Annotated in this window: 47 protein-coding genes and 1 pseudogene (1 of these 48 cut by a window edge); 24 read left to right on the top strand and 24 right to left on the bottom strand. The window is 72.9% G+C overall.

What is annotated here, in order from left to right; all coding sequences use genetic code 11:
- The 8 genes in view from FAF44_RS16765 to FAF44_RS16730 are tightly spaced (at most 13 nt apart) and all read left to right on the top strand, a layout consistent with a single transcriptional unit that may run on beyond the window.
- Positions 1-2,236: the 3' portion of a PLP-dependent transferase gene (locus FAF44_RS16765; RefSeq protein WP_237104095.1), read on the top strand. It extends 11 nt beyond the left edge of the window; 2,236 of the gene's 2,247 nt are visible here — the last part of the coding sequence; its start codon lies beyond the left edge, outside the window; its stop codon occupies positions 2,234-2,236.
- Positions 2,237-2,249: 13 nt separating this feature from the next.
- Positions 2,250-3,560, top strand: a complete 1,311-nt coding sequence (purD, locus tag FAF44_RS16760) for a phosphoribosylamine--glycine ligase (RefSeq protein ID WP_237104094.1) — start codon at positions 2,250-2,252, stop codon at positions 3,558-3,560.
- Complete coding sequence (gene mtnA / locus FAF44_RS16755) at positions 3,551-4,573, top strand: S-methyl-5-thioribose-1-phosphate isomerase (RefSeq protein WP_237104093.1); 1,023 nt, start codon at positions 3,551-3,553, stop codon at positions 4,571-4,573. The genes purD and mtnA overlap by 10 nt, the downstream gene beginning before the upstream one ends.
- Positions 4,570-5,208 carry a methylthioribulose 1-phosphate dehydratase gene (gene mtnB / locus FAF44_RS16750; RefSeq protein ID WP_237104092.1) on the top strand — a complete coding sequence of 213 codons (639 nt, stop codon included), beginning with the start codon at positions 4,570-4,572 and terminating at the stop codon, positions 5,206-5,208. The genes mtnA and mtnB overlap by 4 nt, the downstream gene beginning before the upstream one ends.
- The gene (locus tag FAF44_RS16745; protein WP_237104091.1) at positions 5,205-5,780 is read left to right on the top strand and encodes an acireductone dioxygenase; all 576 of its coding nucleotides are present in this window, start codon (positions 5,205-5,207) and stop codon (positions 5,778-5,780) included. The genes mtnB and FAF44_RS16745 overlap by 4 nt, the downstream gene beginning before the upstream one ends.
- Positions 5,777-6,502, top strand: coding sequence for an acireductone synthase (mtnC, locus tag FAF44_RS16740; RefSeq protein WP_237104090.1), 726 nt, complete (start codon positions 5,777-5,779; stop codon positions 6,500-6,502). The genes FAF44_RS16745 and mtnC overlap by 4 nt, the downstream gene beginning before the upstream one ends.
- On the top strand, positions 6,480-7,685 hold the full coding sequence (locus tag FAF44_RS16735) for a pyridoxal phosphate-dependent aminotransferase (protein ID WP_237104089.1): 1,206 nt from the start codon (positions 6,480-6,482) through the stop codon (positions 7,683-7,685). Before mtnC ends, FAF44_RS16735 begins: the two co-directional genes overlap by 23 nt.
- Before the next feature lie 2 nt (positions 7,686-7,687).
- The gene (locus tag FAF44_RS16730) at positions 7,688-8,551 is read left to right on the top strand and encodes an S-methyl-5'-thioadenosine phosphorylase (protein ID WP_237104088.1); all 864 of its coding nucleotides are present in this window, start codon (positions 7,688-7,690) and stop codon (positions 8,549-8,551) included.
- On the opposite strand, the gene FAF44_RS16725 is transcribed toward FAF44_RS16730, so the two are convergent.
- Positions 8,503-8,856 carry a RidA family protein gene (locus FAF44_RS16725; RefSeq protein WP_237104087.1) on the bottom strand — a complete coding sequence of 118 codons (354 nt, stop codon included), beginning with the start codon at positions 8,854-8,856 and terminating at the stop codon, positions 8,503-8,505. The two genes, FAF44_RS16730 and FAF44_RS16725, sit on opposite strands and share 49 nt — an antisense overlap.
- A gap of 90 nt (positions 8,857-8,946) precedes the next feature.
- On the opposite strand from FAF44_RS16725, the gene FAF44_RS16720 reads away from it, so the two are divergent.
- On the top strand, positions 8,947-9,246 hold the full coding sequence (locus FAF44_RS16720; protein ID WP_237104086.1) for a DUF6506 family protein: 300 nt from the start codon (positions 8,947-8,949) through the stop codon (positions 9,244-9,246).
- A gap of 77 nt (positions 9,247-9,323) precedes the next feature.
- Here FAF44_RS16720 and FAF44_RS16715 read toward each other — a convergent pair whose 3' ends face one another.
- From FAF44_RS16715 to FAF44_RS16700, 4 genes are read right to left on the bottom strand one after another with little or no spacing between them, the layout of a single operon-like run.
- Entirely contained in the window at positions 9,324-10,631 is a 1,308-nt protein-coding gene (locus FAF44_RS16715) for a sorbosone dehydrogenase family protein (protein WP_237104085.1), read from the bottom strand.
- A complete protein-coding gene (locus FAF44_RS16710; protein ID WP_237104084.1) occupies positions 10,628-12,265 on the bottom strand; it encodes a PQQ-binding-like beta-propeller repeat protein in 1,638 nt (545 codons plus the stop codon). Before FAF44_RS16710 ends, FAF44_RS16715 begins: the two co-directional genes overlap by 4 nt.
- 10 nt (positions 12,266-12,275) lie before the next feature.
- Positions 12,276-13,001 carry a DUF2306 domain-containing protein gene (locus FAF44_RS54705; RefSeq protein ID WP_308193332.1) on the bottom strand — a complete coding sequence of 242 codons (726 nt, stop codon included), beginning with the start codon at positions 12,999-13,001 and terminating at the stop codon, positions 12,276-12,278.
- 50 nt (positions 13,002-13,051) lie between these two features.
- Complete coding sequence (locus tag FAF44_RS16700) at positions 13,052-13,462, bottom strand: SgcJ/EcaC family oxidoreductase (protein WP_237104083.1); 411 nt, start codon at positions 13,460-13,462, stop codon at positions 13,052-13,054.
- Between the two features lie 247 nt (positions 13,463-13,709).
- Between FAF44_RS16700 and FAF44_RS16695 the strand changes: the two genes are divergently transcribed.
- Positions 13,710-14,492, top strand: a complete 783-nt coding sequence (locus FAF44_RS16695) for an alpha/beta fold hydrolase (protein WP_237104082.1) — start codon at positions 13,710-13,712, stop codon at positions 14,490-14,492.
- Positions 14,493-14,559: 67 nt separating this feature from the next.
- Here FAF44_RS16695 and FAF44_RS16690 read toward each other — a convergent pair whose 3' ends face one another.
- The 6 genes and pseudogenes from FAF44_RS16690 to paaA all read right to left on the bottom strand — a co-directional run.
- Entirely contained in the window at positions 14,560-16,692 is a 2,133-nt protein-coding gene (locus FAF44_RS16690) for a molybdopterin-dependent oxidoreductase (RefSeq protein WP_237104081.1), read from the bottom strand.
- Between the two features lie 16 nt (positions 16,693-16,708).
- Entirely contained in the window at positions 16,709-17,815 is a 1,107-nt protein-coding gene (locus FAF44_RS16685) for a 2Fe-2S iron-sulfur cluster-binding protein (RefSeq protein ID WP_237104080.1), read from the bottom strand.
- Positions 17,815-18,396 (bottom strand): 1,2-phenylacetyl-CoA epoxidase subunit PaaD, encoded by a 582-nt coding sequence (gene paaD, locus FAF44_RS16680; protein ID WP_237104079.1) that lies wholly within the window; start codon positions 18,394-18,396, stop codon positions 17,815-17,817. Before paaD ends, FAF44_RS16685 begins: the two co-directional genes overlap by 1 nt.
- Entirely contained in the window at positions 18,393-19,094 is a 702-nt protein-coding gene (gene paaC / locus FAF44_RS16675; protein WP_237104078.1) for a 1,2-phenylacetyl-CoA epoxidase subunit PaaC, read from the bottom strand. The genes paaD and paaC overlap by 4 nt, the downstream gene beginning before the upstream one ends.
- Entirely contained in the window at positions 19,091-19,357 is a 267-nt protein-coding gene (gene paaB, locus FAF44_RS16670; protein ID WP_237104105.1) for a 1,2-phenylacetyl-CoA epoxidase subunit PaaB, read from the bottom strand. Before paaB ends, paaC begins: the two co-directional genes overlap by 4 nt.
- Positions 19,358-19,534: 177 nt before the next feature.
- Positions 19,535-20,449, bottom strand: a pseudogene (paaA, locus tag FAF44_RS16665) (1,2-phenylacetyl-CoA epoxidase subunit PaaA); the annotation flags it as partial.
- Between the two features lie 233 nt (positions 20,450-20,682).
- Between paaA and FAF44_RS16660 the strand changes: the two are divergent.
- The gene (locus FAF44_RS16660) at positions 20,683-22,209 is read left to right on the top strand and encodes a benzoate-CoA ligase family protein (RefSeq protein WP_237104077.1); all 1,527 of its coding nucleotides are present in this window, start codon (positions 20,683-20,685) and stop codon (positions 22,207-22,209) included.
- Positions 22,210-22,264: 55 nt separating this feature from the next.
- On the opposite strand, the gene FAF44_RS16655 is transcribed toward FAF44_RS16660, so the two are convergent.
- Entirely contained in the window at positions 22,265-23,053 is a 789-nt protein-coding gene (locus FAF44_RS16655) for an arylamine N-acetyltransferase (protein ID WP_237104076.1), read from the bottom strand.
- A 137-nt stretch (positions 23,054-23,190) separates the two neighbouring features.
- Here FAF44_RS16655 and FAF44_RS16650 point away from each other — a divergent pair, with 137 nt between their 5' ends.
- The 4 genes from FAF44_RS16650 (at position 23,191) to FAF44_RS16635 (ending at position 28,221) form a co-directional block, all read left to right on the top strand.
- On the top strand, positions 23,191-24,411 hold the full coding sequence (locus tag FAF44_RS16650) for a GNAT family N-acetyltransferase (RefSeq protein ID WP_237104075.1): 1,221 nt from the start codon (positions 23,191-23,193) through the stop codon (positions 24,409-24,411).
- 14 nt (positions 24,412-24,425) lie between these two features.
- Positions 24,426-25,955 carry an FAD-binding oxidoreductase gene (locus FAF44_RS16645; RefSeq protein WP_237104074.1) on the top strand — a complete coding sequence of 510 codons (1,530 nt, stop codon included), beginning with the start codon at positions 24,426-24,428 and terminating at the stop codon, positions 25,953-25,955.
- Between the two features lie 118 nt (positions 25,956-26,073).
- Positions 26,074-27,339: an acyltransferase gene (locus tag FAF44_RS16640; protein ID WP_237104073.1), complete on the top strand. Its 1,266-nt coding sequence runs from the start codon at positions 26,074-26,076 to the stop codon at positions 27,337-27,339.
- Between the two features lie 18 nt (positions 27,340-27,357).
- Positions 27,358-28,221 carry an LLM class F420-dependent oxidoreductase gene (locus FAF44_RS16635; protein WP_237104072.1) on the top strand — a complete coding sequence of 288 codons (864 nt, stop codon included), beginning with the start codon at positions 27,358-27,360 and terminating at the stop codon, positions 28,219-28,221.
- Between the two features lie 122 nt (positions 28,222-28,343).
- On the opposite strand, the gene FAF44_RS16630 is transcribed toward FAF44_RS16635, so the two are convergent.
- A complete protein-coding gene (locus tag FAF44_RS16630) occupies positions 28,344-29,609 on the bottom strand; it encodes a cytochrome P450 (RefSeq protein WP_237104071.1) in 1,266 nt (421 codons plus the stop codon).
- Between FAF44_RS16630 and FAF44_RS16625 the strand changes: the two genes are divergently transcribed.
- The 4 genes from FAF44_RS16625 to FAF44_RS16610 are packed head-to-tail and all read left to right on the top strand — an operon-like array spanning position 29,563 to position 37,068.
- On the top strand, positions 29,563-33,156 hold the full coding sequence (locus FAF44_RS16625; RefSeq protein ID WP_308193331.1) for an AMP-binding protein: 3,594 nt from the start codon (positions 29,563-29,565) through the stop codon (positions 33,154-33,156). The genes FAF44_RS16630 and FAF44_RS16625 overlap by 47 nt on opposite strands.
- Positions 33,157-33,159: 3 nt before the next feature.
- On the top strand, positions 33,160-34,827 hold the full coding sequence (gene cmdF / locus FAF44_RS16620) for a tyrosine 2,3-aminomutase (RefSeq protein WP_237104069.1): 1,668 nt from the start codon (positions 33,160-33,162) through the stop codon (positions 34,825-34,827).
- Between the two features lie 10 nt (positions 34,828-34,837).
- Positions 34,838-36,202: a condensation domain-containing protein gene (locus tag FAF44_RS16615; RefSeq protein WP_237104068.1), complete on the top strand. Its 1,365-nt coding sequence runs from the start codon at positions 34,838-34,840 to the stop codon at positions 36,200-36,202.
- Positions 36,199-37,068: a phytanoyl-CoA dioxygenase family protein gene (locus FAF44_RS16610; RefSeq protein ID WP_237104067.1), complete on the top strand. Its 870-nt coding sequence runs from the start codon at positions 36,199-36,201 to the stop codon at positions 37,066-37,068. Before FAF44_RS16615 ends, FAF44_RS16610 begins: the two co-directional genes overlap by 4 nt.
- 174 nt (positions 37,069-37,242) lie before the next feature.
- Here FAF44_RS16610 and FAF44_RS16605 read toward each other — a convergent pair whose 3' ends face one another.
- From FAF44_RS16605 to FAF44_RS16590, 4 genes are all read right to left on the bottom strand, one after another.
- Positions 37,243-38,124 (bottom strand): sugar phosphate isomerase/epimerase, encoded by an 882-nt coding sequence (locus FAF44_RS16605; protein WP_237104066.1) that lies wholly within the window; start codon positions 38,122-38,124, stop codon positions 37,243-37,245.
- Between the two features lie 89 nt (positions 38,125-38,213).
- Positions 38,214-39,107 (bottom strand): ParB N-terminal domain-containing protein, encoded by an 894-nt coding sequence (locus FAF44_RS16600; protein ID WP_237104065.1) that lies wholly within the window; start codon positions 39,105-39,107, stop codon positions 38,214-38,216.
- A gap of 308 nt (positions 39,108-39,415) precedes the next feature.
- The gene (locus tag FAF44_RS16595) at positions 39,416-40,966 is read right to left on the bottom strand and encodes a 4-hydroxyphenylacetate 3-hydroxylase family protein (protein ID WP_237104064.1); all 1,551 of its coding nucleotides are present in this window, start codon (positions 40,964-40,966) and stop codon (positions 39,416-39,418) included.
- Positions 40,967-41,016: 50 nt separating this feature from the next.
- Positions 41,017-42,270, bottom strand: coding sequence for an acyl-CoA dehydrogenase family protein (locus FAF44_RS16590; protein ID WP_237104063.1), 1,254 nt, complete (start codon positions 42,268-42,270; stop codon positions 41,017-41,019).
- Between the two features lie 163 nt (positions 42,271-42,433).
- Between FAF44_RS16590 and FAF44_RS16585 the strand changes: the two genes are divergently transcribed.
- Complete coding sequence (locus FAF44_RS16585) at positions 42,434-43,744, top strand: extracellular solute-binding protein (RefSeq protein ID WP_237104062.1); 1,311 nt, start codon at positions 42,434-42,436, stop codon at positions 43,742-43,744.
- Between the two features lie 52 nt (positions 43,745-43,796).
- On the opposite strand, the gene FAF44_RS16580 is transcribed toward FAF44_RS16585, so the two are convergent.
- From FAF44_RS16580 to FAF44_RS16570, 3 genes are all read right to left on the bottom strand, one after another.
- Positions 43,797-44,867, bottom strand: coding sequence for a DUF2855 family protein (locus FAF44_RS16580; RefSeq protein ID WP_237104061.1), 1,071 nt, complete (start codon positions 44,865-44,867; stop codon positions 43,797-43,799).
- A gap of 86 nt (positions 44,868-44,953) precedes the next feature.
- The gene (locus FAF44_RS16575) at positions 44,954-46,339 is read right to left on the bottom strand and encodes an FAD-dependent monooxygenase (RefSeq protein WP_237104060.1); all 1,386 of its coding nucleotides are present in this window, start codon (positions 46,337-46,339) and stop codon (positions 44,954-44,956) included.
- A 38-nt stretch (positions 46,340-46,377) separates the two neighbouring features.
- On the bottom strand, positions 46,378-47,133 hold the full coding sequence (locus tag FAF44_RS16570; RefSeq protein ID WP_237104059.1) for an SDR family NAD(P)-dependent oxidoreductase: 756 nt from the start codon (positions 47,131-47,133) through the stop codon (positions 46,378-46,380).
- 155 nt (positions 47,134-47,288) lie between these two features.
- Here FAF44_RS16570 and FAF44_RS16565 point away from each other — a divergent pair, with 155 nt between their 5' ends.
- Complete coding sequence (locus tag FAF44_RS16565; protein WP_237104058.1) at positions 47,289-48,836, top strand: class I SAM-dependent methyltransferase; 1,548 nt, start codon at positions 47,289-47,291, stop codon at positions 48,834-48,836.
- A gap of 48 nt (positions 48,837-48,884) precedes the next feature.
- On the opposite strand, the gene FAF44_RS16560 is transcribed toward FAF44_RS16565, so the two are convergent.
- Positions 48,885-50,477, bottom strand: a complete 1,593-nt coding sequence (locus tag FAF44_RS16560; protein WP_237104057.1) for an MFS transporter — start codon at positions 50,475-50,477, stop codon at positions 48,885-48,887.
- Between the two features lie 370 nt (positions 50,478-50,847).
- On the opposite strand from FAF44_RS16560, the gene FAF44_RS16555 reads away from it, so the two are divergent.
- Both FAF44_RS16555 and FAF44_RS16550 read left to right on the top strand, forming a co-directional pair.
- Positions 50,848-52,230 (top strand): FAD-binding oxidoreductase, encoded by a 1,383-nt coding sequence (locus FAF44_RS16555; protein ID WP_237104056.1) that lies wholly within the window; start codon positions 50,848-50,850, stop codon positions 52,228-52,230.
- A gap of 153 nt (positions 52,231-52,383) precedes the next feature.
- Positions 52,384-53,583, top strand: a complete 1,200-nt coding sequence (locus FAF44_RS16550) for an acyl-CoA dehydrogenase family protein (protein ID WP_237104055.1) — start codon at positions 52,384-52,386, stop codon at positions 53,581-53,583.
- Between the two features lie 221 nt (positions 53,584-53,804).
- Here FAF44_RS16550 and FAF44_RS16545 read toward each other — a convergent pair whose 3' ends face one another.
- Together FAF44_RS16545 and FAF44_RS16540 are read right to left on the bottom strand one after the other, a co-directional pair.
- Entirely contained in the window at positions 53,805-54,068 is a 264-nt protein-coding gene (locus FAF44_RS16545) for an acyl carrier protein (RefSeq protein ID WP_237104054.1), read from the bottom strand.
- 104 nt (positions 54,069-54,172) lie between these two features.
- Positions 54,173-55,093: a prephenate dehydrogenase gene (locus FAF44_RS16540; protein ID WP_237104053.1), complete on the bottom strand. Its 921-nt coding sequence runs from the start codon at positions 55,091-55,093 to the stop codon at positions 54,173-54,175.
- Between the two features lie 152 nt (positions 55,094-55,245).
- On the opposite strand from FAF44_RS16540, the gene FAF44_RS16535 reads away from it, so the two are divergent.
- A complete protein-coding gene (locus FAF44_RS16535; protein ID WP_237104052.1) occupies positions 55,246-56,025 on the top strand; it encodes a S9 family peptidase in 780 nt (259 codons plus the stop codon).
- A 36-nt stretch (positions 56,026-56,061) separates the two neighbouring features.
- Here the strand turns inward: FAF44_RS16535 and FAF44_RS55785 are convergent, their stop codons facing one another.
- On the bottom strand, positions 56,062-57,360 hold the full coding sequence (locus FAF44_RS55785; RefSeq protein ID WP_237104051.1) for a tetratricopeptide repeat protein: 1,299 nt from the start codon (positions 57,358-57,360) through the stop codon (positions 56,062-56,064).
- Positions 57,361-57,406: the final 46 nt, after the last annotated feature.

Here is a 57,406-nt window from a genome sequence, read left to right as displayed (position 1 = left end):
TTCGCGGCTGCTCTCCCCGGGCCGCGACGGCACGCTCGACCAGGTCGTGGACCTGATCGAGCAGCTCGACGGCTGCGTCCAGGGGTTGCAGCGGGCCCAGCTCGACCTGGCCGACCACGCCGCGTACTGCGCGGAGCGGGGCCTGCCGGCCGACGACGCCGGCGTCTTCCACCTGACGCAGACCGTGCACCAGGCCAGGCAGTTGCTCGCGGAGCGGCGCGGCGCGCTCGTCGCGGGGCCGGAGCCGGACGGCCGGGCGCTGTCCGGCGGCGAGGCCGGGCTGCGCTGGGGCCTGGCCACGCTCGCCTACGTCCGGGACGCGATGGAGTGGTGCTCGGCCTCCTACGGGCAGGCCGGCACGATCCAGTTCTTCGACCTGGCCGCCCAGGACTCCCCCAGGGTCAACTACGAGCGCTACGAGCACCGCTCGGTCGAGCAGGTCGAGGAGCAGTTGCTCAGCACGCTCGGCCTGTGGCCGGAGGAGCACGGGCTCAGTGTCACCTCCTCCGGCGTCGCCGCCTACTCCCTGGTGGAGTCGTTCCTGGTCAGGGACCGGCTGCGGCCGGGCGACAAGGTGCTCATCGCGCCGTACATCTACTTCGAGGCGGCCGAGCAGCTCTCCTGCCTGCCGCCGTACGAGGTCGTCTGGGCCGCGCGCTACGAGGTGGAGGACCTGGTCGAGGACGTGCTGCGGCACCGGCCGCGGTGCCTGTTCGCCGACCCGCTGACCAACACGGCCCAGCAGCGCATGGTGGATCTGCGGGCGCTGACCGAGCGGCTGCGCGAGACGCTCACCTGGCCGCTCACCCTGGTCGTGGACGGCACCATGATGTCCGGGGTGCTGCCGCCCGACCTGCTCGCCGGCGGCGGCAACCTGGAGATCGTCTACTACGAGAGCTGCTCCAAGTACCTTCAGCTCGGGCTGGACTCCAACATGGCCGGGCTCGTGGCCTACCCGGCGTACCTGCGGGAGCGTTTCGAGCGGCTGCGCCGCAACTCCGGCTCGATCCTGTACCGGCACGCCGCCGACATGTTCCCGCGCTACCGTCCGGAGAGCTACCGCAGGCGGATGGGCCGCATCGGCGACAACGCCCGCCGGATCGCCGCCCTGCTGGGCGCGGACCCGCGGGTGCGCGCGGCCGGGCAGGTCTTCCACCCCACGCTGGACGGGCATCCGGACGCGGAGGTCGCGCGCACGCTCGGGTACGCGGGCGGCTGCGTCACCTTCCTCTTCCACGACCCCGACCGCAACACCAGGAGCGGGCTGGACGAGGTGATCGACGCGACGATCGGCCGGGCCGGGGCCCTGGGCGCGCAGCTCACCAAGGGCGCCAGCTTCGGCTTCTCCGTGCCGCGGCTGTCGGCCGCCGACGCCTTCGCCGAGGGCGAGCCGCCCTTCCTCCGGTTGTACGCGGGCGACCGCGGCACCCAGGTCGAGCCGCTGGCCGAGCAGGGACAGCCAGGTCACCGCGGTCACGATGTTGATCGCCACGACGTCGTGGCGATCAACATCGTGACCGCGGTGACCTGGCTGTCCCTGCTGTACGCGCTGAAGTACCTGGAGCCGGCGATCGTCAACGTCGTCGCGCTCGCGATCGGCCCGGCGCTGGTGGCGCTGGCCTCGCCGCTGATGCGCAAGGGGCATCCGCTGCTGCGGGGCGAGGTCGTGGTGTCCGTGGGGGTGCTCGCGCTGATCGGCCTGCTGATGTGGGGGTCGGCGACGGGCATGAGCGGGCTGGGCCGGCTCGACTCCTCGGAGGCCGTCGTGGGTCTGGTGCTGACGATCGTGTGCGGCCTGAGCTGCACGGCCAACGTCATCTACTCCAAGCGGCTCAGCGACGCCGGGCTGACGCCGTCCTCGTCGCTGGCGATCCGGTACTTCCTGGCCATCGGCGCGTCATGGGTGTTCGTGCTGGCCGGCGGCGACGTCCGGATCGGGGAGGCGTTCCTGCCGGCCGCGGTGATCGCGTTCATCGGCATCGCGCTGCCCAACTACCTGAGCCAGGTCGGCATCAAGCACGTCGAGCCGATCACCGCCGCGCTGATCGGCACCCTGTCGCCGATCTTCGCGTTCCTGCTGCAACTGTTCGACAGCCGGCTGACCCCGTCGGCGCTCACGCTCGGGGGCCTGGTCGGCATCACGGCCCTGGTCGTCCTCGGGGTGGTCGTCAGGGCCCGGCACGACAGATCCGCGGCGGCCGAGCCGCCGGTCCGGGCCGAAGTCGGCGCGGGATGAGAGGAGAGCGCTCATGCGCAGTGTGCTGATCGTGGACTACGCGGGCCGCGGCCACGCCTTCGCCGACCTGTTCGTCCGGACCGACCCGGACATCACCGTGCACTACGCGCCGGGCTGCGCGGCGATCGAGCACGACCGCATCGTCTCGGTGCCGTGGCTCGACCTGTACGACCCCGACCCGGCCCCCATGGTGCGCTACGCCCTCGACGCGGGCGTGGACCTGGTGCTGGTCGCCCACCCCAGACCGCTGGCCAACGGGTACGTGGACGCCTTCCGCGCGGCGGGGCTGCCCACGATCGGACCGGACCGGTCGGCGGCCCGCCTGGAGTCGAGCAAGGTGTTCACCAAGGACCTGTGCTCCAGGCACGGCATCGCCACCGCCGCCTACCGGTGGTTCGACGAGCCGGGCGCGGCCGTCGAGCACATCCGCGCGACCGGCGCGCCACTGGTGGTCAAGTGCGACTACTCCTGCCAGGGCAACGGCGTGTTCGTCTGCGACGACGTGGACGAGGCCGTGGAGGCGGTCGAGCGGCTGATGGTCACCAGGGACTTCGGCCCCGGCGGCGCCCGCGTGGTGGTCGAGGAGAAACTCGTCGGCGAGGAGCAGCTCTTCTTCGTCCTGGTGTCCGGCGAGCAGTACGTGATGTTGCCGATGGCCGTGGACTACCCCCGTTCGGAGGACGGCAACGCGGGGCCGATGTGCGGCGGGATGGGCGCGTTCTGCCCGCATCCGGGCGAGACGGCGGAGGTCGTCGGGCGGTTCGAGGAGCAGATGTTGCGCCCGCTGCTGGCCGCGGCCACGGCGGAGGGCATCGACTACACCGGCGTGCTCTACGCCGACTGCATGCTGGTCGGCGACCGGCTCTACCTGATCGAGATCAACGCCCGGATGGGCGATCCCGAGGCGGAGGTCGTCTTCCCGCGCATCACCTCGAACTTCACCGAGGTGTGCCGGGCCGTCCTGGAGCGGCGGCTGGACGAGCTGCCGCCGCTGGAGCTGAGCGCGGAGCACTTCGTGGACGTGTCGGCGACCCAGGGGCCCGACGGCGTGCACCCCGGCTGGCCGTACGGGGAGGTCGGCCGCGGCCACCCGGTGACCGGCGTGCGGGACGTGGACCCCGACCGGTGCCAGGTGTTCTACGGCTCGGTCCGGCTGACCGAGGAGGACGAGCTCGTCTCCGACGGCGGCAAGGTCGTGCACGTGGTCGGCCGCGGGGACACGCTGGAGCAGGCGATCGACCACGCCTACGAGGGGATCTCGAAGATCTCCTTCACCGGGATCAGGTACCGCACCGACATCGGCAAGGTCCTGCCATGGGAGTGAGCACGGCCGCGCGGTCCATCGACTGGCGCGACGGCGCGGTGGTGGCGGTGGACCAGCGCGCGCTGCCGGGCGAGTACCGGCTCATGCGCCTGACGACGGTGGACGAGATCATCGTGGCGATCACGACGCTGGCCGTCAGGGGGGCGCCCGCCATCGGCGCCGCCGGCGCGTTCGGCGTGGTGCTGGCCGCCCTGGCCCACGGCGACGAGGCGGCGGTGCGCGCGGACGCCGAGCGGCTGGCCGCGGCCCGGCCGACCGCGGTCAACCTGCGCTGGGGCGTGGACCGGGCGCTGCGGCGGCTGCCCGAGGGCGCGGACGCGGTGCTCGACGAGGCCCTGGCGCTGCTGACGGAGGACGAGGCGACCACGAGGGCCGCCGCACGGCGCGCCGCCGCGTGGGTGCTGGCCGCCTGCCCGCGCCGGCCGCTGCGGGTGCTGACGCACTGCAACACCGGACGGCTGGCCACGGTGGCCTGGGGCACGGCGCTGGGCGCGATCAGGGAGCTGGCGGCGATGGGGCAGCTCGGCGAGGTGCTGGCGGGCGAGACCCGGCCGCTGTTGCAGGGCGCCCGCCTGACCGTGTGGGAGCTGGCCGAGGCGGGCATCCCGCACCGGCTGTGCGTCGACTCGGCGGGGCCGGCGGCGATCGCGGCGGGCCTGGTGGACTGCGTGCTGGTGGGCGCGGACCGGATCACCGCCGGCGGCGACGTGGCCAACAAGATCGGCACCTACTCGCTGGCGCTGGCCGCCGCCCGGCACGGGATCCCGTTCGTGGTGGTGGCGACGGAGTCGACGCTCGACCCGGCCATCGCCGACGGCCGCGACATCGTGATCGAGGAGCGCGCCGCGGAGGAGGTCACCGGGTACGCGGGCCTGGACGTCGCCCCCGCCGGGACCCGGGCGTACAACCCGGCCTTCGACGTGACGCCGCGCGAGCTGATCACGGCCATCGTCCTGGAGGACACCGTCATGGAGAGCACCGTTCTGGAGAGCACTGTCATGGAGACGTCATGAACCGCGTGGCCACCGCGCCGCGGGCGGAGGAGTCGCTGGCCGCCATGGCCAAGGCCCTGTACGCGCGAGGCTGGATGGAGGGCACGGCGGGCAACCTGTCGGTCCGGCTGGACGACGGGCGGGCGCTGATCACCGCCAGCGGGCTGAGCAAGGGCGAGCTGACCCCGGACGACATGGTGCTCGTGGAGGCGGAGACCGGCAGCCCGCTCACGCCGGACGGCCGCCGGCCCTCGGCGGAGACGTGCATCCACGCCGCCCTGTACCGGGTCTTCCCCGGCTGCGGGGCGGTCGTGCACGCGCACTGCCCGTACGGCACCGCGGTGTCGGCCGGGGCGGGCGGGAACAGCGTGCGCTTCACCGGCTTCGAGATCATCAAGGGGCTGGGGCTGGCGGACCCCTCGCAGGTCGAGGTGCCGGTCTTCGCGAACTGGGCGGACGTGCCGCGGATCGCCCACGAGGTGGCCGAGCGCTACGCGGCCCCCGGGCCGGGCACGCCGCCGGTCTTCCTCATCGAGCACCACGGTGCGACGGCCTGGGGCCCCACGCTGGAGGCCGCCCGTAACCGGCTGGAGTGCCTGGAGGCGCTCTGCCGGCTCCACCTGATCACCCCCCGATCTTCCGAGGAGCCCAGATGACCGTCCTGCAGATCATGTCGGAGTCGGGGGCGACGGTGCTGCGCACCGGCGACGCCGCCCGCATCGGGGAGGAGCTGGCGCCGCACGGCGTGCGGTTCGAACGCTGGACGGCCGGGCGCGAGCTGGCGCCGGGCGCGGGCTCCGACGAGGTGCTGGCCGCCTACCGCGAGGAGGTGGAGCGGATCCGCGAGAGCGGCGGCTTCACCCTCATCGACGTCGTGCGGATGCGGCCCGACGACGCCGACCCCGCCTGGCCGCAGGCGGCGCGGGCCGCCAGGGAGAAGTTCCTCAACGAGCACCGGCACGACGAGGACGAGGTGCGCTTCTTCGTCGAGGGCCGGGGCTGCTTCTACCTGCACCTGCGCGACCGCGTGTACGCGGTGGTGTGCGAGGCGGGCGACCTGCTGTCGGTGCCGACCGGCACCCGGCACTGGTTCGACATGGGCGAGCGGCCGGAGTTCTGCGCGATCCGGTTCTTCCAGGAGGAGGACGGCTGGGTGGGCGACTTCACCGGCGACCCGATCGCCTCGGCCATCCCGTCGCTCGACGAGCTGCTGGCCCCGGTCTCGTGATCCGCGCCGTGCTCGTGGACGTCGAGGGCACCACCAGCTCGCTGAGCGCGGTGCGCGACGTCCTGTTCCCGTACGCGCGCGAGCGTCTGGCGGACTGGGCGGGCTCGGCCAGGCCCGGCGTGGCCGAGATCGTCGGCCGGGTGAGCGAGCTGTCGGGGCGGCCCGCGTCCGAGGCGGTCGCCGTGCTGCGTGACTGGATCGACCGTGACGTGAAGGCGGCGCCGCTCAAGGAGTTGCAGGGGCTGATCTGGGCGGCCGGGTTCGAGGCGGGCGAGCTGAGCGCGCACGTGTACGACGACGTGCCGCCGGCGCTGCGGGCGTGGACCGGGGCGGGGCTGCGGGTGTACGTGTACTCCTCCGGCTCGGTCGTGGCGCAGCGGGTCTGGTTCGCCAACACCCGGCACGGCGACCTGTCGGCGTACCTGTCGGGCCACTTCGACATCCCCTCCGCCGGCCCCAAGCGCGAGCCCTGCTCCTACCGGCGCATCGCCGGCGCGCTCGGCGTGCCGCCCGGGGAGCTGGTCTTCCTGTCCGACACCCTCGGCGAGCTGGACGCGGCCCGCGCCGCCGGGCTGCGCACGGTGGGCGTCAGCCGCCCGCAGGACGGCTCGCCCGGCACCACCGGCCATCTGACCGTTCCCGCCTTCGACCGGCTCGACCTGGACGGGGACCGGCCGCGCGCGCGGATGGAGGTGTGCGATGCCCTCCAACGTGCCCGCTGACGTCATGGCGGCCCGTCTGCGCGGCTTCGGCTCCACGATCTTCGCGGAGATGACCCGGCTGGCGGAGCGGACCGGGGCGCTCAACCTGGGCCAGGGCTTCCCTTCCGAGGACGGTCCGTGGTTCATGCTGGAGGCCGCCCGCGAGGCGATCGCCTCCGGCGTGAACCAGTACCCGCCCTGCCCCGGCCTGCCCGAACTGCGGGCCGCGATCGCCGGGCAACGCGCGGAGGACCGGGGCACGCCGTACGACCCCGACTCCGAGATCGTGGTGACGGCCGGGGCGACCGAGGCGCTCGCGGCGGCGCTGCTCGCGCTGTGCGAGCCGGGCGACGAGGTCGTGCTGTTCGAGCCGTACTACGACTCGTACGCGGCGGGCGTGGCCATGGCCGGCGGCGTGCGCGTCCCGGTGCTGCTGCGCCCGGACGGCGACCGGTTCGCCTTCGACCCCGCCGAGCTGCGCGCGGCGATCTCGCCGCGGACCCGCCTGCTGCTGTTCAACAGCCCGCACAACCCGACGGGCAAGGTGTTCACCGCGGAGGAACTGCGCCTGGTCGCGGAGCTGTGCGTGGAGCACGACCTGCTCGTGGTCGCCGACGAGGTGTACGAGTACCTCACCTACGACGGCCTGCGGCACCTCAGCCTGGCCGCCTTGCCCGGCATGCGCGAGCGCACGCTGGTGGTCTCGTCGGCCGGCAAGAGCTTCAACGTCACCGGCTGGAAGGTCGGCTGGGCGTGCGGGCCGGAGCGGCTGGTCACGGCGGTGCGCACGGCCAAGCAGTTCCTCACGTTCGCCGTCGGCACGCCGTTCCAGGCGGCCGTGGCCGCGGGGCTGCTCGGCCGGCGGCAGTGGCTGGACGGGCTGCGGTCGAGCCTGGCACGCCGCCGGGACCTGCTGGCGGGCCGGCTGGCGGCGGCGGGCGTACGCGCGTACGCCTGCGAGGGCACGTACTTCCTCCAGGTGGACTCCCGGTCGCTCGGGTATCCCGACGGCGAGTTGCTGTGCGGGGACCTGGCGACGCGGGCCGGGGTGGTGGCCATCCCGAGCACCGCCTTCTACGACCGCAAGCACGCCGGCCGCTCGCTGGTCCGCCTGGCCTTCTGCAAGCAGGACGACGTCCTGGCACAGGCCGCGGACCGGATCGGGGCGTTCGCCGCGGACATTCTCGCGACCACGAAAGGATGATCGTGAACGCTTACAGCGCGGAGATCGGGATCATCGGCGGGAGCGGGTTCTACTCGCTCGTCGAGAACACCAGGGAGATCGCGGTCTCCACTCCGTACGGCGAGCCGTCCGACCCGCTGGCGATCGCCGAGATCTCCGGCCGGCGGGTGGCCTTCCTGCCCCGGCACGGCCGCGACCACCGCCATCCGCCGCACCGGATCAACTACCGGGCGAACCTGTGGGCGCTGCGTTCGGTCGGGGTGCGGCAGATCCTCGCCCCGTGCGCGGTCGGGTCGCTGCGGCCCGAGCTCGGGCCGGGCGCGGTGGTGGTGCCCGACCAGCTCGTGGACCGGACGTCCGGGCGGACGCAGACGTTCTACGACGTCTCGGCCGTGCATGTGCCGTTCGCCGACCCGTACTGCCCCGAGGGCCGGGAGACCGTGCTCGACGTGGCCATGGAGACGGGCGAGGACTGCGTGGACGGCGGCACCATGGTGGTGATCGAGGGGCCGCGCTTCTCCAGCCGGGCCGAGTCGCAGTGGTACGCCGCCCAGGGCTGGTCGCTGGTCAACATGACCGGGCACCCGGAGGCGGTGCTGGCCCGCGAGCTGGCGATGTGTTACGTGCCGATCGCGATGGTCACGGACCTGGACGCGGGGCTCGGCGTCGGCTCGGGGGTGCGGCAGGACGAGGTGTTCGAGATCTTCCACCACAACCTCGCCCGCCTGCGCACCCTGGTGCTCTCGACCGTCTCGGGCCTGCCGCGCGAGCGTACGTGCCTGTGCGTGCGGGCCCTGGACGGCGTCGATCTCCCCTTGCGGATCCCCGGTTACGCCCCTCAGCCGGCCGCCACGGCGTCGATCGCGACCAGCCACTCCTCGTCGTAGATGCCGGCGACGACGATGCACTGGGCCGGCGCGTGCTCGCCGAGGACCTCGTGGCGGATGCGCGCGTTGGCCTCCCTGTCGCCGCGGTCGGCCAGGAAGACGCTGATCTTGACGAGGTTCTCGGCGCCCATCCCGGCCGATTCGAGAACGGCGAGGAGGTTGCGCCAGGCCAGCCGGCACTGGGCGTCGAACCCCTCCGGGACCTTTCCGTCGTCGTCGAGCGGGACCTGCGCGGTGACGAAAAGCAGCCGGTTGAATTCGGTGACGGAAACGCAATTGCTGTAAGAACGCGGATCGATGTCCATCCTGGTCAGTTTCATATTCAGATGATACGCCAGGAACGGCGGCAATCCGATATTTATGAATTTCTCCGAGAAAACGAATCGAGGCGGATCGTGGCACTCACACATTGGGCATTCATCTACACCGCGCCCGGCGCTGACCCCGAGCGGGACACGCGCCTGGTGGAGACCGGCGGGCGCAAGACCTCCCTGGTGGCGGTCGAGAAGCCGGAGCAGGCCGTGGCGCTCGTGCCGCAACTTGTGGCCGACGGGGTGCAGCTCATCGAGCTGTGCGGGGCGTTCGGCGCCACCTGGACGGCGAAAGTCGCCGAGGCCGCCGACGGGAAGGTGCCGGTCGGCTCGGTCGCCTACGGGGCCGAGTCGATCGACCCGCTCTGCGCGTTGTTCGGCTGACCGGGCGAACTGACGGAAAAGGCGCCCCCGAATTACCGGGGGCGCCTTTGCCCGCGCCTTTTTCCAGGTGCGTGGAATTACTCGTCCAGGCCCGTCCAGCGCCACACGCGGCCGGTGCCGGCCGTGCTGCGCACGCCTTCGTCGGACATCTCGAAATGGCCGAAGTCGAGCACGTAGAGGCTGTCGCCGGCGTGCAGGACGTCGATGGGGCGGCTGAGCGGGATGCCCACGTCGAGGCGGCTGGTGGACCAGTCGGCCGGATCCACCAGCAGGAGGTGACGGCCGATCGGCGGCCCGCCCGCGGGCAGGCACATCGGCGCCTCGTCGCCGAACAGCGCGAGCACCAGCCGTCCCGACGGCGTCACGGCGAACTTGGTGGCCGCGACGTGCGGCTCGAAGGCCACCAGCGCCTGCTCGGGCGGCGGCAGCTCGTCGTGGTTGGCCAGGATGAACTCCGGGTGCGGGCCGCGCTCCGGACGGAAGCCGGGGTCGGTCACCGGACGGCCGCCGACGAAGTCCGGCCAGCCGTACCACCGTCCCGGCCGGACCTCGAACAGCAGGTCCGGCGCGTTGCCGATGGGCCTGCTGCCCCGGTCGTCGGCGCCCTGGTCGAGCGCCAGCAGCCGGCCGTCGGGCAGGAAGCCCAGGCCGAACGCGTTGCGCAGGCCCCAGGCCACCAGCTCCAGGCCGCCGCCGTCGAGGTCGCAGCGCAGCACCGCCGCCGTGCACGGCAGCGCGGCGGGGATGCGCCGGCCCTGCTCGGCGGGGGTGCCGAAGGGCACGAACGCCCCCGTGCGGGCGTGCGCCCCCGGCGTGTCGGGGCGCGGGTCCGCGGTGCGGACGTCGTGGCCGGTGAGGACCACGTCCAGGCCCGGCACGTCGTGCGCGTGCGGCAGGCGGCGCAGCCAGCCCAGCTCGTAGGCGTCCAGGCCGATCACGCCCAGGTTGGACATCGCGCCCTGGCTGAAGTAGAGCTTGCCGTCCGGGCCGACGACCGGGGCGTTGGTGTGGTAGTTGCCCGGTCCCGGCAGGCCGTCGATGACCGTGGTGCGGACGCCGTCCGGGGTGATGCGGCTGATCCGGCCGCACCCGCCCTCGGCGGCGTAGAGCGCGCCGTCGTGCCAGGACAGGCCCGTGACCGGCCCGGCCAGGCCCTCGGCGATCAGCGTCCGGGATCCGGCCGCGACCGGGTCCCCGCCGTCGTCCGGGCCCTGGGGGACGTCGTCCAGCCGCCAGATCCGGCCGCCCGGCGGGGCCCCGCCGAAGGGCAGGCCGGACTCCGCCACGTAGAGGCGGCCCCGGTCGTCGGCGGCCAGGCTGGTGGGGAACTGCAGCCCGGCGGCGACCAGGACGGGCGACTCCGTCGCGAGCGCGGCGGCCCTCACCGCCCCTCCCCCGCACCCAGCCGGTAGGCGACCAGCTCCGGCCGCTGCCCCTCGCTCTGCGGCCAGGCGGCCACGGCCAGCAGGTACGCCCCGTGGACGGCCACCGGCGAGTTCGTCGCGGCCGGCAGACCGGCCTGCCAGGCGAGCTCGCCCGTGCCGGCGCGCACGGCGTGCACGGTCCCGTCGAAGGTCGTGGTGAACACCAGGTCGTTGACCACCGTCGCGCCGCCGAACGGCGACTGGTCGAGCGGGTGCGTCCACGCGATCCGGCCCGTGACCAGGTCGATCGCGGTCAGCTCGCCGCCCGACTCGGTGGGCGAGACCACCGGCGGCGGCTCCTGCCGCTCCCAGGTGGCGCCGACGTTGTTGACCGCCACGTAGACCTTGGTGTCGTCGGCCGCGGCCGGCGAGATCACGCCGCCCAGCACGCCGGGATACACGGTGTACGGGAAGGCGGACAGCTTGTCGTACTCCCCGCGCATGGCGTGCAGGTTGTCGTCGTCGTGCCCGTTGTGCCGGCCGACCGGGCGCTTCCACAGCAGCTTGCCGGTGACCTCGTCGAACTGGTAGACGACGCCCATCTTGCCGGAGCCGACCACGACGGGCCGCCGCCCGGCGCGGGTCAGGACCGGGGAGTTCTGGAAGTCCCAGTCGTAGATGTCGTGCGGCAGCACCTGGTTGTGCCAGACGACCTTGCCGGTACGGGCGTCGAGCTTGACCATCGAGTTGGAGTACAGGTTCGGGCCCGGCCGGCTGGAGCCCCAGGGGAACTCGGCGGTGCCGATGAACGGGCCCGGGTTGGCCACCGACGCGTAGACGTCGCCGTCCTGGTCGAAGCTGGGCGGGTACCACAGGCCGCCGCCGGCGTTGAGGTCCGGGCGGCCCCACAGGTCCTTGGGCACGGTGTCGAACGACCACTTGGGGACGCCGGTGCGCGCGTCGAGCGCCCACAGGACCCCCTGGCCCTCGCCGGCCAGGAAGTGACCGGCGTTGCCGGGGACGGTCGAGACGTAGACCGTGCCGTGGTCGACCCCCGGGGCCATGTCGATGCCCTCGAAGTCGTTCTGCACGAGCTTCCTGCTCCACAGCTCCGCGCCGGTGCGCGCGTCGAGCGCGAAGGCGTGCGTGGAGGTCGCGCCGAACACCTTGCCGTAGGCGACCGCGACGCCGTTCGGGCCGACGCTGCGCAGGTCGTAGGTTCGGGTCCAGAGCAGGCGGCCGGTGCTCAGCTCGACCGCGTACACGTTGGAGTCGAGGTCCTGGGTGTAGACGACGCCGTCGGCGACCACGGGGGTGGCGGCGTGACCGCCCGGCCACAGGTCGGTGCGGGCCTGAAGAGGCACCCGCCAGGCGACGCCGAGGCGCGCCACGGTGCGCGAGCTGATGGGGCCGCCGACCCGACGGGTGCCCGCCTTGTCGGCGTTGGGCAACGACCACGACGTGCCGGGACCGGCCACCTGACCGGCTGTGCCGACAGCGGGGGCGGCGGGACCGGCGGTGACGGCGGACGCGCCGGCCAGGCCGGACGCGGTGCCCGGCTGGCCGGCGAGTGCCACGGTGAGCAGCACGGCCGCGGCGGCTGACGCCGGGCGGCCGGGCCGCGTGGTGCGGGGGATCCAGGTCTTCCGGGGCATCCGGGCCGCCTCAGCGCCCCGCGCGGGCGGGCCGCGCGCGCACCGGGAGGTGGAGAGGCCGGTCCGCGGTCCGGTACAGCCACCACTGGACCAGCATCAGGTTGCCGACCCAGCCGACCCACCGGGCGGCCTCGATCAGGTAGAGGATCTCCGCGCCGTTGAGCAGGCCCACGTTGACGATGACGACGCCCCACACGTTGTTCATCACGAGCGCGAAGCTGTAGAGCATGAACCGCCGGTGCAGGGCGTACTTGCCGCGCCGGACGAGCACGTACCCGGCGATGGTGCAGGCCAGCCACAGGACCGTCGCCGCGGTGACGCCGATCTGGCCGACAGGCGTCGCGAACCGGACGAGGATCAGCCCGATCACGCCGGTGACCAGCGCCGCCACCACGTAGATCCGGCCGCTCCAGCGGTGCACGGCCGGCCGGTTGATCCGCAGCTTCGGCCAGACCTGGAGCACGACGGTCACCATCGAGACGGTGCCGAAGACGATGTGGCCCCACAGGAGCGGGTAGTAGGCGGGGAAGCCGTCGTGCGGGGGCAACGGGGCGAGGCTCTCGTTCGCCCCGGCGCGGGCGAAGGGCGTGACCTGGTAGTAGAGGAATCCGGCGACGACCAGAGCCAGGGGGATGATCCAGGGCCTGCGCCACCAGCGCGGTTCGGTGCGGGTCGCGGCCGGTCTGTCCAGATCACCGGCCGGGGGTGTCTTGATGGGGATCTCTGTCTGAGACACGGTTCTTCCTAACGCCGAGCTGATCGGGAGTGCGGCGGCCGGCCGCTTCTTCAGGCGCCGATCGGGGTGTTCTGGTAGGCGGTCAGCAGCCACTGACCGTCCTGTTTGGCGAGCACCCAGGTGGCCCGCACGGCGCGCTCCGGCGCCACTTCGCTCTCGCCGGGGACCAGCACGCCGCCCTTGGTGACCAGGACCGCGAAGTCCGGGCCGAGGATCCGCGCGGAGATCGGGGTGCCGGCGACACGGGTGCCGCGGTAGGGGCCGGCGTACGCCTGGGTCATGAAGGCGCGGATGGCCTCCCGCCCCGCGGCGAAGTTGCCGGGCAGGACCATGGTCGCGTCCTCGGTGAAGACCTCGGCGAAGGCGTCGGCGTCGTTGCCCGCCCAGGCGGCGATGATGCGCTGGGGCACCTCGCCGATGGCGGTCAGGTCGTCGGTCGCGGTGGTGGTGGAAGGTGACATGAACGCGTTCCTCACTCACGGGGAAGGGAGTCGGCCAGGGGTGCTAGCGCCATCGCGCACACTCGCATCCTGATCGCCGCCGCCGGTGCCGCGCATCTCGCGGGTTGCTCTGCGTGCCGGTGAGGAAAGCACGCTCGAAGTGGCCGCGGCGCGGCCGCCGGGCAAGACTCTCTTTCAAACTATGCCGCCGGTTCTCCTCCCCGGACGGCACCTGATCGCTCATCCGCCCACACAGAGAGAGATTCAGATGAACACGACGTCGTCGGACGGCACCATCATCTCGTTCGACCGGCTGGGCAGCGGCCCGGCGGTCGTCCTCGTCCAGGGCGCTTTCACCGACCGTACTCACCCGACCTGGGCCGGCCTGGCCGAGATTCTCAAGTCGAGCTACACCGTGTTCAACTACGACCGCCGCGGGCGGGGCGAGAGCGGCGACACGGCGCCGTACGCGGTGGAGCGGGAGATCGAGGACCTCGAGGCCGTCATCAAGGAGGCCGGCGGCTCGGCGCTGGTGTTCGGCGGTTCCTCGGGCGCCGGGCTGGCGTTGCAGGCGGCGGCCCGCGGCCTGCCGATCACGAAACTGGCGCTGTGGGAGCCTCCCTACCACGTCGGCGGCTCTCGTCCCGCGCTGCCGGACGACTTCGCCGAGCAGCTCGCCGACCTCGTCGCCGAGGAGCGCCGGGGCGACGCGGCCGTGCTGTTCATGACGGCGGCGGCCGACATCCCCGACGAGATGGCGGCCGAGATGCGCGGCGCCCCCTACTGGCCCGAGGTCGAGCGGGTGGCCCACACGCTCTCGTACGAGATCGCGGTCATGGGCCGGGGCAACAAGATGCCGGCCGAGCTGTCCGGGATCACCGTCCCGACGCTGGTGCTGACCGGCGAGAAGAGCGCCCCCTGGATGGGCGTGGCGGCCAAGGCGGTCAGCGAGACGGTCACGACCGGCGAGCTGGGCGTGCTCACCGGCCAGACCCACGAGGTGGACCACGAGGCGCTCGCCCCGGCACTGGACCGCTTCTTCTCCGCCTGACGCCGGCGACCGAACGGCACACGGATCAGGCCCCGGATCCCCCTCCGGGGCCTGACGCGTTCCCGGCTCAGGGGGCGCTGACGATGACCGGCACGCCGTTGAAGACGGCGTTGCCCGACAGCTCGTCCACCACCGACTCGTCGGTGAGCGTGTTGGCGTTGACGCCCGGACGCCGTGCCGCGACCCGCTGCGGGGTGCCCTGGTGGCCCCACCCGTGGGGCAGGCTGACGACGCCCGGCATGATGGCCTCGGTCAGCTCCAGCGGCACCACCAGCTCACCCGCGGCGGAGCGGACGAGTGCCTGCTCCCCCAGCCCGAGCCTTTCGGCGTCCGCGGGATGGATGTGCAGGGTGCACCGGTTGCTGCCGCCGGCCAGCGCCGGCACGTTGTGCAGCCAACTGTTGTTGGAACGCAGTTGCCGCCGTCCGATCAGCACGAACTCGGCGGGCGGCGCGGCCAGCCTTGCGCGCAGGCGGCCGAGCGCGGCCAGCAGGGTCGGCGACGCCAGCTCGACCCGCCCCGACGGCGTGCGCAGCAGCCCGGCCAGCCGGGGCCCCAGGGGGCCGAGGTCGATGCCGCTCGGGTGCTCGCGCAGCCGCTCCAGCGTCAGGTCGTAGGGGCCGAGCTTGAGCAGCGCGTCCAGCATCAGCTCGGGGCCGCTGTCACCGGTCAGCCCGGGACGCAGCTCGGCGGCCCGCTCCCCGAGCACCTGGCCGAGGATCGCCTCGTCGAGCTCGCCCGGCTCCGCGTCGGCCCCCTGCCCGGCGGCGATCAACGTGAGCCGGGCCAGGATCTCCGCCTCCGAGAGCTGTCCCGGCTCCAGCGGATGGACCGGCGGCGAGAACCTGGTGTAGTTGCGCACCGCCACGGTGAGCAGCAGGAAGTCGTAGTGCGGGCTCTGCAGGATGCGCGGCGGCGGCAGGATGACGTCGGCGTGCCTGGTCGTCTCGTTGAGGTACGGGTCCACGCAGACCATGAAGTCCAGGCCGGTCAGCGCGCGTTCCAGCCTGGGCCCGTTCGGCGCGGACAGCGCGAGGTTGCCCGCGACCGTCACCAGCGCTCTGACCTGGCCCTCGCCCGGCGTCTCGATCTCGTCGGCGAGCGTGGCGACGGGCAGCTCGCCGAGCACCTCGGGCAGCCCGCGGGCGCGGCTGCGCCACTGGCCGCTCTCGAACGGCTGACCGCTCCTGAAGATCTCCAGGATGGCCGGCTCGGGAATCATCACCCCGCCCGGCCGGTCGAAGTTGCCGGTCAGCACGTTGATCACGTCCACCAGCCAGTTCGACTGGGTGCCGAACTCGGACGTGCAGGTGCCGATGCGCGAGTAGACCGCGGCCGACGGGGCGGCGGCCAGCTCGCGGGCCAGCCGGGCGATGTCGTCCGCCGGGACGCCGCAGGCGGGCGAGACCGCGTCCGGGGAGAAGCCCGCCACGTGCCGCCGCAGCTCCTCCAGCCCCTCGACCTCCAGGTCGATGCGCGTGAGCCGCTCGGCGAGCAGGGTGTGCACGATGCCGAGCAGCAGCAGGGCGTCGGTGCCCGGCCGGATGAACAGGTGCTCGTCGGCGACGGCCGCGGTGCGGGTGCGGCGCGGGTCCACGACCACCAGCCGGCCGCCGCGCCGCCGCAGCGCCCTGAGCCTGCCGGGGAAGTCGGGGGCGGCGCACAGCGAGCCGTGCGACTCCACCGGGTTCGCGCCGAGGACCAGCAGATAGTCGGTGCGGTCCAGGTCGGGCACGGCGATGGCGAACGGGTCGCCGAACAGGTGCCCGGAGGCCACGTGCTTGGGCATCTGGTCGATGGTGCTGGCGGAGAAGACGTTGCGGGTGCCGAGCGCCTGGGTCAGCGGCATCCGGTACATGAACCCGGCCATGGTGTGGAAGGTCGGGTTGCCGAAGTAGACGGCCAGGGCCTGCCTGCCGTACCGGTCCGCCACCCGGCCGAGCCCCTGCTCGACCGCCTCGAACGCCTCCTGCCAGGTGGCGGTCACCCACTCGCCGTCCTTGCGGACCAGGGGGCCGCTCAGCCGGTCGGGGTCAGCGTCGAGCTGCCCCAGGGAGGCGCCCTTCGGGCAGACGTAGCCTCGGGAGAAGGGGTCGTCGGGGTCGCCGCGCACCGACGTCACCCGCCCGTCCGGGTCGAGGTCGAGCGTGAGCCCGCAGACGGCGTCGCAGATGGGGCAGGTGCGGTGTGCGGTGGCCATGGAGCGCTCCTGATGCTCAGACGGCGTCGAAATCGACCTTCACGTGGTCGGTGACGGGGGTGGCGCGGCAGGTCAGCACGTATCCGGCGGCCTGCTCGCGCGGGCTCAGCGCCCGATCGCCCGACGTGCGCGCCCGGCCGCCGGTCACGAGCGCGCGGCAGGTGGCGCACACCCCGTTCCGGCACGAGTACGGCAGCTCGGGGCGGGCCGCCAGCGCGGCGTCCAGCAACGACTGGCCGTCCCGTACGTTGACCGTGGTGGTGCGGCCGTCCATGACGACCTCCAGGCGGCGTTCGCGCCCGTCGGCGGGCAGGGGCGGTGGCGGCGGCGCGGGGGCGCCGGTGTGGAAGAGCTCGGTACGCACGACCGCCTCCCGGCCGGCCAGCGCCTGCTCGCCCGCGCGCACCAGGCCGGGCGGGCCGCACACGAACCACTCGCCCGCCGGGGCGGCGGGGGGCAGGAGCGTGCCGATCAGGCTGGTGAGGGCGGCGGCGTCCAGGCGGCCTCCTGGCAGGCCCAGGCGGGGGTCCTCCCTGGAGAAGGCGTGCACCAGTTGCAGCCTGCCGACGTGCCGGTTCTTGAGGTCCGACAGCTCCTCGGCGAACATCATCGAGTCCACGCCGCGGTTGGCGTACACGAGGGTGAAGGTGCTGCGGGGCTCGGCGGCCAGGGCGGCGCGGGCCAGCGAGAGCACCGGCGTGATGCCGGAGCCGCCGGCGATCGCGCCGTAGCGGCGGGCGCGGGCGGGGTCGAGGTCCGTCGAGAACGAGCCGACCGGGGGCAGGACGTCGAGGACGTCGTCCTGGCGCAGCGCGCGGTGGGCGTGGGAGGAGAACGCGCCACCCGGCACCAGGCGGACGCCGATCGTGAGCGTGCCCTGCCCGGCCAGGTCGGCGGGGGTGGAGCAGAGCGAGTACGCGCGCCGCACCGCGCCCCGGCCGCCGGCGGGCGTGGCGCGCACGGTGACGTGCTGGCCCGGCCGGAAGGCGAACTCCTCACGCAGTTCGCCGGGGACGTCCAGGGTGATGGCCACCGCGCTGCCGTCCGGCGCCACGGTGCGTACGCCGGCCACGGTCAGGGGGTGGAAGCGCAGCCTGGCGCGGGTGGGCGCGGTGGCCGTCATCAGTGGTCCCGGAGGTGTTCGAAGGGCTGGCGGCAGCGGGTGCAGCGCCACAGGGCGCGGCAGAGCGTGGCGCCGTACCTGGCGATCTGGGCGGTGTCGGGTGAGCCGCAGTGCGGGCAGCGGACCGACAGGGTGAGCGGCACCGGCCCGCCGCCGGGCGGGGCCACTCCGGCGGCGCCGAGTTTGGCGCGGGCCTCCTCGCCGATCCAGTCGGTGGTCCACGGCGGGCTGTAGGTGACGAGGACCTCGACGTCGCGACCGCCGGCGGCGCGGGCGGCCGACACGATGTCGGACTTGATCACCTCCATGGCGGGGCAGCCGAGGTAGGTGGGCGTGACCGTGACGACCACCCGGCCGTCCTCGACGAGCACCTCGCGCAGGACTCCCAGTTCCTCGATGGTGAGCACCCGGAGTTCCGGGTCCCGCACCGCGGCGACGGCCTCCCGCACCCGCCCATCCACCCGCTCATCCGCCCGCCCATCCACCGGCCCGGCAGTCGGCGCGTCCAGCGGCCCGGACAGCGGCTCGGGCATGGGTTCGATGATCGGCTCGACCGTGGCGCCGGTCAGGGGGGCGGTCACCAGGTCGCTCCGGGGTGGGCGCGGCGCAGCGACTGCATCTCCGCGAGCATCCGGCCGAGCGCCTCGGTGTGCACGCCGTGCCGGCCGCCCGTCGGGGCCCAGCCGTCTTCGGGGCGGTTCAGTCCCGCCTCCTCCAGCACGGGCTCGACCCGGGCGAGCCAGCGGCCGCGCCGGTCGGAGCCCTCGAACAGCTCGTGGGTGTAGGGCCACACGTGATCGATCGCCTCCTGCATCCTGCGGTGGGACTCGGCGGTGCCGTCGCCGAGCAGTACGGTCCAGCGGGCGGCGTGGCCGGCGTGGTAGGCCGTCTCCTTGACCGCCTTGGCGGCGATCTGCGCGAGCCGGGAACCGCCGGCGGCCAGGTCGGTCTGCAGCAGGTGCTGGTGGGTGCCGAAGCACAGCAGCTTGGCCATGGTGACGGCGAAGTCGCCGTTGTCCAGCTCCACGAGCTGGACGTTGCGGAACTCGTGCTCGTCCCGCAGGTACGCCAGCTCGTCCTCGTCCCGGCCGAGCCCCTCCAGCTCCCCCGCGTACGACAGCAGCGCCCTGGCCTGGCCGAGCAGGTCGAGCGCGATGTTGGCCAGCGCCACGTCCTCCTCCAGCTCGGGGGCGCGGGCGCACCACTCGGCCATGCGCTGCGCGGCGACGAGCGCGTCGTCGCCGAGCGCCAGAACCTCCTCGAACAGCGGTGACGTCACAGGTTGTCGACCCCCTCGGGCGGCTCGAAGAAGGACGGGTGCCGGTACGGCTTGGCGTCGGCCGGGGCGAAGAGCGCGTCCTTCTCGTCCGGGCTGGAGGCGGCGATGCCGGCCGACGGCACCGCCCACACCGACACGCCCTCGCCGCGGCGGGTGAACAGGTCGCGGGCGTTGCGCAGCGCCATCCCGGCGTCCACCGCGTGCACGCTGCCGGCGTGCACGTGGCTGACGCCGCGGCGGGCCCGCACGAACACCTCCCACAACGCCCAGCCCGCCTCGTCCCCGGCCGGCCCGCCGCCACCCGGCCGAACGGCGTCCTCGCCAGGCGCCACAGCGGGAGCGGGTCCGGCCACAGGTCCAACGGCATGATCGACGGCGGATCCGGCGTCAGGTCCGGCCGCGGATCCGACGGCAGGGCCGGTGTCGGGGCCGGCGGCGTGTTTGGCGGCGTAGGCCGCGGCGGCCTCGCGGACCCAGGCGCCCTCCTCGTGCACCCGCCGCCGGAAGGCCAGCCGCTGCCGGTTGCACGGCCCGTGCCCGGCGACCACCCGCATCAGCTCGTCGTAGTCGGGCGGCGTGAAGTCGTGGGCGCCCCGGCCGGGGTTCCAGCGCAGCGCCGGGTCGGGCAGGGTGACGCCGAGCGCCTCCGCCTGGGGCACGCACATGTCGACGAAGCGCTGGCGTAGCTCGTCGTTGCCGGCCCGTTTGATCCGCCAGGCCAGCGACCGCGCCGAGTGCACCGACCGGGAGTCGGCCGGCCCGAACATGGCCAGCGCCGGGTACCACCAGCGGTCCACGGCGGCCTGCACCATCCGCCGCTGCTCCGGGGTGCCGTGCGACATCGTGTGCAGCAGGTCGAAGCCCTGCCGGTGGTGGAAGGACTCCTCCCGGCAGACGCGCACGAGCGCCCGCGCGTACGGGCCGTAGGAGGTGCGGCAGAGCGACACCTGGTTCACCACGGCCGCGCCGTCGGTCAGCCACGCGAGCGCGCCGACGTCCGCCCACGTCAGGGTCGGGTAGTTGATGAAGGACAGGTACTTCTGGCGGCCGGCGTGCAGCGCGTCCAGGAGCGCGTCCCTGCTCACGCCCAGCGTCTCGGCCGTGGCGTAGAGGTAGAGCCCGTGGCCCGCCTCGTCCTGCACCTTGGCGATGAGGATCGTCTTGCGCTCCAGGCTGGGCGCGCGGGCGATCCAGTTGGCCTCGGGCTGCATGCCCATGATCTCGGAGTGGGCGTGCTGGGCGATCTGCCTGATCAGGCTCTGGCGGTAGGGATCGGGCATCCAGTCCAGCGGCTCGATCTTCGAGTCCGCCTCGATCAGCGCCTCGAAGCCGGCGGGCCCGTCCGCGTCCGTGATCGGGGGCCGCTCCCCCGCGAACGGTCCCTGGTCCGCGGCGTCGATCTCCTCGAGTAACCGCTCGGTTCCCGGCGGCGGCAACACCTCCACGATGACCTCCTCGCGCTCCAGCGTCGTGCGGGCGGCCGCGCGCCGCATCTCGGGAATTGCGGAGGGGGGCGCAATCTCGGAGATGGCCGGACGGGGGCCGTGTGGAAGTGTCGGTCGTGGCGCGCGCCACAAACGGAGGAGACATGGGCCTGTTTCGGTACGCCGACCTTCCCGGGGAATTCAACATCGCCGCGTACTTTCTGGACCGCAACGACGACGGGCGCACCGCGCTGCTCACCGGCGCGGGCCGCACGACGTACGGTGAGCTGAAAGCGCTGGCCAACCGGGTGGGCAACCTGCTCACGAGCCTGGGCGTGCGCCGCGGCGACCGCGTCCTGCTGGCGCTGGGCGACGGCGTGGAGTCGGTCGCGACCTGGTACGGCGTGCAGAAGATCGGCGCCGTCACCGCCGAGGTCTACACCTACCTGCGTCCCAAGGACTACCGCTACTTCGCCGACTACGCCGAGCCCGCGCTCGTGGTGGCCGACCGGCTCACCCTGGACCCCCTGCGGGCCGCCGGGGTGTCGAACCTGCTGGTCGTGGGCGTGCGCCCGGAGGAGCTGCGGCCGGGCGAGCACTGCTTCGGGACGCTGGTCGCCGAGCAGCCCGACACGCTGGCCGCGGCCCGCACGAGCCCGCACGACGTGGCGATGTGGCGCTTCACGACGGGCAGCACGGGCGACCCCAAGGCGTGCGTGCTGCCGGCGCGCAGCGCGCTGCTGGCCTTCGAGTGGTTCGCCAAGGGCGTGATGGGGCTGCGGCCCGACGACGTGGTGCTGCCGGTGCCCAAGCTGTTCTTCGGCTACGCCAACAACATGACCGCGCTGTTCCCCTTCGGCGTCGGCGCCAAGGGCGTGGTGTTCGCCGAGCGCAGCACGCCGGAGACGATGTTCCGGCTGATCGCCGAGCACCGGCCGACGATCCTGATCAACGTGCCGACCATGATGAGCGCCATGGTCGCCCATCCGGACGCGGGCTCGTACGACCTGAGCTCGTTGCGGGTGTGCGTCTCGGCCGGGGAGGCGCTGCCGCTGGAGCTGCACCGCAGGTGGCTGGAGACGTTCGGGGTCGAGGTCATCGACGGCATCGGCTCGTCGGAGATGTTCCACGGCTACGTGTGCAACCGGCCGGGCGCGTCCCGGATGGGCACGCTGGGCCAGGTGGTGCCCGGCTACGACGTGCGGGTGGTGGACGCCGACGGCGTGCCGGTGCCCGACGGCGAGGTGGGCCGGCTGCAGATCACCGGCGAGACGGCCGCGCTGGGTTACTGGCAGGCGCCGGAGAAGTCGGGCGAGGTGTTCGTGGCCGAGCACACCGTGCGCTCCGGCGACCTGTTCTCCAGGGACGACGAGGGTTTCTACTACTACAAGGGCAGGGTCGATGACATGTTGCGGGTGGGCGGCCGTTGGGTCGCCCCCGCCGAGGTCGAGAACTGCCTGCGCGCGCACCCGCTGGTGGTGGAGTGCGCTGTCGTGGGTTACGAGGTGGACGGGCTGACGCTGCCGCGGGCGTACGTGGTGGCGAGCGGCGAGCTGAGCGCGGCCCAGGTGCGGGAGTTCGTCCGCGAGCGGCTCGCGCCGCACAAGTGCCCGCGCAGCGTGGTCTTCGTGGACGATCTGCCCGAGACCGCCTCCGGCAAGCTCAACCGCCTGGCCCTGCGCACGCAGTGAAGGCGCGCCGGGCGGGCCGAACCGCCGCGCACCCTGTGCGGGTGCGCGGCGCCGGTTACCTGCCCGGTGAGCGCGGCAGGTCGTCCAGCTCCAGGCCGAACCAGGTGCGGTAGGCCTCGCGCAGTTCCTCGTCGCCGTCGTACACGATCGTGGTCCGGGTCCCGTTCTCGCGCAGCACCAGCCGGTCGCCGTAGAGCGTGACCCGGCCGGCCCGCGTCGGCAGCGTGCAGTACAACTGCGTGATGGTGGGCGCGTCGGCGGCGTTGCAGTACCACCACCACATGTGCTCGAAGTCGTCGATCAGGCGCGGCCGGGTCTCCATCCGGTACTGGCGGGTCCCGTCGCGGAACAGGTCGAGGTCGCCCAGCGGCGCCTCGGCGAGCAGGAAGGTGCCCTGCGGGTCCCGCTGCGGCTGCCGTGAGGTGAGGGCCAGCGGGCGGCGGGAACCCCGTCCGTAGCCGACGTCCACGAGCCAGGGGCCGGACGCGTCGGCGGTGCCGACCCGCAGCACCATGTGGCCGAGCACGGGGCCGAGCACGCCGTCGTCGGACATGCGGGCCGCCAGCACGTCCACCGCGAAGCCCAGGGCGCGCAGCACCTCGGCCAGCGCCCCGTTGAGCTCGAAGCAGGTGCCGCCGCGCCGCCGGTTGACGATCTTGTCGAGTGCCCCGGCGCCGATCCGCTGGGGCCTGCGCAGGTGGAAGTCGATGTTCTCGTACGGCACCGACAGCACGTGCCGCTCCTGGAGGTCGGCCAGGGCGTCGGCGGTGGGCCGGGCCGGCCGGGCGGCCCCGATGCGTGCCAGGTAGGCGTCAACGACCTCATCGGTCAGCGGAGTCGTCACAGGACCCAGGGTCGGGGGCGCGGGCACCGGGGCGCTTCCTCTGCCTTGCGCACCGGGGCTCCGCAACGCGGGAGAAGCGCACGGGGGCGGTCGCGGTGACGATGGATGGGCCCGTACCGAACCGGGAGGCGAGGCACATGGGTGACATCACCCTGGAGAGCGCGAGCGCGGACGACTGGGACGAGATCCACGAGATGTTCTCCGCGGCACTGAACTTCGACCCGAATCCGGCCGGCTCCGCCGCCGACCGGCAGCTCTTCGAGCCGGACCGCACGCTCGTGGCCCGGCGCGACGGGCGGATCGTCGCCACGATCGGCGCGGTCACCCGCCGGATCGCGATCCCCGGCGGCGTCATCGACGCCGCGCACAGCGGTCGCGGCGCGGTCGCGGCCACGGCCCGGCGGCAGGGCCTGCTGACCAGGCTGCTGCACCGCCACATGGCGGACGCGCGGGAGCTGGGCGAGTCCATCAGCGTCTGCTGGGCCAGCGAGGGCCGCATCTACCAGCGGTACGGCTACGCCCTGGCGGTCCGCAGGGTCGGGCTGGCCCTCGACACGCGCGAGGCCGGCGTGCCGGTCACGTCCGGCGCGGGCGTGCTGGCCGACGGCTCCCCCGAGGAGCTGAGGGACGTGCTGGTCAAGACCTACGACGAGGCGTACGCGCAGCGTCCGGGCTGGTCGGAGCGGACGTCCGCGCACTGGGACTACCGCCTGGCCGATCTGCCGCACATGCGCGGCGGCGCGACGGCGCTGCGCGCGATCACGCACGAGGGCGAGCAGGGCATCGACGGCTACGCGCTGTGGCGGGCCACCGGCGACTGGACCGACACCGGCCCCGTCGGCGAGGTGCGCGTGGAGGAGCTGGTGGCGACGACCGCCGAGGCGTACGCGGAGCTGTGGCGCTTCCTCACCACGATCGACCTGACCAGGACGACGCGCATCTGGTCGTGCTCGGTGGACGAGCCGCTGTTCTACTGGGTGGGCGAGCCGCGCAAGCTGTCGGCGACGGTGAGCGACGGGCTGTGGGTGCGGGTGCTGAACGTGCCGCAGGCGCTGGCCGCGCGCCGCTACGCCGCCCCCGTGGACGTGGTGATCGAGGTGCGGGACGCGGTGCTGCCCGGCAACACGGGCCGCTGGCGGCTGACGGGCGCGCCCGGCTCGGCCACCTGCGTGGCCACTGACGACGACGCCGACCTGCGCTGCGACATCCGCGCGCTCGGGGCCGCCTACCTGGGAGGCGCGTCGCTGACCGCGCTGGCCGGGGCCGGGCTGGTGACGGAGCTGACGCCGGGCTCGCTGGCGGCGGCCACGACCGCGTTCGGCTGGCACCGGCCGCCGTCCGCCTTCGAGATCTTCTGAGCCGGGGAGCCCCTGTGACCACCGTCGATTCCCGTCCAGCGGCGGCGCTGCCCGCGACCGTCATCACGCCCGGCGACCCGCGCTACGCCAGCATGCTGCGCGGCATGAACCACCGGTTCGCGGGCCGTCCCGACTACGTGCGCGTGGTGAGCACGACCGCCCAGGTGGTGGCCGCGGTGGACGACGCGGTACGTGCGGGCAGGCGGGTGAGCGCGCGCAGCGGCGGGCACTGCTTCGAGAACTTCACCGCCTCCCCCGACGTGCAGGTTCTGCTGGACATGTCCGAGATGACCGCCGTCGGCTTCGACCCGGAGCGGCGGGCGTTCATGATCGAGCCGGGCGCGACGCTGGGCCAGGTCTACCGCGCCCTGTTCAAGGGCTGGGGCGTGACCGTGCCCGGCGGCGAGTGCACCGAGGTGGGCTTCGGCGGCCACATGGTGGGCGGCGGGTACGGCCCGCTGTCACGCAGGTACGGCGCCATCGTCGACTACCTGCACGCCGTGGAGGTGGTGGTGGTCGGCGCGGACGGCACGGTCACGGCCGTGGTCGCCACCGACGACCCCGCCGACCCGCACCACGACCTGTGGTGGGCGCACACCGGCGGCGGCGGGGGCAACTTCGGCGTCGTGACCCGCTACTGGGTGCGCAGCCCCGGCGTGCTCTCCTCCGACCCCGAGGAACTGCTGCCGAAGGCCCCGGGCCGCTGGCGTTCCGGGCACCTGATGTGGTCGTGGGAGTCGATGACCGAGCGGGCCTTCGCCACCATCCTGCGCAACTTCGGCACCTGGTACGAGCGCAACAGCGTGCCGGGCTCGCCGCGGGCGAACCTGTTCGGCTTCTTCGAGGGCCTGGGCCGCACCGCGCACGTGATGGTCGGCGGCTCGATCGACGACGAGGTGCCCGGCGCGGAGGAGCTGCTGACCTCCTACCTGGACACGATCGCCGAGGGCGTGGAGGTGGCGCCCGCGCACCGGGGCCAGCAGACCCAGCCGTGGTTGTACGGGGCGTCCTACCCCGGGCACGGCGACCCCGGCAACGAGTTCACCCGCCGCCTGAAGATCAAGGCGGGTTATCTCCGCAAGGGGTACACCGACCAGCAGATCGCCACCATCTACAGCTACCTCAGCACGCAGGACTACGTGCCGGCGCTCATCGTCATCGGCTACGGCGGGCAGGTGAACACGGTCGCCCCGCACGCCACGGCCGTGGCCCAGCGCGACAGCGTGCTCAAGGCCGTCTACCTGTCGGTGTGGGGCGGCGAGGACGAGGACGAGACCCGGATCGCCCGGCTGCGCGCCTTCTACCGCGACGTCTACGCCGAGACCGGCGGCGTGCCCGTGCCGGGCGAGGTGAGCGACGGGTCGTACATCAACTATCCCGACGCGGACCTGGCCGACCCCGCGTGGAACACCTCGGGCGTCCCCTGGCACACCCTCTACTACAAGGACAACTATCCGCGGCTGCGCCAGGTGAAAGGCCGCTACGACCCGCGCGGCGTGTTCCGCCACGCGCTTTCCGTCGAACCGCCGGAACAACGCCTCTGAATGAACCCCGGCAGGCACCCGGGAATGCCACCCGAATAACTCCGCAATGACGAAGATGTGCTTTTCCGGGGGCCGAAACCAAGCTGGTGGCAATCGTTCGGCTCCAGAAGGAGTGGTCATGACAACGAATATCGTCGACGGCTCGGGGGCGGGCACCCGGCAGGGTGACCCCGGGCCGTCCGGCGGGCTCAAGCGGCAGTATTTCCCGGAACTGCAGGGAATTCGCGCGCTGGCGGTGCTGGCGGTGATCACCGTGCATTCGGCGTTCACCGGCGGGCTGCTCGGCGTGGACGGGCGGCCGGGCGACGGCTTCGGCGCGATCCTGCTCGAACGCGTCACCCGCGAGTCGCTGCCCATCCTGTTCGCGCTGTCCGGCTTCCTGCTCTACCGGCCGTTCGTGCTGGTGACGCTGGCCGGGGCGGCCAGGCCCAACCTCAAGGCGTACGCCTGGCGCCGCTTCCTGCGCATCTTCCCCGCGTTCTGGCTGGTCGTGGTGGGCACGCTCATCCTGATCGGCGGCGACAAGGTCACCGGCTTCTGGCAGGTGTTCCGCGTCGTCATCATGCAGCACGTGTACGTGGCCGGCGACATCACGCCGGGCCTGGAGTCCACGTGGAGCATGGCGACCGAGATCGCGTTCTACGTGGCCCTGCCGATCATGGCGTGGGCGGGCCACCGGATGACCCGGAGCGTCGCCGACCCGGTGGCCAAGGCGCGCCGGCTGCTGGCCGCGCTGTTCGTGGTGATCCTCATCGGGTACGCCTACTCCGCCTACAGCCACCTGCCCGAACTCGGCCCGTACCCGGTGCAGGGCAACTGGCCGCCCGGCTGGTTCGGTTACCTGTCGATCGGGATGGGGCTGGCCGTGCTGTCGGTCGCCGCGGAGATCCGGCCGGACCGGCTGATCGGCCCGTACCGGTGGATCGCCCGGCACCCGGGCGCCACCTGGGCGGTCGCCGGGATCGTCATCCTGCTGTTCTGCTTCTCGCCGGCCGGCGGGCAGGGCACGGTCGACTACCCGCCCACCTCGGTGCTGCTGTTCGACCAGCCGATCGACCTGCTGATCACGGGGCTGCTCCTGGCGCCGCTGACCGTGCCGGGCATGCGGTCGAAGGTGCTCTCGGGGCTGCTGACGTTCGGCCCGCTCCAGTACGTCGGGCGGGTGTCGTACAGCATGTTCCTGTGGCACATCCCGTTCATCTATATCTGGAACGGGTCCCTGTTCGGCGCCGAGAGTTTCCCGTTGCTCCTGCTCCAGGTGATGGGCAGCAGCTTCCTCACCGCCGTGGCGGCGTACTACCTCGTCGAGAAGCCCGCACTGACGCTCAGGAACAAGCTCGGCAAGGCGTCCAAGGAGCCGAGCACGCCGGTGCTGGTGCGCTGAGCCGGAACGGAGACCATCGTGAAGATCGGCCTGGAGATCGGCGGCTATAGCTGGGACGGCGGCCCCGCCCGCATGGGCGAGACGCTGGCCACGGTCGCACGGACAGCCGACGACGCCGGCTTCGCCCTCATCGGGGTCGGCGACCACCTGTGGCAGGGCCCCCACGCCGGGGGCCCCGGTGAGCCGATGCTGGAGTGCTTCACGGCGCTGGCCGTGATCGCCGCGCACACCCGGCGCTGCGTGCTGGGGCCGGTGGTCGCGGGGGTGCACCTGCGCCACCCCGCCCTGCTCGCCAAGCTCGTCACCAGCCTGGACGTGCTGTCCGGCGGGCGGGCCATGCTCGGCGTCGGGGTCGGCTGGTACGAGGAGGAGGCCCACGGCCTCGGACTGCCCTACCCCAGCCTGTCGCAGCGCTTCGAGATGCTGGAGGAGACGGTCCGGATCTGCCACCTGATGTGGGGGGAGCGGCCGAGCCCGTTCGAGGGCCGGCACTACCGGCTGGAACGGCCGGTCGGCGCGCCGGCGAACCTGACCGCGCCGCACCCGCCCATTATGATCGGCGGCGGCGGCGAGCGCACCCTGCGGCTGGTCGCCCGGCACGCCGACGCCTGCAACCTCTACCCGGGCCCCGACCTCGGGGCCAAGCTGGAGCTGCTGCGGCAGCACTGCGAGCGCGAGGGACGCGACTACGACTCGATCGAGAAGACGTGCGTCCTGCCGTTCGAGGTGGGGCCGGACGGTGCCGGGTGCGGTGAGCTGGCCGAGACGTTGCTCGGGATCGGCGAGCAGGGCGTCGAGACCGTCATAGGGATCCTCATGGGGCCTGATCCCGTGCGTGACGTCGAGCTCATCGCCGGCAAGGTGCTGCCCGCGGTGACCTGAGCAGGTGACCTGAGCCGTGGCCCGCGATGGCGCGGGCCACGGCTCTCGTCATGCCCCGCCTGCGCCGTCGCCCCCGCATGAGTGAGCGCCCCGCGAGCCGCGGGGCGCTCACCTCACAAGGGTCAGGCCGACGCCGCGCCCGCCGTGACGGGCCGCAGCCCGGCCGCGACGGGCTCCAGGACGACCGGCAGGTTGCGGTGGCCGTTCATGATGAACGTGGGCAGCGGCACCAGCTCCTCCGCCGGCACCGCCAGCCGCATGTCGGGGAAGCGGGCCAGCAGGGTCGAGAGGCTGACGGTGGCCATCAGCCGCGCCACCCCGGCGCCCAGGCAGTAGTGCGGGCCGAAGCCGAAGGAGATGTGCTCCTTGTCGGCCCTGGTGAGGTCGAAGCGGTCGGCGTCCGCGCCGTGCAGCTCGGGGTCGCGGCCCAGGGCGGCGTAGTTGATGATGAGCGGGTCGCCCTTGGGGATGGTGACGCCGCCGACCTCGATGTCCTCGACCGCGTACCGCATGGGCAGGTGCGCGAGCGGGGAGTGCACGCGCAGCGTCTCCTCGATGACCTGCTCCCAGGTGGCCGCGCCGGAGGTGACCAGCTCGCGCTGGGCGGGGTCGGACAGCAGCGCCGTCAGGGCGTTGTCGATGAAGTTGATCGTGGTCTCGGAGCCCGCGCCGAGGATGGCGAAGATGGTGTCGGTCAGCTCCGACTCGCTCAGCCGGGAGCCGTCCTCGTCGCGGGCGGCGATGAGGTCGCTGGTGATGTCCTCGCCCGGGGTGCGGCGCTTGGCGGCGATGAGCTCCTCCATCGCGCCGCGCCAGCCCTCCAGGATGGAGCGGGCCGTCTCCGGCGTGACGGTGGTGTCCACCATCATGTCGATGACCTTGCCGGTGGCCGCGCGCGCCGCCTCCGGCATGCCGATGAGGTCGGCGACCAGCCGGGCCGGCAGCGGGTTGGCGAACTGCGTCTTCAGGTCGGCCACCGCGCCGGGCGGGGTGGCGGCCAGCCCGTTGACGAGCTCCTCGGTCAGCTCGACGACGCGCGGCCGGATCGCCTCGACGCGCCGGGGCGTGAACGCCTTGCCGACCAGCCGGCGCAGGCGCATGTGGTCGCGGCCGGCGGCGGTGGCGATGTTGTCCATGGCCACCCAGCTGATCAGCTCCCAGTCGGGACGGATCTCACCGTTGCCGAAGGCCGGCCAGTGCTTGCGCGCGCTCTTGGTGACGCGCGGGTCCGTCAGGAGCTGCTTGGCCTGCCGGTGGCTGTTGATCGACCAGACGGCCACGCCACCGGGCAGCTCCACCCGGGTCGGTCCGAGCCGGCGCAACCGGGCCGCCTCGGCGTGGATGTCTCGGCCGGTGGGGTCGAGGGCGAAGGGACAGCTTTTCTCCATCGATTTCTCCCGGAATCATCGCGTGGTGAGGCTGCGAAACGAATACCGGGGCAGCCCACCGGATTTTCGCAGTGTACGGCGGAACACGACGGCAATCGACAGTTCCGGCGCCGTCCGGGCACGGTCCGCATTCTGGCGGAAATTCCCGGCGGGCCGCACGTCAAAAGATGCGGACCCGGTCCGGCCCAGCCAGAATTTCGAACAGTGGATTGCGATGTTGAACAGCCGCGGGCGCACGTCCGGAGACAAGGTGTCAGCCTTGACTGAGACTTTTGATGAGCGCGGATTCCGACGAATCGTGACCTCATCTATCCAAGACGAATTGTGGTTCCTCCAGAAGCTGGTGCCCGAGTCGCCGGCGCACAACGTGTGCCGGGCGTACCGGGTGCGCGGCGGGCTGGACGTCGCCGCGCTCGGGCGGGCGTGGCGGGCCACCGTACGACGGCACGAGATCCTGCGCACCACGCTCGTCGAAGCGGACGGCCTGCCGGTCCAGCAGATCGCGGCCGACTGGGACGAGGAGCGCTCGTTCACCGACCTGGGCCCGGTCCGGGACCTTCCCCTTCCCCTCGAACGGCTGGCTGCCACGCCGTTCGACCTGGGCGCGGGCCCACTCACCCGGCTGTTCAGCGCGGAGGCAGGGCCGGACGAGCACGTCGTGCTCATCCTGGCCCACGAGGCCGTGCTGGACGAACAGTCCATGGACCAGCTCGTCGAGGAGCTGTCCGACGCCTACGGCGGCGGCGGGTCGGGCACGCCCGTCCGGTACGCCGACTTCGCCCAGTGGCAGCGCGACCAGGCTTCCACGCCGGACTTCAACCGGCTGCTCGACCAGTGGCTGGCCACGTTGCGCCCGCTGCCCGGGTCGTTGTCGCCGGCGGCCGACCGCAGCCGTCCCGACGGGCCGTCGTTCCTGGGTGGGGCGGCGCCGTACGACTGGGGCGACGACGTCGCCGCGGCGCTGACCGCGCTGTCGTGGGCGGAGGGCGTCCCGCCGTTCGTCATCCTGCTGGCCGCCTTCCAGACGCTGCTGCACCGGCACAGCGGGGAGGCGCGGGTGGCGGTCGGGGTCCCGGTCGGGCTGCGGCCCGCGGGCATGTTCGCCGACCTGGTCGGGTCGTTCCGCAACACGCTGGTGCTGTGTGCCGACTTCACCGGCCGGCCCACGTTCAGGGAACTGCTGGGCAGGGTGGCGCGGACGGCCGAGGGCGCGTACGAGCGGCGCGAGGTGCCCTTCGACCGGCTCGTCCGCGCGTTGAAGATCGACCGCGATCCGCGCCGGACGCCGCTGTGCGACGCGATGTTCGTCTACCGCGACTCCGCCCGCGCCGAGCTGCGGCTGCCCGGCCTGGCCGTCACCCCGCTGCCGGTGCGCAGCGGGGCCGTGACGGCCGACCTGACCCTCTCCGTGGACGCCGTCTTCCCCTCGGTCGCCGGGACGCTCTCCTACCGGTCGAGCCTGTTCGAGCCGGGCACGGGCGTGCGGATCCTGGAGCAGCTTCGCACGCTGCTCACGGCCGCGCTGCGCGAGCCCGGACTGCGGGTGGACGCGCTGCCCCTCGACGACCTGCGCGGCATCGGCGCCGCCGTGCGCGCGGCCGACCTGACCTCGGTGCTGCCCGCCACGCGCTCCGCGCCCCGGCTGGTCCACGAGGCCGCCGCGCGCGGGCCGGAGTCGGCGGCGCTGAGCTGGGACGGGACGGGCGTCTCCTACCGGGAGCTGGAGCAGCGGGCCGCGCGGGTCACCGCGGCGCTGCGGGCCGGGGGCGAGGTCGAGGGCCTGCCGGTGGTGGTGCGGATGGCCTCGGGGCCCGGCCTGGCGACGGCGCTGCTGGGCGTGCTCGACGCGGGCGCGCACGTCGTCTGCCTGCCCACGGGCGACACGGGCGAGCGCGCCCGCTCGATGCTCGCCGGTCTCCGCCCGGCCCGCCTGCTGCTGGACGGCGACCCGGCCGGGGACGACCTGGCCGGCTGGTACGCCCGCGAGCTGGACGGCCTCGTCCTCGACATGACGGCCGCCACCGGAACGGCCGGAGCCGCGCCCGAACCCCCCGACCCCCAGGACCGGTCCCGCACGACCGAACCGGAAGAGCAGGCCCGCACGACCGCGCCGGAGGAGGCCGTGTGCGCGGCCGGGCTGGCCGAGCGGGCCTACGTCACCTACACCTCGGGCTCGACGGGCCGGCCGAAGGGCATCGTGCAGACGCACGGCGCGCTCGCCCAGTTCACCACCTGGCTGGCCGCCGAGACCCGCCTGGGCCCGGGAGCGCGGCTGGCCCAGTGGGCCGCGCCAGGCTACGACGCCGGCCTGGTCGAGATCTTCGCGGCCCTCACCTCGGGAGCGACGCTCTGCCCGGTGCCCGACCGGATCAGGGCCAACCCGGAGAAGCTGGCCCGCTGGCTGGCCGAGGAGCGGATCACGCACTTCCAGACGGTGCCGAGCTTCGCCAGGCGACTGCTCGAAGCGGTCACCGGCCTGGGGCTCGCGGACGAGCTGACCGGGCTCGGGCACGTGCTGCTGGCCGGGGAGGCGCTGCCGGGCGAGCTGGCCGGCCGCCTGCGCGCGACGCTGCCCGGCGTCCGGCTGCTCAACCTGTACGGGGCGACGGAGACGATCCTGGCCACCTGGCACGAGGTCACCGGCGACGGGAGCGCGGAGGGGACCGTGCCCATCGGCACCTCCATCCCCGGCCGCCACGTGCTGGTGCTCGACGACCTGGACCGGCCCTGCCCGGCGGGCGTCACGGGGCACATCGTGGTGCGCAGCCCGTACGTGGCCCTCGGCTACATCGACGCCGGGGCCGAGGCCGGGCAGGTCTTCCGGCCCGTGCGCGGGCTGGAGCTGTTCGGCGCGCCGGGCGGCCGGTTCTACCACACCGGCGACCTCGGCCGGCTGCGCTGGGACGGGCTGCTGGAGTTCCGCGGCCGGGTGGACGGCCAGATCAAGTTCAACGGCAGCCGGCTGGACCTCGCCGAGGTGGAGGCCGAACTGTCCGCCCACGAGTCGGTGGCCGAGTGCGCGGTCGTGGCGGCGGCGGGCCCGGACCACCTGGTGCGCCGCCTGCTCGCCTACGTGGTGCCGCACCCGATGCGCGGCTTCTCCGCCGACGAGTTGCGCGCCGGGCTGCGCCGCCGCTTCGGCAAGGGCGTCCCGCCCGTCTCCATCAGAACCGTGACCGCGCTGCCCAGGAACGTGGGCGGCAAGATCGACCGGCGCGCCCTGGCCGGCTCGGGAGTGACGCCGGCCCGCACGGCCGGCAGCAGGATCGAGCAGGAGGTCGCCGACATCTGGCGGGAACTGCTGGGGGCCGACGTCGCCGGGCCCGACGACACGTTCTTCGCCGCGGGCGGCCATTCCATGCTCGCGACGCGCCTGCTCGACCGGGTCCGCAAGCGCCTCGGCGTCGAGGTGTCGCTGTGGCAGTTCCTCAGCAACCCGACGCCGGCCGGCCTGGCGGGCCTCGTCGAAGCCCGGGTGCTGCTCCGCGACGCGGAGGAGCGCCAAGCAGTGCCCACACAAGCCGCAACCCAACGCATGGCGGGGTGAGAAATGACTCTGGTCGAAACGGATACCACGGTCGACTTCGATGGCGAGAGCCTGAGTGTCGAGACCGTGCGGCTCGTCGCCGAGAACGGCGCCACCTGCAACGTCACGCCGGTGGCGCTGGCGAAGGCGGCGGCCACCCGGCAGCTCTTCGAGGAGACCATCCGGGACGGCATCCCCGTCTACGGCGTCACCACCGGCTACGGCGAGATGATCTACATGCTGGTGGACCCGGCGAAGGAGGTGGAGCTGCAGACGAACCTGGTCCGCAGCCACTGCGCCGGCGTCGGGCCGGTCTTCGCCGAGGACGAGGCCAGGGCCGTGCTCGCGGCCCGGCTCAACTGCCTGGCCAAGGGCTACTCGGCGGTCCGTCCCGAGCTGATCGAACGGCTCGCGCTCTACCTCAACCTCGGTGTCACGCCCGCCATCCCGCAGATCGGCTCGCTGGGCGCGAGCGGCGACCTGGCCCCGCTCGCGCACGTCGCGGCCACCCTCATCGGCGAGGGGTACGTGCTGCGCGACGGCCACCCCGTCGAGACCGGCCCGGTGCTGCGCGAGCTGGGCATCGAACCGCTGAGCCTGCGGTTCAAGGAGGGCCTGGCCATGATCAACGGGACCTCGGCGATGACCGGGGTCGGCAGCCTGGTGGCCGGGCGGGCGATGGAGCAGATCCGGCAGGCCGAGATCGTCACGGCCCTGGTGTGCGAGGCGCTGCTCGCCTCCACCAGCCCCTTCATGGCCGAGGGCCACGACCTGGCCCGGCCGCACCGCGGGCAGATCGACTGCGCCGCGAACCTGCGGGCGCTGATGGAGGGCAGCGAGCTGACGGTGGAGCACAGCGAGCTGCGGCGGGCGCTCAAGGCCGACCCGCACCGGCTCGACGTGCTCAAACGCCGGGAGCCACGCGGCCGGTCCGCCAAGCGCGACGCCGGCGAGGGCGAGGGCGTCCAGCGGACCGAGGTCTACCTGCAGAAGGCGTACACGCTGCGGGCGATCCCGCAGGTGGTCGGCGCGGTGCGGCAGGCCGCCTACCACGCGACGGAGACGCTGGAGATCGAACTCAACTCCTCCAACGACAACCCGCTGGTCTTCGCCGGCAAGGAGATCTTCCACGGCGCGAACTTCCACGGCCAGCCGGTCGCGTTCGTGATGGACTACCTCACCATCGCGCTGACCCAGCTCGGCGTCATGTCCGAGCGCCGCACCAACCGGCTGCTGAACCGCTACCTGAACAACGGCCTGCCGGAGTTCCTCGTCGCGGGCGACCCGGGGCTCAACAGCGGGTTCGCGGGCGCGCAGTACCCGGCGACGGCGCTGGTGGCCGAGAACCGGACGATCGCGCCGGCCAGCACGCAGAGCGTGCCGTCCAACGGCGACAACCAGGACGTCGTCAGCATGGGCCTGATCGCCACCCGCAACGCGCGCCGGGTGCTGGAGAACAACTGCCGCATCCTCGCCGTCGAGTGCCTGGCCGCCGCGCAGGCGGTGGACCTGTCGGGGCGGCGCGACCGGCTCGGCCGGGCGAGCCGGCAGGCGTACGAGACGGTGCGCTCGCTGGTGCCCGCGCTCGCCTGCGACCGGTACATGGCCGACGACATCGAGCTCGTGGCGGCGGCCCTGTCGCGCGGCGAGCTGGCGGACGCCGTCCAGCAGACCGGCGTCGAGCTGCGGTAGGGAGGCGATCATGACGGTCGTGGGCGAGGCCATCCCGCTCTCGTTCAACCAGGACTTCCTGTGCCTGTTCGACAAGGGCGACGCGGAGGGGCCGTTCGGTCCGACGTACAACATCGTGTGCGGGTGGCGGCTCACCGGGGAGGTGGACGCCGGCGCGCTCCAGGAGGCGCTGGACGAGCTGGTGGTCCGGCACGAGGCGCTGCGCACCGAGATCGTCCGGCGGGAGGGCGAGCGGCACCAGCGGGTGCTCGCCCCGACGCCGGTCCGGCTCACGGTGCGCGACCTCGACGCGGGGCCGCAGGAGCGGGCCCGGCGGGCCGAGGAGCTGCTCATCGAGCTCGAACAGGGCCGCTACGGCATCGACGAGCTGCCGCTGGTGCGGGCGGTGCTGGCCCGCTTCGACGAGCGGGACTCGGTGCTGGCGCTCATCGCGCACCACACGGCGGTGGACGAATGGTCGATGAAGCTGCTGATCAGGGAACTGTCGGTGCTGTACGCCAGGCGGCGCGGCCTCGACCTGCCCGCGCCGGCCCAGCCGCAGCAGTACCGGGCGTACGCGCTGTGGGACCGCGAGCGCCCGGCGCTGCCGGAGGCGGAGCGGGCGCGGGCGTACTGGCGTGAGACGCTGCGCGACGCCCAGGTGATCCCCACCAGGACCGACCACCGGCGCTCGGAGGAGCGGCCCAAGTGCACGGCCGCCCACCGTTTCCTCGTGGACGCGGAGCTGACGAGCGCGGCGCTGAGCCTGGCCGCGCAGACCCGCAGCTCGCCGTTCATGGTGATGCTGGCCGCGTACAAGGTGTTCCTGAGCCGCTCCACCGGCGCGACGGACATCACGGCGACCACGTTCTCCTCGGGACGGGGCCTGGCGCGCTTCCAGAACACGATCGGCTCGTTCTTCAACCTGCTGCCGATCAGGACCGACCTGACCGGCTGCGGCACGTTCCGCGAGGTGATCGCGCGCACGCGGCTGTCGTGCGTGCGCGCCTACCGGCACGACATCCCGTTCCCGCAGATCGTCGAGCAGGCGCCGGACGTCACCGCCTCGTTCGCCGGCGACGACACCTGCGTGGTGTCGTTCCAGGTCTTCCAGTTCCCCTTCACACTGGACGGCGAGCAGGTCGGCGACCTGACGTACGCGGACATCCGGCGCCGCCTGATCTCGCAGCCGGTCACCACCGACATCCCCGACGGCGCACTGTGGACGCTGGACATCGACCCGGCCGGGGACATGGTGTGCAGCCTGTGGTTCAACACGAACCTCTTCGAGGAGACGACGGTCAAGGACATGGTGGCGCGGTTCCTGCGGTCGCTGCGGGAGACGCTGCTGCGCCCGGACGCTCCGCTGAACGCACGAGAGAAAGGCGATCTATGATGGCGGGCCTGACCCGGTTGACGTCCGGCGCCGCGCTCGACGACCTCGTGGCGGTCCTCGAGCGGGACGGCGCGGCGATCGTGGAGGACCTCGTGGGCGCGGACGTCCTCGCCGGGCTGTGGGCCGACCTCGGCCCCTGCCTGGAGTCCGGCGACTTCTCCGGAAACTGGTACGACGGCCTGCGCACGCGGCGGGTGTCGTCCCTGTTCGCGCGCACGTCCCGGTTGACGCCGGTCGTCACGCACCCGCTGTACCTGGGCGCGGCCCGGGCGCTGATGCAGAAGCCGGTCACGATGTGGATCGGCCGCGCGCGCCAGGAGATGGTGCCCAGCATCCAGGTCAGCACCACGCAGCTCATCCAGATCCACAAGGGGCAGGGCAAGATGCCCCTGCACCGCGACGACGCCCTGCACCTGCGCCCGCACCCGGGGCCGACGACGCGGGTGCAGCTCATGCTGGCGATGAGCGAGTTCACCGCCGCCAACGGCGGCACGCTGGTCATCCCGGGCAGCCACCACTGGGACGACGAGCGCGCCCCGAAGTCCGCCGAGGCCATCCCGACCGAGCTGCCGCCGGGCGGCGGGCTCATCTGGGTGGGCGGCGTCTACCACGGCGGCGGCAGCAACGACACCGACCGGCCGCGCACCGGCCTGACGATCGCGCTCGACCTGGGCAACCTGCGCCAGGAGGAGAACCAGTACCTCGCCGTCCCCAAGGAGAAGGTGCTGGCCTATCCGGAGGAGGTGCGGCGGCTGCTCGGCTACGACCGCTGCCCGCCCGGCCTGGGCTGGGTCGAGATGAACGACCCCGACATCGTGCTGGCCGACGACGCGACCATCCGCGAGGCGGGCCTGGTGACCCGCTGAGCGGGCGCGCGGCTCCCTGATCCGGGCCCGGCCGCCGGTCATCGCGATCTCCGCGTTGTCCGGCGGCCGGGTCCGGCCTGGTTCGCCCGCCTCTCGTGCTCGTTCGTCAGGCGCGGGGCGTGCAAGTGCGGACCTTCCGCAGTCGCACCCGGGAGGGAGCGGGGCCGCTCGGGCTCACCGTCCGGGGTCTGTCACCCCCGCGTTCTCCGCGGCCGGCGACACCGCGGTTTCCAGCACCCCGCGGGCCGCGTCGTAGGAGGCGCGGATCAGCGAGACCTGGTCTCCGGCCCACAACTTCTCCGACTGGATCTCGACCTCCCACCAGCCGTCGAAGCCGCCGTCGAGCAGGTCCGCGCACAGCGCCGGCAGGCCCGCGACCCCCTCGCCGGGGAGCAGCCGGTCGAGGTCCGCTCCGGGGCCGGGCGGAGCCCAGTCGGACAGGTGCACGATCCGGACCCGCCGGCCCGCCCGGTCGGCCTGCTCGCGCAGCCGGGCGTCCCACCACACGTGCCAGGTGTCGAGGACGACGCCCCCGGTGCCGCTCCGCCCGACCAGGGCGTGGGCGTCCGCCAGCGACGTCACGACCGATTCCGCGACGAGGACCGGGTGGAGCGGCTCGACGAGCACCTCGGCCCCTTCGCGGGCCGCCCGCTCCAGCAGTTCGTCCACCGCGAAGACCGCCTTCTCCCACGCCTGTCGCGGGCCGAGCGGGCCGGCCGGGCCGCCGACCACCACCACGAGCGGCACGCCCAGCTCCGCCGCGGCGGCCAGCCGGCGCGCCGCCTCGGCCAGCCGCGCCGCCTGCGCCTCGGGGGTGGGGCCGATGAGTCCGGCGAACGCGCACACGCTGGTGGCGCTCAGCCCTTCGCCGTCCAGGACGGCGGCCACTTTCCGCACCCCGAGTTCATCGATGGTCGACGGGAGGATTCCGAGCCCTTCGAAGCCGGCTTCGCGGGCGGTACGGGCAATGATTTCCAGAGGGAGGTCCCGGGCGGTCAGCTCATTGCAGGAGATGCGCAGTCCTTCGACCGTCGCGGCCCTACTCGATTCACCCATGACGGCGATTCTGTAGTGCCGGGTGGCGCCTGTAAAACAACGGCCTGCGCGGCGGGCGGCCGGGAGAGCGTCATCGCAGGGCGGCCCCGTCAGGGGTGGTCGCCCGCCCTGCGTTCCAGCTCCGCCGCCAGCGAGTTCCAGACGTCGGCGCAGCCGTGGGCGATCTTCGCGATACTGATCGCGGAGTGCGGCGGCACGCTGCCGAGCGCCTCCCTCGACTGCTCCATGGTCACCAGATGCGCGCCCAGCCAGCGCAACAGGCTCCGGCCCGACTCGCTGTAGCGCAGCACGGGATCCAGGCGCAGCCGGTCGAACACCGTGACGAGGTCCTGCTCGCCGGCCGGTCCCGGCGCGGCGTCGAGGACGTCCGGCTCGCGCAGGCCGGGCGGCACGGGGTCCTCCCCCGAGGCGAGGCGGGCCCGCACGTCCCGTACGGTGCCGACCGAGACGCGCGCCTCCTGCGCGATCTCCCGCAGGGACGCCTCCGGCCTGGCGATGAGCACACTGGAGGCGATGCGCCGGCCCTCGGCGGTGCTCAGGGGCCGCACCCTGCCGTCGCGCCCGAGCCGCCGCGCGCTCTCGCCGTCCTTGGACGAACGGCGGATCCGGGCTACGGTCTTCGCGGACAGACCCGTGGTGCGGGCGATCGCCCGGTCCGACAGATGCGGATGGGAGTCGATGACGCGGGCCGCGGCCGTCTGGCGCTCGGCCTGGGTCAGCGGCAGCCCGTGCGCGGTGTTCGCCGCCACCGCGAGCCGGAACGTCTCGGCCGCGTCGCCGCGGAAGTAGCGGACCTCGATCTCCGCCTGCCCGTTCAGCAGCGCGGCCTCCAGCCGGTGCATCCCGTCGATGACCCGCAGGCTCGGGTGGTGCACGATGATGGGCGGCAGCCGGTCGTCGGTCTCCGCCAGCACGCGCACGTGGTTGCGGTCCACGCCCGCCAGGCGGGGCGAGTCGGCCGCGCTCAGCCTGCTGACATGCACTCTGACCACTTCTCGCGAAACCGCGAGCGCCTCGTCGCCGGACGACGCCGGCACGTGGTCCTGGTCGGCCCTGCCTGAATGGAGTCCAGCCACAACACCCAGCTTTCTGGGCCGTCGTCCCGGAGTCGGGGCGGCGCGCCTTTCCGGCTTTCCGAAATCGGTCGGACGATCTTCGTCAGAGAATAATCAGGCGCGGTATAGGACGAGTATGTTCTCGTTCCCATTCGGCCCGGCGGCGAGGTCACGCGGCACGTCAGAAGGGTGAGCCGGCTGGTTCCGGCCCACCCTCGGAGGTCTTCCGGACGCCCTCAGTCGTCGTGCACGGACTGGAGGGTGTCGCGCAGGCGGCGCAGGTCGTCGAAGGAGGACAGGTCGGGCACCCGCCAGCCGTCGAGGTCGTACTCGTCGAGGCACGCGTCGGCGAACGCCTTGTAGCCCTCGGTGTGCCCGTCGGCGATCTGCGACGAGAGCAGCTCCACCCGGGTGTTCTCGTGGTTGCCCGCGTAGTTGCGCTCGTACAGCTCGTGCCGGCCGCCGAACTCGGTGCCCACGCAGTCCCACAGCAGCTTCATCACCTTGACGCGCTCCTCCGCCTCGACTCCGCCCGAGCCGCGCAGGTACCGGTCGAGGTGCCGGCGGATCTCGGGGTTGTGGAAGTCCTCGGCGCTGGAGTTGATGTAGATGAGGCCGCTGGCGATGTCCTGCTCGATGATCTCCTTGATCCGCGGGTAGCCGATCTGCATGAACCACCGGTAGGCCAGGCCGTACTGCGGATTGGGCAGCACGGCCCCGCCGACCCACGGCACGGGGTTGCGGGCGGCGGCGTCCGAGAGCGCCCAGAACAGGTTGCGCCAGGCGAGCACCTCGCCGAGCCGGCTCTGCACGCCGCGGAAGTCCTTGGTGCCGGTGATCTCCACGGCCTTGAGCAGCAGGCCCGCGATGAACTCCAGCTTGACCGCCAGGCGGGTGCAGCCGTGGAAGGTGAAGCGCTCGGGGAAGCCGGAGCGGCCGGTGAAGAGCTGCACCTTGCCCAGGTGGCCGTAGATGAACACGTTCTCCCAGGGGATGAGCACCTTGTCCATCACGAAGATGGTGTCGTTCTCGTCCAGACGGGAGGAGAGCGGGTAGTCGAACGGGCTGCCCATGACGGCCGCGGTGGCCGTGTACGACGGGCGGCAGATCAGCTTCAGGCCCGGCGCCCCCATCGGCACGGTGGCCACCAGGGCGAACTTCCTGTCCTTGATCGGCAGGCCGTAGTGGGCGATGAAGTTGTAGTGGGCCAGCGCCGAGCCGGTGGCGACGACCTTGGCGCCGCTGACCACGAGCCCGGCGTCGGTCTCCTTCTCGACGTGCACGAAGACGTCGGCGACCTCGTCCGGCGGCCGGTTGCGGTCCACCGGCGGGTGCACGATCGCGTGGTTCCAGAACAGGACCTTCTCCTGCGACTCCTTGTACCAGCGGCGCGCGTTGTCGGAGTACGGCTCGTAGAAGTCGGCGTTGGCGCCGAGCGTGCCGAGGAAGGCCGCCTTGTAGTCGGGGCTGCGGCCCATCCAGCCGTAGCTCATCCTGGCCCACTCGGCGATGGCCCGCTGGTGGGCGACGAGGTCGTCGGCCGAGCGCGGGGTGGTGAAGAAGGCGTGGGTGAAGCCCTCGCCGCCGGTGTCGGTCGGCGCGATCAGGTTCTGGTTGCGCTCGGGGTCGTGCAGCGCGTCGTACAGCCGGGCCGTCATGCGCACCGGGTTGTGGAACGCGGGGTGCGCGGTGACGTCCTTGACGCGTTCGCCGTACAGGTAGATCTCGCGGTCGTCGCGCAGGCTCTCGATGTACTCGGCGCCGGTCATCGGTCGCGTCGCTGCCACGCCGGCCTCCTTCCGCTTCGGCTCGTTGAGGTTCGGCTCGTCACGGGGGTTCACCCGAGGCCGAACCGGGCTCGCGCCAGGTCCCGCTTCGCGATGACGGACAGGTAGACCGACACCCCGGCGTGGGTGCGCAACATCGACAGGTCGCGCCACAGGCGCTCGACGCGCTCACCCCGGCGCACGGCGCTCGACCCCGCCGTGGGGTAGAGGAACTCCCCCACGGCCCTGGAGCACAGCGCGACCGCCTCGCCGCAGATGCCGGCGACGGTCAGCTCGCGTTCGCGGGTGACGGCCGCCGGGCCGCGCGCGCACGTCTCGCGCCACTGGCGGATCGCGTCGGAGGTGGCGGCCTCGGCCGTGGCGATGAGGGCGGCGGCGGTGCCGTACCAGAGCTGGTAGTCGGGGTCCTCGGCGCGGCCCTGGATGGGCGGGAAGGCGGTCGTCCGCGTGCGCATCAGCACCTCGTACGCGTCGAGCATGCCCTTGGCGATGCCGACCGCGAGCACGGCGTCCTCCAGCACCATGAACGACAACTGGCCGCCGCCGTACTCGGGGTTGCCGTGCAGGGCCAGGCCGGGGGTGCCGGCGGTCACGTCGATCTGGCTCATGTGGCCGGGGATCGTGTGGTGCGCGGGCACGCGGGCGCCGGCGATCTCGACGCTGTGCGAGCCGCTGCCCTTGAGGCCGAGCGAGTGCCCCCAGTCGTCCAGGCGACGCCAGCGCGCACGCGGCGCGATGAACATCATCGGCTCCGGCGGGCCGCCGCCCGCGGGCGTGACCAGCGTGTGGCCGAAGAAGTGGGTGGCGTACGGGGAGCCCGAGCAGTAGCCCCACGTGCCGTCGATCAGCCAGGAGCCGTCGGCGGCGCGTTCGGCGGTGCCGCTCGGCACGACCGTGGCCGGGCAGATGAACTCGCCGCCGGCGAACAGCTCCGCCTGCGCCCGCTCGCCGAACAGCGAGGCCACGGTGAGCGCGTGCGCGGCGCCCAGGCAGTACATCCAGCCCGTCGAGGGGCAGCCTCTGGTGAGGGCGCCGACGACGCGCATGAAGGTCTCGACGCCGAACTCGTAGCCGCCGTATTTGCGGGGCACCAGGATGCGGTAGAAGCCCGCCCGGGAGAACTCCTCGTGGGTGTCCTCGGCGTAGAACGTGCGCCGCTCCGTCTCGGCCTGCCGGCCGACCAGCGACGGCGCGATCGCCTCCGCCCTGGCGATCACCTCGGCGGGCGTGAGGCCGGGCTCCGGCGGGGCGGGCGGATCGTGCTCGGGGGCGTCTGCGAGGGTGTCCACGACCGAGTTCGGCATGAGGCCAGCCTCACACCGGGGTGTGGCGCGCCGCATCTTCGGCATTGCGGCCCTGCCCGTGTCTGCCCTGCCCGTGTCTGCCCTGCCCGTGTCTGCCCTGCCCGTGCCGCACCCGCGCAATCGCCGAGAAGCGGGCCACGGACGCGGCGCGCACGATGGTGGCATGGTGGTCATCGACGCGTGGTTCTCGCAGTACCCGTTCCCCAGCTTCCTGGAGACCGTGCAGAAGCGGGCGGCCGAGTTCGAAGCCGCTCATCCGGGTCACCGCGTCAACGTGCGGCCCGTCTGGTGGCAGCGGCTGCCCCAGGAGGTGAGCCACGCCGCCGCGCAGGGCCGTCCTCCGGCGATCGCGTCCTACTACAGCGGCGCGACGCAGCACGCGCGCGACACGCGGACCGCCGACGGCCGCCCGCTGTTCACCTCGGTGGAGCGGGCGATCGGCGGCCGGACGGAGATCCTCGGCGAACCGGTGGTGACCGGCGACCTGGTCGAGGCGGCCAGGGCCTTCTACACGCTCGGCGGCGAGCTGGTCGCCATGCCGCTGACGCTGTCCACGATGCTCCTGTACGCCAACACCAGCCTGCTGCGCGCCGCCGGCGTGCCGGACGTGCCGCGGACCTGGTCGGACGTGGACGCCGCCGGCCGCGCCCTGGCCGCCCACGGGCCGTCCCGCGCGATGAGCTGGGTGATCGACGGCAAGTTCTTCCAGCACGCGCTCGCCCAGCAGGGCGGCCTGTTCGCCGAGCACCACAACGGGCGGCGCGGCCCCGCCACCACGGTGGACCTGACCTGCCCGGCGATGATGGACTACGTCGAGTGGTGGACCCGCCTGGCCGCCGACGGCCATTTCCTCTACACGGGCGCGATGCAGGACTGGCAGGGCACGTTCGCGGCGTTCACCGGCGAGCGGGTCGCGCTGCGGCTCAGCTCGTCCTTCGACGCCGCGTACATGGTCGCGGGGGCGCGGGAGAACGGGTTCGACATCGTGACGGCCCCGGTGCCCGCCAACGAGCGCGTCCCGTACGCGGGCAACTGGATCGGCGGCGACGCGATCTGGCTGGCCGACGGCCTGGACGAGGCCACCCGCGACGGGGCCCTGGCCTTCACCCAGTTCCTCAACACCCCGGCCAACGCCGCCGACTGGCACAAGGTGTACGGCTCGGCCCCCGTCACCACGCCGGCCGTGGAGCTGCTGGACCAAGAGGGCTGGTTCGAGCGGCACCCGTACTTCCGGGTCGCCACGGAGCAGCTCGAGATGATGTCGGGCGAGCCGACCCAGGCCGTCATGGGCGCCTACGCGCACATCCAGCGGGTGGCCATGCGCGCCATGCGGGACGTGCTGACGCGCGACGCCGACCCGCTCGCGCGCTTCGGCCGGGCCACCCGCGAGGCGCAGTCCCTCCTGGACGACTACCACGCGAACTGGTCCGGCGTCTCCCCGGGCTCGACGTACCACCTGCACGTGGACAGCTAACAGCAGGAGGGGGACGCCCGCGGCGGGCGTCCCCCTCCTGCTGTCGGATGATTCACGGAGTGAGCGCGACGATCTCGTCCGGCCGCTGCTCGCCGGCCAGCAGCGCCTGGTAGGCCGCCACGATCTCCTCGGGCCCCTGCCCGTTCCTGACGGTGAGCCAGGACGTGGAGTGCTCCAGGAAGCGCCGCTCGGCGGCGGCGTAGCGGGCGCGGTAGACCTCCTGGCCCTCCTCCTGCGCGGTCTGGCCCTCCACGGCCGGGGTGAAGAACACCTCGGGGTCGGGGCCGGGCATGTCCGGCGGCGGCAGCACGGACGCGGCCGGGTGGGTGAAGCCGACGAGCACCGTGGCGGCCAGGTTCGCCGCGTGGTGCCCGGCGACGCCGCGGCGCAGGTCCGGGTCGCCCGTCACGTCCACGAAGACGATCGGGCCGCCCTGCTCCGCCGATGCCGGGGCGTCGTAGGTGGCGACCTCGTCGTACAGGCCGAGGCCGGCGACGAAGGCGGCGTTGCCCCGGGAGGTGAGGCCGATCCGGCGCAGGCCGGTCCCGCGGTGGGCCAGCTCCGCGGCGAGCCCGATGCTCACCTTGCTGGAGGCGCTGGTGAGCACGACGGCCCGCGCGCCCTCGTCCGCCTTGCGCTCCAGCAGGTCGGCCAGGTTGTAGGCGGCCGGGTAGACGGGGTGCACGGCCGCCTTGCGGTCGTCGAGCGGGTCCGGCTCGCCGGCCGGCTCGAAGGTCAGGTACCACGGGTGCAGGAAGGAGCGCTGCGGCGAGGTGTCCATGAGCCCGCCGTCCACGGGCTGCGCCGCGATCACGTGGTGGCTCGACATCGGGACGTAGCCGTAGAACCGGCCGCCGACGGCGACGTCCGGGTGGGCGGACTCCGTCACCTTGACGTAGGCCCAGACCGGCGGCCGGCCGTAGCCCTCGGGGCCGGGGAAGGCGTTCCAGAACGGGATCACGCCGTCGTCGCCGAAGCGGGCGTAGGTGGCGTTGTTGGTGGTCATGGCCAGTTTCTCCAGGGCGAGCCGTACCTCGCCGGGCTGGAGGGGGGCCGGGGCGGCCGGGCGTACCTCGGCCTTCGCCGGGTCTTCGCGATCGGCCAGGACTTCCCACTGGGACACGGTGGTCTCCTTCGCTGGGTCGTACGCCGGGCCACGGCCTGCGTACGGCCGTGGCCCGGCGGGAAGGTCGATGGATCGGGAACGGGTCAGACGGGCTGACGTTCGGGGGCGGTGCGCACCACGGGCTTGCGCGGCTGGATCTTCGGCCCGCGCAGGGCCTGGAAGAGCACGCGCAGCATCATCTTGGGCCGCTGGAGCGACTCGGGCCGCTCCACCTGGCCGGCCGCCCGCACGTACGCGGCCGTGACCGCGCCGTCCCTGGTGGCGGCGATCTGCACCAGCCGGGTGAAGCCCAGCGCCATCCGCACGGCGAACGTCCTGCGGCCCTCGACGCCGGGGAAGCTCAGGTCGATGGTGTGCGTCATCTCCCACTGAGGATCGACGACGTCGCGTGCCAGGTCCCTGAAGTAGTCCAGCGGCCGGGGCGACGCCCCCGTGTGCAGGTGGTCCCGCATCACCAGGGCGCTCTTGGCCGCGACCGTCATGCCGCCCGCGTAGACCGGGTTGAAGCAGGTCACCGCGTCACCCGTGACGAGCAGGCCGTCGGGGAAGCGGCGCATGCCCTCGTAGCGGCGGCGCAGCGTGGTGGGGAAGCGGAAGGCGACCGGCTCGGTGAGGAGCTCGGCGTCCTTGAGCGCCTCGGTGTACTCCGGCACGCCCAGCGAGTCGATCCACCGGAACAGGCCCGCCTGGTCCGTCGGGGGGTGGTCGCCGAGGATGCCGTAGGTGGTCATCTCGACGCGTCCGCCGTCGGTCTTGGCGAAGATGCAGCCGCGCGGCAGCTTGGGGTGCGCGACCACGTTGATGGACAGGTCACCCTGGAAGGGGTCGCTGTTGAGCCGGTAGTACTGGGTGACGTAGCCGAGGCCGACCTTCTTGCGGTCCTCGGTGACGGGCTCGTAGCCGAGTTCCTCCAGCCAGACCGGCGTGCGCGAGCCGCGGCCCGTGGCGTCCACGACCAGGTCGGCGTCGATGGTCTCCGGCAGGCCGCCCTGCCGCTGCACCTTGGCGCCGATGATCCGGCTGCCGTCGGGGGTGGCCTGCAGGCCGAGGATGTCGGTGTGCTCGGCGAAGGTCACGTTGCGCAGCGCGCGGGTGCGCTCGCGTACGTGGTGCTCCAGTTTCGGCCGGCTGGGGCCGACGCAGAGCATGTCGGAGTCACGCTGCTGGAGCTGCCTGCCCAGCATGTACCAGCGCACGGTGCCGCCCAGGTCGCCCTTGGGCACCCCGTCGGCCAGCATCTCGGCGGTGATGCCGGGATACATCGACTCGATGGCCCGCTGGCCGCCGGTCAGCAGCCCGTTGATGTGCCTGCTCTGCGGGCAGCCGCGGCGTGGTCCGTCCACCCCGACGAGCTTGTCCCGGTCCACGATGATCACGTCGTCGTACGCGTCCGACAGCACCCGTGCGGCGAACAGGCCCGCCAGGCTTCCGCCCAGGACCACGGCGCGGGTCTTGATCTCAACGCTCACCCTCTACCTCCTGCACGTCAGGTCATCTCTTCTGGAGGTCAGCCGGGAATGGAGTTGACGAGGCCGCCGTCCACGATGAACTCCTGGCCCGTGATGTACGAGGCACGCGCCGACAGCAGGAACACCACGGTCTCCGCGATCTCCTCGGGCCGGCCGATGCGGCCGAGCGTCACCTGGCTGCGGAAGAACTCGCGGGCCTGGTCGCCGCCGCCCGTCACCGTGTCCAGCATCGGCGTCTGGATGTGGCCGGGCGTGATGGCGTTCACCCGGATGTGGCGTTCGGCCAGGTCGGGGGCCAGGGTCTGGGCCAGGCTCAGCACGGCCGCCTTGCTGGCCGCGTACAGCGAGCCCGGGGCGGCGCCCCGGTGCGCCAGCCACGATCCGTTCAGCACCACGGAGCCGCCGTCCTCCAGCAACGGCAGCGCCTTCTGCACGGTGAAGAAGGCGCCCTTGAAGTTGGCGCCCATCACCAGGTCGTAGTCGGCCTCCGTGACGTCGCCCAGCCGGGCCGCGAACGGCACGCCGGCGTTGGCGAACACGCCGGTCAGGCCGTGGTAGCGCCAGCTGATCTCGTCCATCAGCCGGTCCAGGTCGGCGTTGCTGGAGACGTCCGCCTGCACGGCGACGACGCGGTCGCCGCCGTTCAGCATCTGTGCGGCCGCAGCCAGCCGGGCGCTGTCCCGCGCCGCCAGCACCACCCGGCCGCCGCCCTCCACGAGACGTGCGGCGGTGGCCAGCCCGATGCCGCTGCCGCCGCCGGTGACCAACACGGTCATGCCCGCGAATTCATTCATGCCGTCAGCTTGCGCGGCGTGGGCACCGGTCGCATCTTTCGAAATGCTGGGCCCGTGCGGCGGCCGGTCGCCGTGTGCGCACGGCAGGAGATGAGCGGCCGGTGGCGCGGGGTGACGATGGTCGGCGGGCACTGCCTTCACGAAAGGACTCGCTGATGACTGCGGTCTCCGTGCCATCGACCGTCGAGACGTTCTTCCTGGCCTCCCGTGAGAGCCTGGGTGGCAGGTTCAAGCGGCTGGCGGCGGCGCTGTGGGAGGACGGGCGGGCGACCGACGCCGCGCTCCCCGCGGTGCCCGCGCTGGTGGCCCGCCTGGACGCCGACGACGCCGACGACGTGTCCAAGGGACACCTGGCCCTCCTGCTCGGCCTGCTCGCCGAGACGTCCTTCCCGGCCACCGGCGGCGAGGTGCACGCCGCCGTGCGCCGCGGGCTGGGCGGCTACCTGCGGCTCGTCCGCCTGGCGCCGGCGGGCTCGCCGCTGTCGCTGGCGCTGCTCTACCTGCTGGCGCACTTCCCCGGTGACCGGGAGGCCATCCTCGCGGCGGTGCGTGACGTGCCGCTGGAGGCCGCCGACCGCACCCGGCTGGAGCGCTCGCTGCGCGTGCTCGACCCCGCCGACCCGGACCTCGGCCGGGTGTGGCCGTCGCCGGCCGTGTGGGCGCTGGATGACGCCGAGCGCGGCTTCGACCGGGCCTGGATCGAGCGGCTCAGCCCCGAGCAGGTCGTAGCGAACTGGGACAACGACACGCATATGGTGCTGGCGTACTCGGGGGCCAAGGCGTACTGGGCGGTCACCCACGACCTGCCGGTGGCGGAGGAGGAGAGCGCCGTCATCGGCGACACGCTGAGCGACGCGCCCCCGCACGCGCCGGCCGACGTCTTCCGCCGGCACGCGGGCGTCTTCCGCTGCCCGGGGTGCGAGGCGGGACGGCTGCGGATCGACGACGGCGGCGCACGCTGCTCGGCCTGCGCGACCGCGTACCCGATCGCGGGCGGCATCCTCGACCTCAGCGCGGGCGTCCAGGCGGGCGGGGTCACCGACGAGGCCACCTCCGACCTGCTGCGCAAGCTGGCGGAGATGCCGAGCATGGGCCTGTACTACGAGTCGGTGCTGCGCCCGGCGTTCCTGCGCATCGCCGGCTCCAACTGGGCCGGCCAGGTGCTGCCTGAGGTCGAGGACCGCTACCTCGCCGGGCACGTGCGGCCCACGGACGGGCCGGTGCTCGACCTGGCCGCGGGCGCGGGCCGATGGACGTCCGTGATCGCCTCGACGGCCGGGGCGGAGCGGGTGATCGCCCTCGACGCCGGGCTGTCGATGCTGAACGTGCTGCGCCGCCGCCTGCCCGCCGTGCCCGCCGTCCTGGGGGACGCGCTGCGCCTGCCGTTCTCTGACGCCTCGCTGGGCGCGGTGACGTGCTGGAACGCCCTGCAGGCGGTGCCGGAGGACGCCGGCCGGCTGATCGAGGAGGTCGGCCGGTGCCTGCGCCCGGCGGGCACGTTCACCCTCATGACGTTCCGGATGTCCGCCGATCCGATCGCCCGCTACTTCCAGGCCGGCCACCACTTCCCGAGCCGGCCGGAGGGCATGCTGCTGTTCGAGCCGCACCAGGTGCAGGCGTGGCTGGAGAACGCCGGGCTGGCGGTCACGGACTGGTCCGCCCCCGGGACGTTCCTGTTCGCCACCGCCGTCCGCAAGCCCTGACGGCGCAGAAGGGGTGCACGGCGCGCGCCGTGCACCCCTTCTCCGTGTTCAGCCCTGGACGGTCCCGGCGGCCTCTTTCTCCGGGACCGGCTCCGCGCCACCCTGCGGCCCGCCGATCGGCGGCAGGTGACGCAGCCGGACCGTCAGCACGACGGCCACCACCGCGAGGACGAGCGCGCTGAGCCCCGCCACGCTGTTGAGCGCCACGGTGAACGCCTCGCGGGCGGTGCCCAGCAACTCGGCCCCGACGGAGGCCGGCAGCCCCGGCGCGGCGGCGACCGCCCCCGCGACGTTCTCGTACGAGCGGGCGACGACCTCGGCCGGGGTGGCCTCGGGGACGGCGAGCTGGGCACGGTAGACGGCCGTGCCGATGGTGCCGACCGTGGCGATGCCGAGGCCGTAGCCGAACTCGGTGCTCACCTGCGTCAGCGACGAGGCGGACCCGGCCCGCTCCGGCGGGGCGGAGCCGAGGATCAGGTGCATGCCGAGGGCGAGCAGCGGCGCGCCGCCCAGCGACCAGACGGCGAAGCCGAGGATGAGCTCCACCGGCTGCGAGTCCGGCTGCACCCGCGCGAGCAGCAGCAGGCCCAGCACCACGACGACGAGCCCCGCGCCGATGAGGTACGCGGGACGGAAACGCCGCGCGAGGATCGGCACGCTCAGCATGCCCACCGTGCCGATGGCCAGGCCGGGGATGAGGCTCAGCGCGGCCTGGAGCGGCGACACCCCGGTGACCGACTGCAGGTGCTGGGTGACGAAGACCAGGGCGGTGCCGGTCAGCATCGTGTAGAGCAGGCCGCTGACCAGCGGGGTGGTCAGCGTGGTGAGCTTGAACAGGGTGACGTCGAGGATCGGGTCGGTGAGCCGGGTCTGGCGGCGTACGAAGACCACGCCGACGGCCAGCCCCACGACGAGGGCGGCGGCCGGGATCGGCGCCCAGCCGTGCCTGGCCAGCTCCTTGATGCCGTAGATGGCGGGCAGCACGGCCGCCATCGAGAGCACGACGCTGGGCAGGTCGATGGGCCCGGCCTGGGGGGCGCGGTACTCCGGCACCACGAGCGGGCCGAGCACGAGCAGCAGCAGCATGGCCGGCACGGCGAGCAGGAACACCGACCCCCACCAGAAGTGCTCGAGCATGACGCCGCCCGCGATGGGCCCGATGATCGCGCCCGCGGTGAAGCAGCTCCCCCAGATGCCGATGGCCATGGAGCGCTGCTTCATGTCGGTGAACATGGTGCTGATCAGCGACAGCGTGGACGGTGCGAGGGTGGCCCCGGCGACGCCGAGCAGGGCGCGGGCCGCGATGAGCATGCCGGGGGTCTGCGCGTAGGCGGCCACGACCGAGGCGACCACGAACGCGACGGTGCCGATCAGCAGCAGGTTCCTGCGGCCGATGCGGTCGCCGAGCGAGCCCATGGTGATCAGCAGGCCGCCGACCATGAACCCGTAGATGTCCAGGATCCACAACTGTTCGGTGCTGGTCGCGCCCAGGTTCGAGCTGAGCTGGGGCAGCGCCAGGAGCAGGACGAAGATGTCGAAGGAGACCGCCAGGGTGGCCAGTGCCAGCACCCCCAGGCCGATCCATTCGCGTCGTCCCGCCAGTGGCGCCGCACCGCCGGGCGCCACGTCGTTTGCCGTCACGTTCGGCCCCTTTCATCGATGGACCAGGACAGATGCTTTGCCCACAGACACGCGGTGAGTGGCCGGAAAAGCTGCATCCGCTGCGCGATTCATCGACAACATGTGGTCGTCCGGCCGCAGCTTCCTGACAGCGTTCGCTCTGGTCGGCGTGGGTTTTCGCGAGCCATGATTGGTCATGTGAGAAAGCGACGCGGAAAGGAGCGGACATGAAGCGGCTGATCGGATCTCGCGGGAATTTCAAATAGCACTTCGCATCCTCGAAGATGCTTTTCCGGCGGCACGGACCCAGGATCTGAGGTGATCTCCGCATCCGGATGGGGGTGCCGCCGATCTGGTCGCGACTCCCAAGAGTCATCGAAGGAGTCCGCTCATGACGATGTCCCTTGACCGCACCACGCTGGTGCGTACGCTCCTCGCGGAGCTCAACGGACAGCTCATCACGCCAGACGACGACGCGTACGACACGGCCCGCACGGTCTACCCGGGCACGATCGACCGGCGGCCGGCCCTCATCGCCCGGCCGGCGAACGCGTCCCAGGTCGCGCAGGTGATCGCCGCCGCGAGGCAGGCGGGGCTGCCGCTCGCCGTCCGCGGCGGCGGGCACGGCAACGCGGGCCACGGCGTCTGGGACGACGGCCTGGTCCTCGACCTGCGCGACATGAAGAACATCGACATCGACGTCGAAGGCCGCACGGCCTGGGCCGAGACCGGCCTGACCGCCGGCGAGTACACCACGGCCGTGGGCGCCCACGGCCTGGTGACCGGGTTCGGCGACGCCGGCACGGTCGGGCTCGGCGGGCTCACGCTCGGCGGGGGCATCGGCTTCCTGGTGCGCAGGCACGGCCTGACGATCGACAGCCTGCTCGCCGCCGAGATCGTCACCGCCGACGGCGAGATCCTGCACGTGGACGCGGACCACCACCCGGACCTGTTCTGGGCCATCCGCGGCGGCGGCGGGAACTTCGGCGTGGTCACCCGGCTGAAGTTCCGCCTGCACGAGCTGCCCGTGATCGTCGGCGGCATGCTGATGCTCCCGGCCACCGCGGAGACCGTGCGCGGCTTCGTGGCCGAGTCGGAGGCGGCCCCGGAGGAGCTGTCGACGATCGCGAACATCATGCCGTCGCCGCCGATGCCGTTCGTCCCCGAGGAGTTCCACGGCAAGCTCGTCATCATGGCGATGATGTGTTACGCGGGCACCGCCGAGGAGGCCGGGCCGGTGCTCGACCGGTTCCGCGCGCTGGCCACGCCCATCGCCGACCTGCTGGAGGAGATGCCGTACGCCGGGATGTACCCGCCGGAGCCGGACGGCTTCCACCCGGTCGCGGAGTCCACGAACCTGTTCATCGACCGGGCCGACCCGGAGACCGTGGAGACGATCATCCACTACCTGACGTCGTGCACGGCCGAGGTCAGCGCGGCGCAGCTTCGCGTGCTCGGCGGCGCGATGGCGCGGGTGCCGTCCGACGCCACGGCCTTCGGGCACCGGCAGAGCAAGATCATGGTCAACCTCGCGGCCATCTACGAGGACCCGGCCGAGTCGCCGGTGCACCAGGCGTGGGTGGCGGAGTTCGCCGAGGCCATCCGCCAGGACGACCAGGGCGTGTACGTGAACTTCCTCGGTGAGGAGGGCGAGGACCGGGTCCGGGCGGCCTATCCGGGCGGCGGCTTCGAGCGGCTCGCGGCGGTGAAGGCCGTCTACGACCCGGACAACGTCTTCCGGCTGAACCAGAACATCCCGCCCGCGACGTCCTGACGACGGCGGCCCGCGGAGAAAGGAGCGCGGAACAGCGCCGGAAAACGGATACCGGCCGTTCAGCACGCACGAAGGTGCGGCCCGCCGAGCGCGAATGTGATTCTCGGTGGGAGATGAGCGCCCCTTGAAGAATGTGCGGGGTCTCGTCGAATCGTGACGAGGAGGAAAATGGTGCTGACGGCCGAGATCCCGTCCCGCGAAGAATGTGTGCGCCGCGCCTCCGGCCTGGCGTCGGTCATTCGGGGCAATATCGCGTGGTCCGAGCAGAACAGGCGTCTCCACGACGACACGATCGACGCCCTGGCGGAGGCGGGCGTCTTCAAGCTGCGGGCGCCGGCCCGCTACGGCGGTTACGAGGCCGACACGCGCACGCTCGTCGAGGTCGCCGCCGAACTGGGCCGCGCCGACGGCTCCACCGCGTGGACCGCGTCGGTCTACTGGATCCCCACGTGGATGGCCGGGCTGTTCCCCGACCACGTCCAGGACGAGGTGTTCTCGACCCCGGACGTCCGCGTGTGCGGCACGCTGAGCCCGAGCGGCTTCGCCGCCCCCGCCGACGGCGGCGTGGTGGTCAACGGCAAGTGGGGCTTCATCAGCGGCGCCTGGCACAGCCACTGGCAGGAGATCGTCGCGGTGCAGGTGGGCCCGGACGGCCCGCCCATGCCGATCGTCGCGCTGGTGCCGATGTCGGACCTGCGGATCGTGGACGACTGGCACACCTCGGGGCTGCGAGGCACCGGCAGCGTGACCACGGTCGCGCAGGACGTGTTCGTGCCCGCCGACCGGGTGCTGCCGCTGGGCGCGGTGCTGAACGGCCAGTCGGCCTCGGCGGCGAACGCCGGCGCCGCCCTCTACCGCGCGCCGCTGCTGCCGGTCGCGTCCGCCTCGTCGGTGGGCACGGTGGTGGGCCTGGCCAGGGCGGCCATGGACGCGTTCATGGAGCGGCTGCCCGACCGCAAGATCACGTACACGGGGTACGAGAAGCAGGCCCAGGCGCCGCTGACGCACCTCCAGGTCGCCGAGGCGGCCATGCAGATCGACGAGACGGAGTTCCACGCCGGACGGGTGGCCTCGCTCGTCGACTCCAAGGCCGCGGCGGACACGCCCTGGACCGTGGCGGACCGGGTCAGGGCGCGGGCCGAGCTGGGCCGGGTGTGCCGGCTGGGCAAGACGGCCGTGGACGTCCTGGCGCAGGCCAGCGGCGGCTCCTCGATCTACACCGGCGTGCCGGTGCAGCGGATCGCCCGTGACGTGGCCGCCGTGAACCTGCACGCGCTGATGCACCCGAACACCAACGCCGAGCTGCACGGCCGGGTGTTGTGCGGGCTCGAGCCCGACACGCTCTACGTCTAGAGCGGCCATGACCAGAGGGTTCCGCGACGCAACGGCGCGTCGTGGAACCCTCTTGATCGTTCCTACGGGGCCGTCCGTTCACGCGGGCGGCCCGTTCGCGCGGGGGGCGGCCCGTTCGGTGCCAGGGTGGTGTGGGCATGACGAATCGCCCGGGTCCCCGCCGCCCCGCGGGAACCCGGGCGAAGTCGATGTGGCCGGGGAGTTCGTGGTGGTTCGCGTGCTCAGACCCCGGTGGAGAGCTGCGCCTCCAGGGCGACGCGCTCGGCCAGCGCCTCGACGTTCGGGTCGGCCTCGAAGATGTCGCCCACGTCGATGGTGACGCCGAGTTCCTCCTCGATGCGCGAGACCAGGCGAATCGCGGAAATGGACTCACCCTCCAGGTCGAAGAACGTGGCGTCCTCCATCCCGTCGGGCACGTCGAGCACGTGGTTCCAGATTTCGCCGACCTTCTCCCTGATGACGGAGAAGCTGAGTTCGCCGGTCATGCGTTGTCCTCCCGCGGCCAAGGGTTTGGGTGAGCAGACCTCTCAACGGCCTGCCGCCAGTCTCGCAGCCGGCCCCTCCCCGCGGCATCTCCCAGAATGCCCGGTCAGGACGCCGGCTGCGCCCGCCTCTCCCTGGCGGAGCAGGCGTCCACGATGCGCGCGTGACCGGCGTTGCCCTGGCTGAGCAGCTCGGCGACGGCTTTCCTGCCGGGCGCTCCGGCGGCGCGGAGCGCGGCCACCGCCTGCGCCAGGTCGCTGGCCACGTCCTCCAGCAGGCTGGCGACCGAGCCGGCGTTGTGCTCCAGGATGTCGCGCCACATGTCCACGGGGCTGGCCGCGATCCTCGTCATGTCCTGCAACCCGGTGCCGGCCAGGGCCAGCGCCTGCGGTTCGGCGCGGGCGAACCGGCCGGCCAGGGCCGCCGACAGCACGAGCGGGACGTGCGAGACGGCCGCCGTCACCTGGTCGTGGGCGTCCGGCGCGAGCAGCGTCACCTCCGCCCCGCACGCGGCGGCCAGCACGCACGCGACCCGCAGCGCGTGCGGCGACAGGTCGGGGTGCGGGCACACCGCCCACGTGCGGCCCTCGAACAGCCCGGCCCGCGCGGCGGCGGGGCCGGAGACCTCGCGCCCGGCCATCGGGTGCCCGGGCACGTAGCTGGTCAGGTCGCAGCCCGCGGGCCCGGCCTCGGCCAGGATCCGCGCCTTGGCGCTGGCCACGTCGGTGTAGACGGCGCCCAGCCCGCGGGACTGCGCCTCACGCAGGACGGACACCACGGCGGACGGCGGCGTCGCGATGACCACCACGTCGGCCCGCCGCGCGCGCCGCCGCAGCGCCACCCCGGCCCCCATGCTCACGGCCTGCGCCAACGCGCGCGGATCGTGGTCGTCGAGCGCCACCCGCACCCCCTCGCGACGCAGCGCCAGCGCCACCGACGTGCCGATCAAGCCGCATCCGATCACCACGGCGCGGCGGATCGCCGGGGTGTCGTCGTCGGGGCCGCCGGAGGTGCTCAACGTGGTCATGGTCTGTCCCTTCTGGCATCACTCCCCCACATGGTGCGCGGGCCGGGGCCGCCCGCATCAGGGGGTGCGGCGTCTTCTTGCTGTCGGCCGCTTGCACCTTCCTGCCAGCGCGAGCCCAGGTCACGGGCCTGCGACCGGCCTACGCTCACGGCATGTCCTACTTCGAGCTGCTGTCCAGGTCCGTGCGGAGCCACGACCGCCGCATCGTGTACGGCCCGCATCCGGACCAGGTGATCGACGTCTACGACGGCGCGGGCCCGCTGATCGTCCTGCTGCACGGCGGCTACTGGCGGGCCGAGCACGACCGGACGCACACCCGTCCCATGGCCGCCGCCCTGGCCGGCGAGGGGTACACCGTCTGCCTGCCCGAGTACCGCAGGGCGGGGCAGGAGGGCGGGGGCTGGCCGGGCACGTTCGACGACGTGGCCGCCGTGCTGGACGCCGTCGTGGCCGATCCGCGGGCGGGCGAGGGCGTGGTGCTCGTCGGCCATTCGGCGGGCGGTCACCTGGCGCTGTGGTCGACGTTGCGGCACCGGCTGCCCGCGGGCTCGCGCTGGCGCGCCGGGCCGGCCGTCAAGGGCGTGGTGGGCCTGGCGGCCGTGTCGGACGTGAGCGAGGTCTACGCGCTGGGGCTCGGCGGCGGGGCCGCGCACGCCCTGCTCGGCGGCCGTGCCGACCTGCTCGACCAGGTCGATCCGGTGCGGCTGCTGCCGTTCGGGGACACGCCGCTGGTCCTCGTGCACGGCGTCCGGGATCGGGTCCTGCCGGTGTCGATGAGCCGCCGCTTCGCCGCGCACGAGCCGCGCGCCGGCCTCGTCGAGCTGGCGGACGCCGGGCATTTCAGCCTGGTCGATCCGTTCTCGCGGGCCTGGCCGCGGGTCCTGGACGCGATCGCGTCGGTGGCCGGGACCCCGCTCAGGAGAGCCGGCTGAGCGGGGCCGCACGAGGCGGGCCGGCCGGAGCGCCGCTCATTTGGGCACGGGGCTGGAACCCTCGGCGATGGCGGCCAGGCGGTCGCGGAGCGTGCGCCCGGCGCGGGCGTCCACCTCGCCGGCCAGCACCTGCACGCGCGACAGCGCCCGGTCGGACGCGCCGGCGTCGCTCAGCGTCCGCAGGACCTCGATCAGCATGATGAGCGTGTGCGCCTCGAAGAGCGGGGCGCGCATCTGGCGGAACAGGGTGACGGCCCGGCGCAGTTGCCCGGCGGCCTCGGCCGGCCGGGCGGTGGTGACGGCCAGTTCGCCCAGCCCGGCCAGGGCGTGCGCCTCGGCCAGGCGGTGGTGTGCGCCCTCCGCCGAGGCGAGCGCCTGGCGTAACATGCGGTCGGCGTCGTCGAGGCGGCCCCGGCGCAGGTGGGCGATGCCGAGGCCGTGGCGGGCGAAGGACTCGCCGACGGTGTCGCCGATCTCCTCCACCAGGGTGAGCGCCTCCTCGAAGGCGCCCGCGGCCATGGCGAACTCCTCGGCCTGGAGGTGCACCTGGCCCATCCGGTGCAGGATCTGGGAGATGATCCGCCGGCTGCCGCCGCTCTTGCCGCGGACGAGGGCCTCGGCCAGCAGGATCTTGGCGTCGTCGATGTCGCCGCACTCGGCGCGGATGGCGGCGAGGTTGTCGAGCGTGTGCGCGGCCGAGATCTGGTCGCCGATCCCGACGAACGTGGGCAGGGCCTGCTCCAGGTGGCGGACCGCCTGGTCGAGGCGGCCGTTCATGCGTTCGAGGAAGGCGAGGTTGCGGCGGGATCTGGCGACCTGGACCATGCTGCCGATGTGCTCGAACAGCGTCAGGGCGGCCTCGAAGTCGCGGCGCGCGTCGTCGAAGCGCTGTTCGGTCTGCGCGAGCGCGCCCCTGACGCATAACATCTCGGCCTGGCCGCGCTCGTCGCCGGCCCGGCGCGCGGCGGCGAGCGCGATCTCCTGGATCTCGTGCCACTCGTCGAGGTAGACGTGCAGTTCGAAGAAGGGCTCGGCGTTCATGGCGATGCGCCAGCACAGCTCGGTGAAGCCGGCCTGGGCGGCCTGGCGGATGCCCGCGAGCAGCAGGTGGCGCTCGCGCTCGAACCAGCCGATCGGGTCGGTGACGAGCCGGGCGGTCAGGTCGGCGGGCAGCGGGGAGTCGATGTCGAGCAGCAGGTGCGGGTCGGCGGGCGGGCCGTACTCGTTGGTCTTGGCGGTCTCGGCCTGGCTGTGCAGGGCGGTGAGCAGCCGGGTCAGCGCGGCCATGCGATCGGCGTGCGTCTCCTCCTCCGACAACCGCTCACCCGCGAACACCCGAATCAAATCATGGAACCGATACTGCACATTCAACCCAACCCCC

Source organism: Nonomuraea sp. MG754425 (assembly GCF_021699195.1).
Classification (GTDB): Bacteria; Actinomycetota; Actinomycetes; order Streptosporangiales; family Streptosporangiaceae; genus Nonomuraea.
Note: the sequence above shows the minus strand (reverse complement) of the source record. Positions and strands in the feature narration are given on the sequence as shown.

What these genes read in the sequence shown, in the direction of transcription:
- purD (WP_237104094.1), top strand. Translation starts at nt 2,250, where the DNA reads ATGCGCAGTGTGCTGATCGTGGACTACGCGGGCCGCGGCCACGCCTTC.
- mtnA (WP_237104093.1), top strand. Translation starts at nt 3,551, where the DNA reads ATGGGAGTGAGCACGGCCGCGCGGTCCATCGACTGGCGCGACGGCGCG.
- mtnB (WP_237104092.1), top strand. Translation starts at nt 4,570, where the DNA reads ATGAACCGCGTGGCCACCGCGCCGCGGGCGGAGGAGTCGCTGGCCGCC.
- FAF44_RS16745 (WP_237104091.1), top strand. Translation starts at nt 5,205, where the DNA reads ATGACCGTCCTGCAGATCATGTCGGAGTCGGGGGCGACGGTGCTGCGC.
- FAF44_RS16735 (WP_237104089.1), top strand. Translation starts at nt 6,480, where the DNA reads ATGCCCTCCAACGTGCCCGCTGACGTCATGGCGGCCCGTCTGCGCGGC.
- FAF44_RS16725 (WP_237104087.1), bottom strand. Translation starts at nt 8,856, where the DNA reads ATGGACATCGATCCGCGTTCTTACAGCAATTGCGTTTCCGTCACCGAA.
- FAF44_RS16710 (WP_237104084.1), bottom strand. Translation starts at nt 12,265, where the DNA reads ATGCCCCGGAAGACCTGGATCCCCCGCACCACGCGGCCCGGCCGCCCG.
- FAF44_RS16700 (WP_237104083.1), bottom strand. Translation starts at nt 13,462, where the DNA reads ATGTCACCTTCCACCACCACCGCGACCGACGACCTGACCGCCATCGGC.
- FAF44_RS16695 (WP_237104082.1), top strand. Translation starts at nt 13,710, where the DNA reads ATGAACACGACGTCGTCGGACGGCACCATCATCTCGTTCGACCGGCTG.
- FAF44_RS16690 (WP_237104081.1), bottom strand. Translation starts at nt 16,692, where the DNA reads ATGGCCACCGCACACCGCACCTGCCCCATCTGCGACGCCGTCTGCGGG.
- FAF44_RS16685 (WP_237104080.1), bottom strand. Translation starts at nt 17,815, where the DNA reads ATGACGGCCACCGCGCCCACCCGCGCCAGGCTGCGCTTCCACCCCCTG.
- FAF44_RS16660 (WP_237104077.1), top strand. Translation starts at nt 20,683, where the DNA reads ATGGGCCTGTTTCGGTACGCCGACCTTCCCGGGGAATTCAACATCGCC.
- FAF44_RS16650 (WP_237104075.1), top strand. Translation starts at nt 23,191, where the DNA reads ATGGGTGACATCACCCTGGAGAGCGCGAGCGCGGACGACTGGGACGAG.
- FAF44_RS16640 (WP_237104073.1), top strand. Translation starts at nt 26,074, where the DNA reads ATGACAACGAATATCGTCGACGGCTCGGGGGCGGGCACCCGGCAGGGT.
- FAF44_RS16625 (WP_308193331.1), top strand. Translation starts at nt 29,563, where the DNA reads ATGTCTCGGCCGGTGGGGTCGAGGGCGAAGGGACAGCTTTTCTCCATC.
- FAF44_RS16630 (WP_237104071.1), bottom strand. Translation starts at nt 29,609, where the DNA reads ATGGAGAAAAGCTGTCCCTTCGCCCTCGACCCCACCGGCCGAGACATC.
- cmdF (WP_237104069.1), top strand. Translation starts at nt 33,160, where the DNA reads ATGACTCTGGTCGAAACGGATACCACGGTCGACTTCGATGGCGAGAGC.
- FAF44_RS16615 (WP_237104068.1), top strand. Translation starts at nt 34,838, where the DNA reads ATGACGGTCGTGGGCGAGGCCATCCCGCTCTCGTTCAACCAGGACTTC.
- FAF44_RS16610 (WP_237104067.1), top strand. Translation starts at nt 36,199, where the DNA reads ATGATGGCGGGCCTGACCCGGTTGACGTCCGGCGCCGCGCTCGACGAC.
- FAF44_RS16605 (WP_237104066.1), bottom strand. Translation starts at nt 38,124, where the DNA reads ATGGGTGAATCGAGTAGGGCCGCGACGGTCGAAGGACTGCGCATCTCC.
- FAF44_RS16590 (WP_237104063.1), bottom strand. Translation starts at nt 42,270, where the DNA reads ATGCCGAACTCGGTCGTGGACACCCTCGCAGACGCCCCCGAGCACGAT.
- FAF44_RS16585 (WP_237104062.1), top strand. Translation starts at nt 42,434, where the DNA reads ATGGTGGTCATCGACGCGTGGTTCTCGCAGTACCCGTTCCCCAGCTTC.
- FAF44_RS16570 (WP_237104059.1), bottom strand. Translation starts at nt 47,133, where the DNA reads ATGAATGAATTCGCGGGCATGACCGTGTTGGTCACCGGCGGCGGCAGC.
- FAF44_RS16565 (WP_237104058.1), top strand. Translation starts at nt 47,289, where the DNA reads ATGACTGCGGTCTCCGTGCCATCGACCGTCGAGACGTTCTTCCTGGCC.
- FAF44_RS16555 (WP_237104056.1), top strand. Translation starts at nt 50,848, where the DNA reads ATGACGATGTCCCTTGACCGCACCACGCTGGTGCGTACGCTCCTCGCG.
- FAF44_RS16545 (WP_237104054.1), bottom strand. Translation starts at nt 54,068, where the DNA reads ATGACCGGCGAACTCAGCTTCTCCGTCATCAGGGAGAAGGTCGGCGAA.
- FAF44_RS16540 (WP_237104053.1), bottom strand. Translation starts at nt 55,093, where the DNA reads ATGACCACGTTGAGCACCTCCGGCGGCCCCGACGACGACACCCCGGCG.
- FAF44_RS16535 (WP_237104052.1), top strand. Translation starts at nt 55,246, where the DNA reads ATGTCCTACTTCGAGCTGCTGTCCAGGTCCGTGCGGAGCCACGACCGC.